The 41,505-nt window shown below is 68.9% G+C and carries 35 protein-coding genes; 25 read left to right on the forward strand and 10 right to left on the reverse strand.

All coding sequences use genetic code 11. From position 1 onward, the window contains the following. Positions 1-137: 137 nt before the first annotated feature. From VET29_RS10570 to VET29_RS10580, 3 genes are all read right to left on the reverse strand, one after another. Complete coding sequence (locus tag VET29_RS10570) at positions 138-1,943, reverse strand: long-chain fatty acid--CoA ligase (RefSeq protein ID WP_324918395.1); 1,806 nt, start codon at positions 1,941-1,943, stop codon at positions 138-140. 174 nt (positions 1,944-2,117) lie between these two features. After that, entirely contained in the window at positions 2,118-2,930 is an 813-nt protein-coding gene (locus VET29_RS10575) for an enoyl-CoA hydratase-related protein (RefSeq protein WP_324918398.1), read from the reverse strand. A 22-nt stretch (positions 2,931-2,952) separates the two neighbouring features. After that, a complete protein-coding gene (locus VET29_RS10580; protein WP_324918401.1) occupies positions 2,953-3,519 on the reverse strand; it encodes a TetR/AcrR family transcriptional regulator in 567 nt (188 codons plus the stop codon). Positions 3,520-3,568: 49 nt separating this feature from the next. Between VET29_RS10580 and VET29_RS10585 the strand changes: the two genes are divergently transcribed. Genes VET29_RS10585 through VET29_RS10595 form a run of 3 tightly spaced genes read left to right on the forward strand, consistent with a single transcriptional unit; the run spans position 3,569 to position 6,678 of the window. Further along, positions 3,569-4,735, forward strand: coding sequence for an FAD-dependent monooxygenase (locus VET29_RS10585; protein WP_324918404.1), 1,167 nt, complete (start codon positions 3,569-3,571; stop codon positions 4,733-4,735). 12 nt (positions 4,736-4,747) lie between these two features. Then, positions 4,748-5,419, forward strand: a complete 672-nt coding sequence (locus VET29_RS10590; RefSeq protein WP_324918408.1) for a M50 family metallopeptidase — start codon at positions 4,748-4,750, stop codon at positions 5,417-5,419. Between the two features lie 14 nt (positions 5,420-5,433). Then, the gene (locus VET29_RS10595) at positions 5,434-6,678 is read left to right on the forward strand and encodes an aldehyde dehydrogenase family protein (protein WP_324918410.1); all 1,245 of its coding nucleotides are present in this window, start codon (positions 5,434-5,436) and stop codon (positions 6,676-6,678) included. Positions 6,679-6,811: 133 nt separating this feature from the next. On the opposite strand, the gene VET29_RS10600 is transcribed toward VET29_RS10595, so the two are convergent. Further along, a complete protein-coding gene (locus tag VET29_RS10600; protein WP_324918413.1) occupies positions 6,812-7,831 on the reverse strand; it encodes a LacI family DNA-binding transcriptional regulator in 1,020 nt (339 codons plus the stop codon). Between the two features lie 155 nt (positions 7,832-7,986). Between VET29_RS10600 and VET29_RS10605 the strand changes: the two genes are divergently transcribed. From VET29_RS10605 to VET29_RS10640, 8 genes are all read left to right on the forward strand, one after another. Then, a complete protein-coding gene (locus VET29_RS10605) occupies positions 7,987-8,688 on the forward strand; it encodes a cupin (RefSeq protein WP_324918420.1) in 702 nt (233 codons plus the stop codon). Positions 8,689-9,139: 451 nt separating this feature from the next. Continuing rightward, positions 9,140-12,181 carry a ThuA domain-containing protein gene (locus VET29_RS10610; protein ID WP_324918423.1) on the forward strand — a complete coding sequence of 1,014 codons (3,042 nt, stop codon included), beginning with the start codon at positions 9,140-9,142 and terminating at the stop codon, positions 12,179-12,181. A gap of 32 nt (positions 12,182-12,213) precedes the next feature. Further along, on the forward strand, positions 12,214-13,077 hold the full coding sequence (locus tag VET29_RS10615) for an ABC transporter permease (protein ID WP_324918426.1): 864 nt from the start codon (positions 12,214-12,216) through the stop codon (positions 13,075-13,077). Positions 13,078-13,117: 40 nt separating this feature from the next. Then, positions 13,118-14,140: an ABC transporter substrate-binding protein gene (locus VET29_RS10620; RefSeq protein WP_324918431.1), complete on the forward strand. Its 1,023-nt coding sequence runs from the start codon at positions 13,118-13,120 to the stop codon at positions 14,138-14,140. Next, a complete protein-coding gene (locus VET29_RS10625; protein ID WP_324918434.1) occupies positions 14,137-14,937 on the forward strand; it encodes an ABC transporter ATP-binding protein in 801 nt (266 codons plus the stop codon). The genes VET29_RS10620 and VET29_RS10625 overlap by 4 nt, the downstream gene beginning before the upstream one ends. A gap of 9 nt (positions 14,938-14,946) precedes the next feature. Further along, positions 14,947-16,098 carry a Gfo/Idh/MocA family oxidoreductase gene (locus VET29_RS10630; RefSeq protein WP_324918438.1) on the forward strand — a complete coding sequence of 384 codons (1,152 nt, stop codon included), beginning with the start codon at positions 14,947-14,949 and terminating at the stop codon, positions 16,096-16,098. Beyond that, positions 16,095-17,240 carry a dihydrodipicolinate synthase family protein gene (locus VET29_RS10635; RefSeq protein WP_414636478.1) on the forward strand — a complete coding sequence of 382 codons (1,146 nt, stop codon included), beginning with the start codon at positions 16,095-16,097 and terminating at the stop codon, positions 17,238-17,240. Before VET29_RS10630 ends, VET29_RS10635 begins: the two co-directional genes overlap by 4 nt. After that, positions 17,237-18,034: a sugar phosphate isomerase/epimerase family protein gene (locus VET29_RS10640; protein WP_324918441.1), complete on the forward strand. Its 798-nt coding sequence runs from the start codon at positions 17,237-17,239 to the stop codon at positions 18,032-18,034. Before VET29_RS10635 ends, VET29_RS10640 begins: the two co-directional genes overlap by 4 nt. Here the strand turns inward: VET29_RS10640 and VET29_RS10645 are convergent. Then, complete coding sequence (locus VET29_RS10645; protein ID WP_324918445.1) at positions 18,031-18,849, reverse strand: phosphotransferase family protein; 819 nt, start codon at positions 18,847-18,849, stop codon at positions 18,031-18,033. The genes VET29_RS10640 and VET29_RS10645 overlap by 4 nt on opposite strands. A gap of 126 nt (positions 18,850-18,975) precedes the next feature. Here VET29_RS10645 and ctaD point away from each other — a divergent pair, with 126 nt between their 5' ends. The 7 genes from ctaD (at position 18,976) to fxsT (ending at position 31,012) form a co-directional block, all read left to right on the forward strand. Next, positions 18,976-20,757 (forward strand): cytochrome c oxidase subunit I, encoded by a 1,782-nt coding sequence (gene ctaD / locus VET29_RS10650; protein WP_324918449.1) that lies wholly within the window; start codon positions 18,976-18,978, stop codon positions 20,755-20,757. Positions 20,758-20,763: 6 nt separating this feature from the next. Next, on the forward strand, positions 20,764-21,996 hold the full coding sequence (gene serB / locus VET29_RS10655; RefSeq protein ID WP_324918452.1) for a phosphoserine phosphatase SerB: 1,233 nt from the start codon (positions 20,764-20,766) through the stop codon (positions 21,994-21,996). Continuing rightward, positions 21,993-22,763: a peptidyl-tRNA hydrolase gene (locus VET29_RS10660; RefSeq protein ID WP_324918455.1), complete on the forward strand. Its 771-nt coding sequence runs from the start codon at positions 21,993-21,995 to the stop codon at positions 22,761-22,763. Before serB ends, VET29_RS10660 begins: the two co-directional genes overlap by 4 nt. Positions 22,764-22,845: 82 nt before the next feature. Next, complete coding sequence (locus tag VET29_RS10665) at positions 22,846-24,093, forward strand: hypothetical protein (RefSeq protein WP_324918457.1); 1,248 nt, start codon at positions 22,846-22,848, stop codon at positions 24,091-24,093. 223 nt (positions 24,094-24,316) lie between these two features. Continuing rightward, positions 24,317-25,801 (forward strand): effector-associated domain 2-containing protein, encoded by a 1,485-nt coding sequence (locus VET29_RS10670; RefSeq protein WP_324918462.1) that lies wholly within the window; start codon positions 24,317-24,319, stop codon positions 25,799-25,801. Next, on the forward strand, positions 25,801-26,814 hold the full coding sequence (locus tag VET29_RS10675) for a MoxR family ATPase (RefSeq protein WP_324918468.1): 1,014 nt from the start codon (positions 25,801-25,803) through the stop codon (positions 26,812-26,814). Before VET29_RS10670 ends, VET29_RS10675 begins: the two co-directional genes overlap by 1 nt. 4 nt (positions 26,815-26,818) lie before the next feature. Further along, positions 26,819-31,012, forward strand: coding sequence for an FxSxx-COOH system tetratricopeptide repeat protein (fxsT, locus tag VET29_RS10680; protein WP_324918473.1), 4,194 nt, complete (start codon positions 26,819-26,821; stop codon positions 31,010-31,012). Here fxsT and VET29_RS10685 read toward each other — a convergent pair. From VET29_RS10685 to VET29_RS10695, 3 genes are all read right to left on the reverse strand, one after another. Then, on the reverse strand, positions 31,009-32,766 hold the full coding sequence (locus tag VET29_RS10685; protein WP_324918476.1) for an HEXXH motif domain-containing protein: 1,758 nt from the start codon (positions 32,764-32,766) through the stop codon (positions 31,009-31,011). The genes fxsT and VET29_RS10685 overlap by 4 nt on opposite strands. Before the next feature lie 344 nt (positions 32,767-33,110). Beyond that, the gene (locus VET29_RS10690; protein WP_324918484.1) at positions 33,111-33,425 is read right to left on the reverse strand and encodes a hypothetical protein; all 315 of its coding nucleotides are present in this window, start codon (positions 33,423-33,425) and stop codon (positions 33,111-33,113) included. After that, complete coding sequence (locus VET29_RS10695) at positions 33,422-35,461, reverse strand: ATP-dependent DNA helicase (protein ID WP_324918488.1); 2,040 nt, start codon at positions 35,459-35,461, stop codon at positions 33,422-33,424. Before VET29_RS10695 ends, VET29_RS10690 begins: the two co-directional genes overlap by 4 nt. 118 nt (positions 35,462-35,579) lie before the next feature. Here VET29_RS10695 and VET29_RS10700 point away from each other — a divergent pair, with 118 nt between their 5' ends. Next, positions 35,580-36,269, forward strand: a complete 690-nt coding sequence (locus VET29_RS10700; protein WP_324918490.1) for a hypothetical protein — start codon at positions 35,580-35,582, stop codon at positions 36,267-36,269. A 61-nt stretch (positions 36,270-36,330) separates the two neighbouring features. On the opposite strand, the gene VET29_RS10705 is transcribed toward VET29_RS10700, so the two are convergent. Both VET29_RS10705 and VET29_RS10710 read right to left on the reverse strand, forming a co-directional pair. Then, a complete protein-coding gene (locus VET29_RS10705; protein ID WP_324918493.1) occupies positions 36,331-36,894 on the reverse strand; it encodes an isochorismatase family protein in 564 nt (187 codons plus the stop codon). Continuing rightward, on the reverse strand, positions 36,891-38,171 hold the full coding sequence (locus VET29_RS10710) for a nicotinate phosphoribosyltransferase (protein ID WP_324918496.1): 1,281 nt from the start codon (positions 38,169-38,171) through the stop codon (positions 36,891-36,893). The genes VET29_RS10705 and VET29_RS10710 overlap by 4 nt, the downstream gene beginning before the upstream one ends. A 45-nt stretch (positions 38,172-38,216) precedes the next feature. Here VET29_RS10710 and clpS point away from each other — a divergent pair, with 45 nt between their 5' ends. From clpS to VET29_RS10740, 6 genes are all read left to right on the forward strand, one after another. After that, the gene (gene clpS / locus VET29_RS10715; protein WP_414636479.1) at positions 38,217-38,504 is read left to right on the forward strand and encodes an ATP-dependent Clp protease adapter ClpS; all 288 of its coding nucleotides are present in this window, start codon (positions 38,217-38,219) and stop codon (positions 38,502-38,504) included. Continuing rightward, entirely contained in the window at positions 38,501-39,064 is a 564-nt protein-coding gene (locus tag VET29_RS10720; protein ID WP_414636480.1) for a DUF2017 domain-containing protein, read from the forward strand. Before clpS ends, VET29_RS10720 begins: the two co-directional genes overlap by 4 nt. After that, positions 39,057-40,079, forward strand: a complete 1,023-nt coding sequence (locus VET29_RS10725; RefSeq protein WP_324918503.1) for a P1 family peptidase — start codon at positions 39,057-39,059, stop codon at positions 40,077-40,079. The genes VET29_RS10720 and VET29_RS10725 overlap by 8 nt, the downstream gene beginning before the upstream one ends. A gap of 9 nt (positions 40,080-40,088) precedes the next feature. Continuing rightward, positions 40,089-40,529, forward strand: a complete 441-nt coding sequence (locus tag VET29_RS10730; RefSeq protein ID WP_324918506.1) for a M67 family metallopeptidase — start codon at positions 40,089-40,091, stop codon at positions 40,527-40,529. Between the two features lie 27 nt (positions 40,530-40,556). Beyond that, a complete protein-coding gene (locus VET29_RS10735) occupies positions 40,557-40,829 on the forward strand; it encodes a MoaD/ThiS family protein (protein WP_324918509.1) in 273 nt (90 codons plus the stop codon). A 1-nt stretch (position 40,830) separates the two neighbouring features. Further along, positions 40,831-41,505: PLP-dependent cysteine synthase family protein (locus VET29_RS10740; protein ID WP_324918515.1), on the forward strand; the 675-nt coding region annotated here is incomplete at its 3' end.

A 41,505-nucleotide genomic window follows, 5' to 3' on the forward strand; every position in this document is an offset into this window, starting at 1 on the left:
ACTAATTCGGCGGCCCAGCTTCCTGCTGGCGGCGTTGCCGGTTCGCCCAAGTACGACCCAGTACGAGGGCGAACCGGCGTCTTGCCAGCAGAAACCTGGATCCACCGACTTGATCACCGCATTCCCGGCGCGGGACACTAGGGCTGCAGCACGTCCTCGCCGGGGGTGTCCGCGAAGAGCGAGTCGATCTCGTGGGCGTACTTGTCCGTGATCGGCTTGCGGCGCAGCTTCATCGTCGGGGTCAGCTCGTCACCGCCCGGCTCCCAGGTCGACGGCAGCAGCCGGATGCGCTTGACCTGCTCGACGCGCGCCAGCCGCTCGTTGCCCTCCTTGACACCCCTGAGGACCGCGGCCCGGATTTCCGGGTTGGCCACCAGCTCCGCGGGTGACGCGCCGCCGAACCCGTGCTGCTGGGCGAAAGCCGCCGCCGCGTCCGGGTCGAGCACCGCGATCGCCGCCACGTACGGGCGGTTGTCGCCGATCGCGACGACCTGGCCGACCAGCGACGTCGCCGCCTTGATCGAGTTCTCGATGTTCGACGGCGACATGTTCTTACCGGACGCGTTGATGATCAGTTCCTTCTTGCGGTCCACGATCCGCACGTAGCCGCCCGAGTCGATCTCCGCGATGTCACCGGTGTGCAGCCACCCGTCGGCGTCGATGGCCTCCGCCGTCTTGTCCGGGGCGTTGCGGTAGCCACGCATCAGCGACGGGCCGCGGGTCAGCAGCTCCCCGTCCTCGGCCAGCTTGACCTCCATGCCCTGCATCACCCGGCCGACCGTGCCGAGCTTGGTCTGTCCGGGGGCGTTCGCCGTGGTCGCGCCGCCCGTCTCGGACATGCCCCACACCTCGTAGATGCGGATACCGAGGCCCCAGAAGAACTCCAGCAGCTCCGGCGCGATCGCCGACGCGCCCGACGCCGGGGCCGTCGCCTGGTCGAGGCCGAGCAGGTGGCGCAGCTTGGACAGCACGAGCCGGTCGGCGACCCGGTGCTGGATGGCCAGCACGGACGAGGTCTCGCCCGACAGCTCGGCGCGGGCGGCGCGGATGCCCGTCTGGATGGCCCAGTCGGCGATCCGGCGCTTGGCGGGGCTCTTCTCGGCGGCGAGCCCGGCGTCGATGGCCGCCTTGAACTTCTGCCACACCCTCGGCACGGCGAAGAACGAGTTCGGCCGGGTGTCGGCGAGTGCCTCGGCGAGCTTGTTCAGGTCCGGCACGCAGGTGACCTGGATGCCGTACATGATCGCGAAGTACTGGCCGGTCACGCGGTCGGCGATGTGCGCGGCCGGCAGGTAGGACAGCACCCGGTCGCCCGGCGTGGCGTCGAAGAGGACGCGCGTCGCGTCGGTCTCGGCGATCACGTTGGCGTGCGTCAGCTCGACGCCCTTGGGCGGCCCGGTCGTGCCGGAGGTGTAGATGATCGTCGCGAGGTCCTCCGGCTCGACCGCCCGCCACGCGGCGTCGAAGTCGAAGTCGGGGTCGCCCTTGGCCGCCAGGTCGGCGAGCGTCAGCACACCGTCCACATCGGACACGTCGTCGACGCAGACGATGTGCTCCACCCCGCCCCTTAGTTCCTGGATGCGGGGGAGGAACCGCTCGTCGCAGAACACGACCTTGTTGCCGGCGTTCTCGAACAGGTAGGAGATCTGCTCGGGCGCCGAGGTGTTGTAGATCGAGAAGGGCGCGGCCCCGAGGTGCAGCGCGGCGGCGTCGGCCAGGTGGAACTCGGGCCGGTTCGCGACCATCAGCCCGACCGTGTCACCCCGCTTGACGCCGAGGGCGGCGAGCCCGGCGGCGAGCTCGCGGACGCGTCGGTCCCACTCGCGCCAGGTGATCTCGGTCGCGCCCCCGACGGTGCGGATGATCACCGCGTCCGGACTCTGCTCGACGAACGACTGGAACGCCGCACAGAGCGTCGAGTACTGGGAGGGTGTCTGACTCATGTGCCACGCTCCGATGCGCCGTGCCGGGCCCCAGGTAGGGCGTGATCGTAGGCATTCCCGATCGGCCCCGTCCATGCCGAACTGGGCATTTACGACATTCGGACGCCCACTTCGTTATTGGCGATTGGCCAACAACGTACGCGAGGCAGGCGCCGGACGCCACCTCGGTCCTGATCACCAGGGCAGGTACGGCGGCAGGTCGTCGGGCACCTCGCCGGTCCACTGTGGATCACGGCGCTGGAGGAACGACAGGATGCCCTCGGCCGCGTCGGGGCTGTCCACCGCGCCCGCGATCAGGCGTGAGTCCAGGCGCTGCACGGGGAACGGCGACTCGAGCGGGCTCATCCGGTACAGCATCTTCCGGATCACCGCGACCGACACCGGGGCCGTGTTCCTGATCAGGTCGCGGGCCAGCTCGTACGCGCGGTCCAGCACCTGGTCCGGCTCGTGCAGCGCGTGCACCATCCCCGCGGCCAGCGCCTCGGCCGCGTCGAAGACCCGGCCGCTCACCATCCAGTCCAGCGCGCGCCCCAGGCCGACCAGCCGCGGCAGGAACCACGTCGACGCGCCCTCCGGGTACAGCCCGCGGCGCGAGAACACGAAGCCGAACCGGGCGTCGGTCGAGGCCAGCCGGTAGTCCGCCGGCAGGATGATCGTCGAGCCCGCGCCCACGGCCGCGCCGCGGATCGCCGCGATGACCGGCTTGTTCATCGTGAAGACGCGCATCGAGCAGCGACCGGCCGGCTCGTCCCACTCCTCGTTCGCGCCGGGCAGGTCGAGCCCACCGGCCGACAGGTCCGCGCCGACGCAGAAGTCCTTGCCCGCGCCGGTCAGCACGACCACGCGCACCGCGCGGTCGCGGTCGGCCTCGTCGAACGCCGCCGCCAGCTCGTCGGACATCCGCACCGTGTATCCGTTGCGGGCCTCCGGCCGGTTCAGCGTCACGGTCGCGACGCGGTCGGCGACCTCGTAGGTCACATGCTCCACCGGATCAACGTAGGGCAGCGCGTCACGCCAGCGCCATCACCAGAAGGTCCCGGCAGGCGGACCGCAGGTCCACATCGTCCAGCTCACCCGTCCCGGCGCGGGTCAGCTGGTGCAGCAACAACCCGTCCAGATGGGCGACGAGCGTTCGTGCCCGGCGACCGGGTTCGCTCGCGCCCGCCGCCGCGATCATCCGTTCCGCCATCAGCCGGAACGTCGTGCCGTACGACAGCATCCGCGCCCGCAGGGCCGGCCGCCGCGTCGACTCGAGGGTCAGCTCGAACCGGGCTAGCGTCCGCTCCCGCCCGTCGGTCAGCCACCCCCGGACGACCGCCGCCACCAGGTCCGTCAGGGTGTCCAGGCCCACCGTCCCGCCCAGCTCCGGCACGTCGCCGACGTCGAGCGTGTCCAGCTCCGCCATCCGCGCGACCGCGGCGAACAACAACGCCTCACGGGTGCGGAAGTAGTACGACGTGGAGCCCTCCGCCAGCCCGGCGGTCCGGTCCACCGCGCGGTGGGTGAACCCGCGCAGGCCCTCGCGGGCGATGGTCGATATCGCCGCGTCCGCGATCACAGTCCGGCGGTCTGTCACACCGGCACTCTACGGGTGTAGAGTCACTACAGCTGTAGAGGAGGGCGAGATGGACGCGGTGATCGTGGGTGGCGGCATCGGCGGGCTGGCCGTCGCCGCCGGCCTGCACAGGCGGGGCTGGGGCGTCACCGTCCTGGAGCAGACCGCCGGGTTCGACGTCGCCGGGTCGGCGATCTCCTTGTGGCCCAACGCTTTCCGTGCGCTCAACGCGGTCGGGGTCACCGGGGAGCTCGGCGAGCGGATCGGGGTGGCCGGCGGCCTGCGGGACTACCGCGGCCGTTGGATCGTGCGCATGGACTCCGGCGAGGCCGTCACGCACACCGCCGGCGCGGTCATCGCGCACCGGCACGACCTGCGATCCGCGCTGCTCGGGCACGTGCCGGCGGCGTCCCGCATGGCCGGCGTCCGCGTCCGGAGCGTGCGTCTCGTGGGCGAGCGCGCCGTGGTGTCCCACGACGGCGGCGAGCTGACCGCCGACCTCGTCATCGGCGCCGACGGCGTGCACAGCGTGGTCCGCGCGTTTGTCTCGCCGGCGGAACCGCGGTACGCCGGGCACACCGCGTGGCGAATGGTCCTGCCGCGCCCGACGTCCGTCGACGGCACCGCGAGCTGGGCCGAGACCTGGGGACCGAACGCGGTGTTCGGCATGTTTCCCATGTCGGACAACAGGGTCTACTGCTACGGCACCGGTGCCGTCGAGCCGGGCCAGCACAGTTCCGACGGTGAGCTGGCCGAACTGCGCCGACGCTTCGCCGGCTGGTGCGAGCCGATCCCGGCGGTCCTCGCCGCCGCGACCGAGGAGCTGGTGCTGCGCCACGACATCCACACTCTGCCGCCGCTCGGGACCTACGTGCGCGGCCCCGTCGCGCTGCTCGGCGACGCCGCGCACGCGATGGTCCCGTACCTCGGGCAGGGCGGCTGCCAGGCACTTGAGGACGCGGCCACGCTGTGCGTCGCGGTCGAGACACAGCCCGACCTCGCCACCGCGCTGCGCCGGTACGACGAGCTGCGCCGGCCACGCACGCGGGCGATGGCCAGGAAGTCCTCGCAGAGCGGCTTCGTCGGCCACCTGTCGTGGGCGCCGGCGCGCGTGGCCAGGAACGCGCTGCTGCGGGCGATGCCGACGTCGATGTTCGTGAGGTCGTTGGCGCGGCCGTTCAGCTGGCGACCCGAGGACGGGCTCGTCGAGGTAACACCGATCCGACCGGCAATGTGATCAGCTGTCCGCGTGGACTTGCTCGGCAGCCAGGTCAGTACCACCGTGCTCGTGACCGGCGCGGTCGCGCTGGCCGTGGTCTCGTTCAGCGAGCTGTGGCGGCCGGCGCGCAACGTGGTCACGATCGTGCACGAGGCGGGGCACGCGCTCGTGGCGGTCCTCGTCGGGCGGCGACTGTCCGGCATCCGGCTGCACTCCGACACGTCCGGCCTGACGCTGACGCGGGGCAAGCCGTACGGCCCCGGCATGGTGTCGACCGCGATGGCCGGCTACCTCGCGCCGTCGCTGCTGGGGCTCGTGTTCGCCGCGCTCGTCGGCGCGGGTTGGACGGCCGCGGTGCTGGTGGTCTGCGGGTTGCTGCTGCTCGGCGTGCTCGTGATGGTGCGCAACGTGTACGGGTTCTTCTCCGTGCTGCTGACCGGCGGGGTGCTGTTCGGCGTCGCGTGGTGGACACCCCCGCTGGTGCAGGCCGCGTTCGCGCACGTGATCACGTGGTTCCTGCTGTTCGGGGGCGTTCGTCCGGTCGTCGAGCTGCAACGCAAGCGGCGGCGGGGCCGGGCGCGGGACTCGGACGCCGACCAGCTCGCGCGGCTGACCGGGGCACCCGGGTGGGTGTGGGTCGGGATGTTCTTCTTCGTCGGCCTGGGGGCGGTGGTCCTGGCGGCGGCGTGGCTGCTGGGTTGAGGCAGACTTGACCCATGACCGTGGTGTCCGAGTCCGTGTCCGCTGCCGTTTCCGCGTGTGCGCAGGCCGCCTACCGGGCCGCGCCGGCACTGGCGGCGGCCCCGGACCCGGCGATCGACGGCGCCCTGTCCGCGATGGCCCGCCACCTGCGGGCGTCGACCCCGGCCCTGCTGGCGGCGAACGAGGCCGACGTGTCGGCGGCGGTGGCCGACGGCATGAGCGCCGGCCTGCTGGACCGCCTGCGGCTGACGCCGGAACGCCTGTCCGCCATGGCCTCCGCGCTGGAGCTGCTGGCCTCGACCCCCCACCCGCCGCGGTCGGCGTTCGTGCGTGACCTGCCGGACGGGCTCAAGCTGTACGAGCGCAGGCGTCCGGTGGGCGTGATCGGCGCGAACTACGAGGCCCGCCCGAACGTGACGGTCGACGTGGCCTCACAGCTCGTGAAGTCCCGCAACGCCGGCGTTCTCCGGACGGGTGGTGCCGCCCTCGGCTCAGCGACGGCCCTGCTGCGGTCCGTGATCGCCCCGGCGCTGTCGGACGTGTCGCTCGACCCGGCGGCCATCCAGTTGGTGCCGACCCCGGACCGGGCCGCGGCGGCCGCCCTGGTGTCCCAGCCGGCCCACATCCCGCTGGTGATCCTGCGGGGCAGCGGCGAGACGACCCGCACGCTGGGCCAGGAGGCCGCGCGGCACGGGGTCCGGACGCTGGCGCACGCGGACGGCGGCGGTGTGCTGTACCTGGATGTCGAGGCGGACATCCCGGCGGCGCTCGACCTGGTGAAGCGGAGCGTCGACCGCCTTGGCGTGTGCAACCGCCTGAACCTGCTGCTGATCCACTCGTCCGTGTACGAGTCGGTGCTGCCGTCCGTGGAGTCCCTGCTGGCGGGCCTGGGGATCGCGGTCTCACTGCCCCCACACAGCCACCCGATCGGGTACGAGTGGGCCCTGGACTCGGCCCGCGAGGCGACGGTGACCGTACTGCCGGTGTCCTCAGCCGCGGAGGCCGCGGAGGTCGCCAACCGCGAGACGTCCGGCCTGGCCGCATGCATAGCCACGACGTCCGAGCGGACGGCCGAACAGTTCATGGACGCCTACACCGGAACCGGCGTCTTCTGGAACGCGACCACCCGCCTGCTGGACGGCTTCAAACTACTGGCCGTCCCAGAAACCGGCATCAACATAGACAAGGTCCCCGGCCCCCGAGGCCCGGTAACCTACCCCGACCTTTGCCTACGCCAGTACGCAATTCTCCCCGTCTAACCCCGCGAGTCCCGCATTCAAACACACCGAGTCCCGCGTTCGCGCACACCGAACTGCGGGTTCGTGCATATGGGCGGGTTCAAGATCGGCACGAAACGGCAACTCGGTATGTGTGAACGCGGGACTCGCGATGTCATTCGGGTCGGGGGGCGCCGAGGGACTCGCGGTGGATGACCTCCGCCGCGGCCTCCTCCACCCTCGGTGATGGCCGGGGTGCCTCCAGTGCCAGGGTGATCGCTCGCGCGCCGATCTCCACCAGTGGTAGCCGGACCGTCGTCAGCCGCGGTGTGACGTCCCTGGCGATGGGCATGTCGTCGAAGCCGACCACGGAAACATCGGATGGGACGGACAGGCCGCGTTCGCGGATGACCGACAGCGCGCCGATGGCCATCGAGTCGTTCAGTGCCACGATCGCGGTAAGTCGGGGGTCCGCGTCCAGCAGTGCCTCCGTCGCCGCGGCGCCTCCGTCGCGGTCGAACTCGGCGTACTCGATCCGGCGCGCGGGCAGGGTGCGGCGGTAGTCCCGCGCGGCCCGGCGCAGCCCGGCCAGGCGGTCGGTCGTCGTGGTCAGCTGCTTCGGCGCGGCCACCACACCGACGTGGCGGTGCCCCAGCTCGAACACCGCCGACCCGATCAGGTACCCGCCCTCCTCGTTCGCCGGCATGACCGCGTCGCCCGCCAGCTTGTGCCGGCCCACCACCGACACGCGCCCGCCGGTCGCCATGTACGCAGCGAGTTTGGCGTTCAGTGACTTCGTGAACGTCGGGTCGTGGTACCCGGAGCCCGCCAGGATGATGGCCTCGACCTGGTGCGCCCGCAGCAGCTCCACGTACTCGAGCTCACGATCGGGATCCCGGTAGGAGTTGCAGATGATCACGAGGCGGCCCTGCTCGGACGCCACCCGCTGCAGGCCGCGCGTGATCTCCGCGAAGTACGGGTCGGACACGTCGTGCACGATCACGCCGACGGTCGTGCGGTGCGAGCGGGCCAGCAGCTGCGCGTGCGCGTTGGGCACGTACTGCAACTCCTGGACCGCACGGAGCACCCGTTCGCGCAAGTCGTCCGACACGATCTTGGGGCTACCGTTCACGATGCGTGACACGGTTGCCGCGGACACGCCGGCCCGACGAGCGACATCGGCAAGCGTCGCCATGCCGAGACCTCCGATGTTTGACACCTAACCCTTTGTCCACCTAGCGTCAGGTTAACAAGAGGGAAAGCCCTTTCCTTGCGCCTGACCGGCGTGATTACCGCCAGTGTCCATTGTGCGGCCCCGCAACAGCAAGGCCGCCACGCCGAGGGGTATCGATGCGTGATCCACTCCCGGGCGCGGTAGGCGTCTCGAAACTCTCCGTATACGACACGGTGGCACCGGACGGCCTCCGAGGCGGTACCCCGCACCTTCATCTCTGCTGCACCGAGGCGTACGTCGTCACCGGCGGCCTGGGCGCGGTCCAGACCCTCACCGGCCAGGACGGCTTCGCGGAGCACGACCTCGAACCGGGCACGGTCCTCTGGTTCACCCCCGGCACCGTCCACCGCCTGGTCAACCACGGCGGCCTGGAGATCACCGTGCTCATGAGCAACTCCGGCCTCCCCGAGGCCGGCGACGCGGTCCTGACCTTCCCGCTCGACGTCGTCCGGGACCCCGACCGCTACGCCGAGGCCGCCACGCTCCCGGGCGGCGGCGCCCCCGGCGCCGACATCACCGCCGCCTACCGTCGCCGCGACCTCGCCGTCCAGGGCTTCCACGAGATCAGGAAGAACGGCATCCTCGACGAGTTCTACGCGGCCGCCACGAAGCTCAAGCGTCCGCTCCTCGCGGGCTGGCACGAGCGCTGGGAAGGCGGCGCCCACGAGGCCGCGGCGCGGACCGGCCGACAACTCGCCGCACTGATCGACAACGACCCCGCCCACCTGCGGGAATCCCGCGTCACCGCGAAGCAGGCGCCGGACGAGCAGGGCCGACTCGGCATGTGCGGCCTACTCAACACGTACCAACTCGACTGACCCCACCCGCCTGCCCAACCCCACAACTCGGTATGCCCGACCCCGCAACTCGATGTGCCCGAACGCGGGACTCGGTGTGCGTGAACGCGGGACTCGGTGTGTTCGAGCGCGGGACTCGCGCGGGGGTTGCGGGCCCCGGTGGTCGCGAGTCCCGCGTTCAGGCATGGTGAGTCCCGCGTTTGGTCATGGTGAGTCCCGCGTTCGGCCGTGGTGAGTTGCGGGTTCGTGCACGTGGCGGTCTGCACGAAACCGGAACTCGGTGTGCGTGAACCCGTAACTCGGTGTGCGTGAGCGCGGGACTCGGTGTGTTTGGGTGCGGGACTCGCGGGGGTTGGGGGTGATGGGGGCTGTTGTTGGTGGTCGTGGGAAAGGCCTTGCCGGGGACTGGTTCAGGCAAATAGAGTCCTGGGAAAGCGCTTGCCTGGCAGTGTCGCCCATGGCGGGAGGACTCGTGAGGACCCGGAGCTATGTGATCGCGTTGTGTGTGTCGTTGGTTGTCGGGGGTGTTGCGGGGCCGGTCGCGACGGCTCAGGCTCGGTTCGCGGTGCTGGTGTTCTCCAAGGTCAACGGGTACTTCCATGACTCGATTCCGGCTGGTCAGCAGGCGATCGTCGAGCTGGGTGAGGAGAATGGCTTCGACGTCACCGTCACCGATGACGCGGGGGTCTTCACGGACGGCGGCCTGGCTCCCTTCCAGGCTGTCGTCTTCAACAACACCAACGGCCGTGACGGCGCGATCCTCACCGCCGACCAGCGTGCCGCGTTCGAGCGCTACATCCGTCGCGGCGGCGGCTACGCCGGCATCCACTCCGCCAGCGGCACGGAGTACGACTGGGCCTGGTACGGCCAGCTGGTCGGCGCCTTCTTCGACAAGCACCCGGCCGTCCAGCCCGTCAGGATCCAGGTGGACGACCGTGTCCACCCGTCGACCAGGGACCTGCCGCGGGACTGGGCGCGGACCGAGGAGCCGTACGACTTCCGCACCAACCCGCGTGGCAGCGTGCACGTCCTCGCCAGCTACGACACCCGCGCCTACACCGGCCACACCATGGGCGCTGACCACCCCATCGCGTGGTGCCAGAACTTCGACGGCGGCCGGTCCTGGTACACGGGCCTCGGCCACGACGCGGCCGCCTACCGCGACGCGGAGTTCCGCAGCCACATCCTTGGCGGCATCGAGTGGGCGGCCGGCGCGGCGAAGGGCGACTGCGGCCCCACCGAGGACGACCGCTGGCAGAAGACCCTCCTCGAACCCGACACCGACGACCCGTTGCAGCTCGAGGTCGACAACAAGGGCCGCGTCTTCTACATCCAGCGCGCCGGCCAGCTGAACGTCTACGACCCGAGGGCCGGCCACACCTTCGAGGCCGGCAGGTTCGACGCGTTCGTCCTGCAGACCCACGGCATGCACGGCTTCGCACTCGACCCGAACTTCGCGAAGAACGGCTACGTCTACGTCTACTACTCGCCGCGGACCAAGAACGTGAACCGCCTGTCGCGGGTCACCTTCGACGAGTTCACCAACACCGTCCGGAACGAGAAGGTCCTGCTGGAGTTCTTCTCCCAGCGCGAGATCAACGCCCACGAGGGCGGCGGGATGGACTTCGACAGCCGGGGCAACCTGTACCTCGCCACCGGCGACAACACGGACCCGTGTTGCGAGGGCTACGCCCCGATCGACGAGCGCCCGGGCCGCGAGAACCAGGACGCGCAGCGCACCTCGGCCAACTCCAACGACCTGCGCGGCAAGATCCTCCGCATCCACCCGGAGAACGACGGCACGTACACGGTTCCGCCGGGGAACCTGTTCCCGCCCGGCACCGAGAAGACCCGCCCCGAGATCTGGGTGATGGGCCTGCGCAACCCGTACCGCCTGCACATCGACCGCACGAACGACTGGGTGTACTGGGGCGAGGTCGGCCCGGACGCGCAGGACGACAACCCGGCCCGCGGCCCGATGGGCTACGACGAGTTCAACATCGCGAAGGCGCCCGGCAACTTCGGCTGGCCGCTGTGCATCGGCAGGAACCGCCCGTACGTCGAGTACGACTTCGCGACCGGCACGCCCGGCCAGCCCTACGACTGCGACGGCGGCCCCACCAACAACTCCCCCAACAACACGGGCATCACCAGGCTTCCGCCCGTGCAGCCGGCATGGCTGCCCTACCCGTACCGGGTGAGCGACGAGTGGCCCGAGCTGGGCACGGGCGGCCGGCTCGCCGTCGGCGGTCCGACCTACCACTACGACCCGGACCTCGACTCGGAGTCGAAACTCCCGGCGTACTACGACAACACGACGTTCATCGCCGACTGGACCCGCAACGCGATCTTCGAGGTCAAGAAGGACGACGCCGGCAACGCCTTCTCGGTCAACAGGTTCCTGCCGCACGGCACGTTCCTGCGGCCGATCGACATGGAGATCGGCCCGGACGGCGCGCTGTACCTCATCGAGTGGGGCACCAACTACGGCGGCTCCGGCCGCGGCGACCCCAACTGGGACTCGGGCATCTACCGCCTCGACTACCTGCGGCCGGGGGAGCGGGCGCCGATCGCCAGAGCCACCGCGACCCCGTCGTCCGGCCACGCGCCGCTGAACGTCCGCTTCGCCAGCCAGTCAACGGATCCGGACAACCAGGCCCTCACCTACGCGTGGGACTTCGACGGCGACGGGACTACCGACTCGACGGCCGCCAACCCGACCCACACGTTCGGCTCGAACGGCACGCACCTGGCGCGGCTGGTCGTCACCGACCCGACCGGCGCCACCTCGGCGACCAACGTCCAGGTGATGGTCGGCAACACCGCGCCGAGGCTCGAGATCACCGGCCCGGTGGAGGGCCAGGTCTTCGACTGGGGCGTGCCGGTGCCCTACGCCCTCGACGTGACCGACCCGGACGCCGAGGTCGACTGCGACCTGCCGCTGACCAGGGGTGGGGTCGGGCACATGCGGCAGGTCCATCCGGTCACCCAGAACCGTGGCTGTGCGGGGGAACTGACACCGGCGATCGTCGCCGGCCACGCGCCGAAGGACAACCTGACCTACGTGCTCGACGCGAGCTACACCGACACCGGTGACCCGGCACTGACCGCGACCGACCGCGTCACCCTGCAGCCGCGGCACAAGGAGGCCGAGCACTACAGCCGCCAGAGCGGCACCAGGGTGGTCAACAACAGCGAGGGCAACGGCGCGGGCCTGGTCGGCGGGATCTCCGACGGGGACTGGCTGAGCTTCGCGCCGGTGAACCTGAAAGGCGTGTCCAGCCTGAGCTTCCGCGTCGCCAGCGGCACGACCGGCGGCACGGTCGAAATACGGCAAGGAAACCCGGCCGGCCCGCTGCTCGGCAGTGTGCCGGTCCCGGTGACGGGCGGCGGCCAGAACTGGACCGTCGTCACGGCCCCGGTCGCCGATCCCGGTGTCACACAGGAGCTTTTCCTCGTGGCCAGGGGCGGGACCGGAGACCTGTTCAACTTCGACTGGTTCGAGTTCGGTTGAGAACTAGAAGGTGGCGGCATCAGGTGTCAAGCATGGTGACCTCAGACGAAGCACGAGCGAAGCCGGCGAGGCAGGCGCCGGAGCCGGTACCGGACGTCACGGTCGGCGCGCGCCTCGTGAAGTTCCTCGACTCGCTGTGGCGGCCCGCGTTGCTGCTGGCGCTCATCTTCGTGGCGTGGTGGGTCGTCACCGCGGCCGGGTGGGTGAAGCCCTATCTCGTGCCGACGCCGAAGGCGGTGTGGGACCGGACGATCCAGGACTGGTCGTCGCTGATGTACCACTCCTACGTCACGTTCTACGAGACGGTGGTCGGCTTCCTGCTCGCGGGCGTGCTCGGCCTCGCCACGGCCGTCGCCATCGCGTACTCGAGGACGATGGAGCGGACGCTCTACCCGATAGTCCTGTTCGCACAGGTGATCCCCAAGATCGCGATCGCGCCGCTGGTCGTGGTGTGGTTCAGCAACGGTCTCGCCTCGAAGATCATCCTGGCGGTGCTGATCGCGTTCTTCCCGGTCGTCGTCTCGGGGGTCGCCGGCCTCCGCTCGACCGACCCCGAGCTGCTGGAACTGTCGTCGACGATGGGCGCCAGCCGGTGGCAGACGTTCCGCAAGATCCGGTTCCCCAACGCGCTGCCCCATCTGATGGCCGGACTGAAGGTGGCGGTGACGCTCGCCGTGGTCGGCGCGGTGGTCGGCGAGTTCGTCAGTGCCAACGAGGGACTCGGCTACGAGCTGATGATCGCCAACGGGAACCTCGACGCACCGCTGCTGTTCGCCGCGCTGATCCTCATGTCGCTCATCGGCATCCTGCTGTTCGTGGTCATCGAGGTGCTCGAGGCCATCCTCATCCCCTGGCACGCCAGTCGCCGGTCCGCCACCCCACTCACGACCTCCTGAGCCGATGGACACTCCGCAGGCTTTTCCGAAGGGACAACTCATGAAGCGCTTACTCACAGCCATGTTCGCGGCCGCGCTGCTGGCCGGCTGCGCCCCGAGCGGACAGCAGGGGAACAGCGGCTCGACGAACTCCGGCGGCACCGGTCCTAAGGAGACGGTCACCTTCACCCTGAACTGGGTGCCCTACGGCGAGCACGCGCCGTTCTACTACGGCATCGAGAAGGGCTACTACGCCGACGAGGGCATCGACCTGCGGGTCCAGCCGGGCAGCGGCTCCGGCACCACGATCAAGGCCGTCGCGCAGGGCCAGACCATGTTCGGCTGGGCGGACACCCCGCCGCTGCTGAACGCCATCGGCACCGGCATGCCGGTCAAGAGCCTCGGTGTGTTCCTGCAGAAGGGGCCGGCGTCCATCGAGTTCCTCGCCGAGAAGAACTTCAGGTCCATCAAGGACCTCAGGGGCAAGAAGATCGGTGGCACGCCGGGTGACGCGATGTACGCGTCGTTCCCCGCGCTGCTGGCCGCGAACGGCATGCAACCGTCCGACGTCACCGTCGTGAACATGGACGCCGCCAACAAGATCGCCCAGCTCGCGGCCGGGCAGGTCGACGCGATCATGGGCTTCTTCCACGACCAGGGCCCGACCATCGAGAACAAGACCGGCAAGAAGGTCGACCACCTGCTCTTCGCCGACTCCGGCCTGAACATGCTCGGCCTCGGCATCGTGGCGAGCGACGAGACACTGTCGGCCAAGAAGGACCTGGTGGCCAAGTTCGTGCGTGCCACGCAGAAGTCGTGGGCGGAGGCGTCGAAGCACCCGGAGGACGCCGCGAAGGCGATGGTCGAGCTGGCGGAGAACGAGCCACCCGAGGAGGTGCTCGTCAAGCAGCTCAAGCTCGCCGTTCCCCTGCTGCAGGTCGAGACCGCCGGCGCGCCGGGGGTCAACACCGACAAGCAGTGGCGCGACACCATCGACATCATGGCCACGAACGCCGGCCTGAAGGACGCCGGTGCCCCGTCGAAGTACTGGAACGGCAGCTTCGCGAAGGCCGACGGGTCATGACGGGCGTGCGCGGCACGGTACTTTCCGGGACCGCCGTCGACATCGACGGCGTGTCGGTGCGGTTCCGTTCCAAGCGGGCGACCACCACGGCACTCACCGGCGTCAGCATGCGGATCGAGGCCGGCGAGTTCATCTCGATCGTCGGCCCGTCCGGTTGCGGCAAGTCCACCCTGCTCAAGTCCGTCGCCGGGCTGGTGAAGCCGACCGAGGGCACCATCTCGCTGTTCGGGGCGGCGGTCACCAAGCCGCAGCAGAACATCGGGTTCGCGTTCCAGCGCGCGGCGCTGCTGGAGTGGCGGGGCGTGCGCAAGAACATCCTGCTGCAGGCCGAGATGCGTGGCATGGACAAGGCGAAGGCCGCGCGCCGGGCCGACGAGCTGATCGAGCTGACCGGCCTGACCGGGTTCGAGAGGGCGTTGCCGCACGAGCTCTCCGGCGGGATGCAGCAGCGGGTCGCGCTGTGCCGCGCGCTGTTGCACGAGCCGCCGGTGCTGCTCATGGACGAGCCGTTCGGCGCGCTCGACGCGCTGACGCGGGAGCAGCTCAACGCCGAGCTGAACAAGATCTGGCGGGCGACCGGGACGACGGTCCTGCTGGTCACGCACTCCATCGCCGAGGCGGTGTTCCTCGGCACCCGGGTGGAGGTGATGAGCCCGCGACCGGGCCGGCTGGTACGCACGCTCCCCGTCGACCTGCCGCCGGAACGGGAGTACGCGCAGGTGATGACCGACCCCAGGTTCGGCGCGCTCACCCGCGAGATCCGCGAACTGCTCGGCGCACACGAGTCTCACCACTAGGAGAACCACATGTCCCGTAGGTCGATCGGCATCGTGCTCAACGGCGTGACCGGACGCATGGGCTACCGGCAGCATCTGGTCCGCTCGATCCTGGCCATCCGCGCCGACGGCGGCCTTCCGCTGCCCGACGGCACGGTGCTGTGGCCGGAGCCGGTGCTGGTCGGCCGCAACGAGCGACGGCTCGCCGAGATCGCCGCGCGGCACGGCCTTTCGGACTGGACGACGGACCTGCACGCCGCGCTGGCCCGCGACGACGTGGAGATCTACTTCGACGCCCTCACCACCCAGCGGCGCGAGAAGGCGATCAAGACGGCGATCGACGCCGGCAAGCACATCTACACCGAGAAGCCGCTGGCCATGGACGTCGTGGGCGCCATGGACCTGTCGCGTGCGGCGGTCGCGGCCGGGGTGCGCAACGGCGTGGTGGCGGACAAGATCTTCCTGCCGGGCCTGCGAAAGCTGAAGCGCCTTGTCGACGACGGCTTCTTCGGCCGGGTCCTGTCCGTCCGCGCGGAGTTCGGCTACTGGGTGTTCGAGGGCGACCGGCAGCGCGCGCAGCGGCCGTCCTGGAACTACCGTGCCGAGGACGGCGGCGGCGTGGCGCTGGACATGTTCCCGCACTGGCACTACGTGCTGGAGAACCTGTTCGGTCCCGTGCGCGCGGTGCAGGCCACGATCCGTACACACATCCCGAAACGCTGGGACGAGAAGGGCGAGGAGTACACCGCGACGGCCGACGACGCCGCGTACGCGATCTTCGAGCTGGACGGCGGGGTGATCGCGCAGTTCAACTCGTCCTGGTGTGTCAGGGTGTTCCGTGACGAGCTGGTCGAGTTCCAGGTGGACGGAACCCACGGCACGGCGGTCGCGGGGCTGCGCCGCTGCCGTGCCCAGTCCAGGATCGCCACGCCGATGGCCGTCTGGGACCCGGACGCGCCGGCGGGCGTGGACGGCCGGGGGGACTGGGCGGAGGTGCCGGACAACGAGCCGTTCGACAACGGTTTCCGCGTGCAGTGGGAGCGTTTCCTGCGGCACGTGTACGTGGGCGAGCCGTTCCCGTGGGACTTCGCCGCCGCCGCACGGGGTGTGCAGCTGGCCGAGCTGGGCCTTCGCGCCGCGCGTGAGGGCCGGCGGATCGAGATACCGGAGCTGTCGTCGTGAGTTCCATCGTGCTCCCCGGCGGGGAGCGCTATGAGCTGAGAGGCGGCGCCGTGCCGCGTGCCGGCAGCGCCTCCGCGACGAGCAGGGTCGCGTACGCCGCGGCGCACGTGGTGGCGGACCCGTTGGCGGAGAACGTCCCCGGTGCCCCGGCGGTGCTGGACTGGGACGCGACGCTGTCGTTCCGGCATCATCTGTGGCGGCACGGGCTGGGCGTGGCGGAGGCCATGGACACCGCACAGCGGGGGATGGGCCTGGACTACCCGGCGGTGCGGGAGCTGGTGCGGCGCAGTGCGTCCGAGGCCCGGTCGGTAGGCGGCCGGATCGTCGCGGGCGTGGCGACCGACCAGCTCGACGGCCCGGCGACGGTGGCGCAGATCCTCGACGCGTACCGGGAACAGCTGGCGGACGTGGTCTCGTCGGGCGCGGTTCCCGTGCTCATGTGCAGTCGCCACCTGGCCGCGGCGGCGGCCGGCGCGGACGACTACGTGTCGGTGTACTCGACGTTGCTGTCCGAAGTGGACAGACCGGTCCTGCTGCACTGGCTGGGTCCGATGTTCGACCCCGCGCTGGCCGGCTACTGGGGTGCCACGGACCCGGACACGGCGGCGGACACCGTCCTGGCACTGCTGAAGGACCACTCGGCCAAGGTGGACGGCATCAAGCTGTCCCTGCTGGACGCGGACTTCGAGGTGGCGTTCCGGCGCAGGCTGCCGGCCGGCGTCCGCATGTACACGGGTGACGACTTCAACTACCCGGACCTGATCGCGGGCGACGACCAGGGCTACTCGGACGCGCTGCTGGGGGTGTTCGCGGCCATCGCGCCCGCGGTCACCCCGGCGCTGGCGGAGCTGGACAGGGGGTCGGTGGACGGCTTCCACGCGTTGCTGGACCCGACGGTTCCGCTCGCCCGCCACCTGTTCGGCGCGCCGACGCGGTACTACAAGACGGGCATCGTGTTCCTGTCCTGGCTTTCCGGTCACCAGTCGCACTTCACGATGGTCGGCGGGGCGCAGTCCGGCCGGTCGGTGACGCACCTGGCGAGGCTGCTGGTGCTGGCCGACGAGGCGGGCCTGCTGCCGCACGCGGACCTGGCGGCGGCGCGGGCGAGGTCGTTCTTCGCGGTGGCGGGGGTGCCCCAGTGACCGAGCTCTCCTTCAACCAGGCCACGGCGAAGTACTGGCCGCTGGTGGACGTGGTGAAGGGCTGCGCGGCGGCAGGCGTGCGGCACGTGGGCCTGTGGCGCGAACCGGTGGCGGAGTACGGCCTGGCCCGCTCGGCGGCACTGGTGCGGGACGCGGGCCTGTCGGTGACCTCGTTGTGCCGGGGTGGCTTCTTCGGCGCCGACCGCTGGCTGGACGACAACCGCCGGGCGCTGGACGAGGCGGCCGCGCTCGGCGCCCCGGCGCTGGTGCTGGTGTGCGGGGGCCTGTTCGACCGGTCGCTGGTGCGAGCACGTGCCCGGGTGGCCGCCGGCCTGGAGGCGCTGGCCCCACACGCGCTGGCGGTGGGGGTGACGCTGGCGGTGGAGCCGATGCACCCGATGTTCTGCGCGGACCGCAGCGTGGTGTCGTCGCTGGCCGGCGCGCTGGCCCTGTGCGACCCGTTCCCGCCGGAGGCGGTGGGGATCACGCTGGACACCTACCACGTGTGGTGGGACGAACGGGTCCTCGAGCTGATAGCCGAGGCGGGCGACCGCATCGCGTCGTTCCAGCTGGCCGACTGGGTGGTGCCGCTACCGGCGGACGTGCTGGTCGGACGGGGTCTCCCCGGCAGCGGCCACGTCGACTTCGCCGCCCTGGTCGAGGCCGTGCTGGCGACGGGCTACTCCCGCCCGATAGAGGTGGAGGTCTTCAACGCCGAGCTGTGGGAGCGCCCGGGGGAGGAGATCCTGCGCGACACGATCGCCGCGTTCCGGTCGGTGCTGGCCCGGCGCTAACGCCGCGCCAGCCAGCGCTCCAGGTCCGCCTCCGCCCGCGCGTGTTCCGCCGGGAAGCGGTCCGCGAGCACGAACCGCCACACCACGCCGAGCAGCTCACGCAGCTCGACACACGCCGCCAGCTCCTCGGCGGGCACCGGCTCCGGATAAGCCGCCACGGCCGCCGCCCCGTCGATCCGTCCCGACGTCGCCAGGCAGGCCAGGTCCCAGCCCAGCGGTCCGCGCCAGGTGTCCTCGAAGTCGTTCCACATCAGCCCGGCCGGTGTAGCCAGCAGGTTCCCCGGGTGGGCGTCCCCGTGCAGCGGCCGGGCGGGAAACGCCGCGAGCGCCGAGCGCAGCCGCTCGACCTCCGCCGTCAGCGCGGCCAGCACCGACGGCGGCGCCGTCACCAGCGGCAACGCCCGCAGCACGTCCTCGCACGGACCCGATCGGGGCAACGGCCCGGCGTAGTCCGCCAGCGCGACGTGCAGCTCGAACAGCCGCGCGGCCGCGTCGTCCGGCGACACCGAACAGGACGAATCGTGCGGCTCGTGGTGCCACAGCCCGACCGCGAACCCGTCCACCGTCACCACCGGCGCGAACGGCCGGGTCGTCAGCACCCCTCGGGCCGCGGCGTGCGAGGCCAGCAGCGCGTCCCGGCGGAACCACGACGCCACCCCCGGCCGGATACGCGCCGTCAGCGTCGCCACCCGGGCGATCACCGCGGCCGGCCGCAGGTGAATCACCACGTTGGCGCGGTCGTGCAGCACCACCGGGTCGGTACAGATCACCCCCAGTGACGTGGCGGCCGTCACCGCGGCATCGACGGCGGACATGACCCGGATAGTGGCACCCGCCCGACCGGCCGCGCGCCTCATTTCCCCGGGCCAGCCCAGGCGAGCCGCCCCATTCCGCGCGGGCTACGATCGCTCCGAATCTTGTAGACCCGCAGGAGGCATGGAGTGACGGCAGTAGCCCCGAAGCCGATCGCCACGCGGCCCTACCCGGCGCGTCCGGCTGCCAAGGGTTCATACCTGCTGCAGCTGTTCCGGGAGACCGACCCGAAGAAGATCGGCGTGATGTACCTGGTCACGGCGTTCGCCTTCTTCATGATCGGTGGCGCGATGGCGATGCTCATCCGCTCCGAGCTGGCGTTCCCCGGACAGCAGTTCCTGTCGCAGGAGCAGTACAACCAGCTGTTCACCATGCACGGCACGATCATGCTGCTGCTGTACGCGACGCCGATCCTGTTCGGCTTCGCGAACTTCGTGCTGCCGCTGCAGATCGGCGCCCCGGACGTGGCGTTCCCCCGGCTGAACGCCTTCAGCTACTGGCTGTTCCTGTTCGGCGGCATCATCGTGCTCTCCGGCTTCCTGACCCCGGGTGGCGCCGCCGACTTCGGCTGGTTCGCCTACACCCCGCTGTCGGACAAGATCCACTCGCCCGGTGTCGGCGGCGACCTGTGGATCGTCGGCCTGATCCTCTCGGGTCTCGGCACCATCCTCGGTGGCGTGAACATGCTGACCACCGTGGTCTGCCTGCGCGCGCCCGGCATGACGATGTTCCGGATGCCGATCTTCACCTGGAACATCTTCATCACCTCGATCCTGATCCTGATCGCGTTCCCGATCCTGACCGCGGCCCTCTTCGGCCTGCTGGCGGACCGGCAGCTCGGCGCCCACGTCTTCGACCCCGCGAACGGCGGGGTCATCCTCTGGCAGCACCTGTTCTGGTTCTTCGGCCATCCGGAGGTCTACATCGTCGCGTTGCCGTTCTTCGGCATCGTGTCCGAGATCTTCCCGGTCTTCAGCCGCAAGCCGCTGTTCGGCTACCGCGGCCTGGTCTACGCGACGCTGGGTATCGCGGCCCTGTCCGTGGCCGTTTGGGCGCACCACATGTACGCCACCGGCGCCGTGCTGCTGCCGTTCTTCTCCTTCATGACGTTCCTCATCGCGGTCCCGACCGGGGTGAAGTTCTTCAACTGGATCGGCACCATGTGGAAGGGGTCGCTGACCTTCGAGACGCCGATGCTGTTCTCGGTCGGCTTCCTGGTCACGTTCCTCTTCGGCGGCCTGACCGGCATCCTGCTGGCCGCGCCGGTCATCGACTTCCACGTGTCGGACACCTACTTCGTGGTCGCGCACTTCCACTACGTGCTCTACGGCACGATCGCGTTCGCGACCTTCGCCGGCATCTACTTCTGGTTCCCGAAGATCACCGGCCGGTTCCTCGACGAGGGCCTCGGCAAGCTGCACTTCTGGACCACGTTCATCGGCTTCCACATGACGTTCCTCGTCCAGCACTGGCTGGGCAACGAGGGCATGCCGCGCCGCTACGCCGACTACCTGGCGTCAGACGGGTTCACCACCCTGAACACGATCTCCACGATCGGTGCGTACATCCTCGGCGCCTCGACGCTGCCGTTCATCTGGAACGTGTTCAAGTCGTACCGCTACGGCGAGACGACCACGGCGGACGACCCGTGGGGTTACGGCAACTCGCTCGAATGGGCGACGACGACCCCGCCGCCGCGGCACAACTTCCTGGAGCTGCCGCGCATCCGGTCCGAGCGTCCGGCGTTCGACCTGCACTACCCGCACGCGGTCGACGAGGCTCACCGCGACAAGTACATCGGGCCGTTCGCCGGGAAACACAAGGCGGACTCGCCGGCGGCGCCGTCGGAGAAGCTGTCCGAGGCGCTCGGCGCGGACGACGTCAACGACGACGCCAACAAGGCTGACTGACTGAGCATGTCACCCCAACCGACCCCCACACCGGTCCTCATAACCGTCACGGGGCCGGACAAGCCGGGCGTCTCGTCGGTGCTGTTCGCGGTGCTGACGAGACACGGCGTCGAGATCCTGGACGTCGAGCAGGTGACCATCCGCGGCCAGCTGGTTCTCGGGGTCCTGGTCAGCACCGACCACGACCCGGAGGGCCTGCAGGAGGCGGTCGAGCAGGCGATGGCGACCGTGGTCATGCACATCACGGTCGAGATCGGCGCCGACCCGCTGACCCCCGCCAGGCTCGGTTCGAGCCACGTGCTGGTGGTCCTCGGCCGCCCGATGCCGGCGCGGGCGTTCGCCGAGGTGGCTCGCCGGCTCGCGGCACTGGACGTCAACATCGACGCCATCCGCCGGGTCGCCGACTATCCCGTCACCGGCCTCGAGCTGCGGGTCTCCGTCGCGCAGGACACGCCGGAGGCCGACGCGGCACTGCGGTCCGCGCTGGCCGAGGTGTCCGCCCGGGTCGGTCTGGACGTGGCGGTCGAGCGTGAGGGCCTCACCCGCCGGGCCAAGCGCCTGGTCGTGTTCGACGTCGACTCGACGCTCATCCAGGGCGAGGTCATCGAGATGCTGGCGGCCCACGCCGGCTGCGAGGCCGAGGTCCGCGAGATCACCGAGGCCGCCATGCGCGGCGAGATCGACTTCACGGCGTCGCTGGAGCGGCGGGTCGCGTGCCTGGCCGGGCTGGACGAGTCCGTCATGTACGAGGTCGCGGACGAGCTGACGCTGACCCCCGGCGCCCGCACGACCATCCGCACGCTGAAGCGCATCGGCTTCCGGTGCGGCGTGGTGTCCGGCGGCTTCACCCAGACCATTGAGCGGCTGGCCGACGACCTCGGCCTGGACTTCCACGTGGCCAACGAGCTGGAGGTCGTGGACGGCAAGCTCACCGGCCGGGTGATCGGCGACGTCATCGACCGCGCCGGCAAGGCGGCGGCGCTGCGGCGGTTCGCCGAGCAGTTCGACGTGCCGCTGTCCCAGTGCGTGGCCATCGGCGACGGCGCCAACGACATCGACATGCTGGGCACGGCCGGCCTCGGCGTGGCGTTCAACGCGAAGCCGGCGCTGCGCGAGGTCGCCGACACGGCGCTTTCCCACCCGTACCTGGACGTCGTGCTGTTCGTGCTGGGCGTGACCAGGGCCGAGGTGGAGGCCGCGGACGCCGCGGACGGCCTCCCGCCGCTGCCACGCCCATGACCGGCGCGGTTCTGGACCCGCTGGCGGCGCGGTACGTCCGGTGGCTGGGCCTGCCGGCGTCGGCGACCCACGACACCGAGGACGAGGACCCCGGCGAGGTTCGGGCGATGCCGGTGATCCTGCACATCGAGCGCGTGGACCCGCCGGCCCGCACCCCACTGCTGGAGGCCGCGGCCGCCGCGGCGGTGGCGGTGTGCCTGGACCCCCGCGCGGAACCGGAGGGCGAGTGGCACGAGCCGGTCTCCGCGTGGATCGACGGCCGCATCCGCAAGGTGTCCCGCCGGGCGAGGGGCGCGCACTGGGACGCGGTGGAATCCCTGCCGGGCGTGACCGTCACGGTCGGCGGGGCGTCGGCACGAGCGCTGGTGCCGGGGCGGGTCGTCGACGCGCCGAAGGAGGTGACCCGCCTCCAGATCTCGGGCAGCGAGCTGCCGGTGGACGAGCCCGGCCCGGTGCCGGACGGCGTGCCGGTCCTGTGGCTGAACCCGAAGGTGACGATGACGGCCGGGAAGGCGGCGGCGCAGGTCGGGCACGCGTCGATGCTGCTGGCCGCGGCCCTGCGCGCGGACGGCCGAACGGAGTTCTTCGCGGACTGGAAGGACTTCCGCTGCGCGGTCCGCACCCCGCCGCAGCGGCAGTGGGCGTCGCTGCATCCGGGCGACGACCCGCTGAACGCCTGGCGCCGCCGCCAAGTGGTGGCGGTCCGGGACGCGGGCTTCACGGAGGTCGCCCCCGGCACGGTGACCGTGCTGGCACAGCTGCCGTAACGGCGGTTCGCGGTGCGCCTGTCATGGCTGTCCGTCGATCGGGCCGTGACAAGTAGTGGTCGACTGAATACTCTCGCATCCCATGACGAGCACTGAGCCGTGGCCGTTGGCCGATCTCCCACTCGTCGGGGGCCCGGACTTCCCGATCGGCATCTTCTGGCCACCGCACCCGTTCGAGATCAACCTGGCGCGGTACCAGGAGATCGCCAACTCCGGGATGACCTTCCTGGTCACCGGCAACTACATGTTCGACCAGTTCATCAACCGGCGGGCGCTGGACCTGGCCGGGCAGGTGGGGTTGAAGGTGCTGGTGGCATCACCGGAGCCGAGGCTGTCGGCCATCACCTCGGTGCTGTCGGTGACCGATGACGTGAACGCCCAGCTGCGGATCAGCACGGCCGACGCGCGGCGGCTGATCCAGCAGATGCTCGACGACTACCGGTCGTTCCCGGCCTTCGCCGGCTTCGACGTGTTCGACGAGCCGCCGCCCCCGAAGTTCCCGACCGTTGGCGCGGTGACCGCACTGGTGCGCGAGCTGGCGCCGACGTACCTGCCGTACTCAAACCTGGTGCCGGGCAACGGTTCCGGCTACGCGTCGTTCGTGCAGAACTTCATCGACACCGTCCGGCCGCCGGTCCTGTCGTTCGACCGCTACCCGATCCTGCAGAGCGGCCTGGACCTGAACTACTTCGACAACTGGGCGATCATCCGCCGCGCCGGCCTGGCCGCGGGAATCCCGACGTGGACCTACATCCAGTCGGTAAAGTTCGCCGGCCGCGTGGTGCCGAACGAGTCACAGCTGAGGTGGCAGGTCAACACAAGCCTGGCGTACGGCTGCAAGGGCATCCAGTACTTCACGTGGTGGACGCCGGAAGTGGCCAGAGGCGAGGGTTTCGAGTCGGCCATCATCACCGTGGACGGCGACCGCACCCCGCTGTACGACATGGCGACCAGGCTCAACAAGGAGTGGCTGACCCCGGTAGGGCGGGAACTGAAGCCGCTGGTGTCGGTGTCGACCACACACGCGAACGACACCCCGCTGCCACCGGGCGTGGACGCGTTCCGCCCGGACAACTACATCCGACGGGTGGAGGGCGGCGCCGTGGTCATCGGCCAGTTCCGCGCGGCGACGGACAACGGGTCGCGCTGGGTACTGGTGGCCAACCGCTCGGACCGCTCCGACACGACCGTGCACCTGACCTTCGGCTCGACGGCCGCCCGCAGGGAACAGTTCCGCACCAACACCTCCGACTACGCGACGACGGCCGGCACGGTCTCCCTGCAACTGGCGGCCGGCGGCGCTGCCCTGTTCCGCCTGAGCCCCGCATAGCCAGTACGATGCTAGACAGTCCAGAATTCTCCGCTGATCAGTAATGTTTCTGTCATTGTCGGGTGGATCCGAGTAAGAGCCAGGCATCCGTCGTCGCTGACCACTGCGATCCGTGAGGGAGGGGAAGTTCCAGTAGGCCGTCTGGTGGAGATAACAGCCGACTGGTTGTCATTTAGTGCTTCCTGGGGTATTCCGGTTGTCCTGAGGCGAGGGGAGTGCCGAGGTGACGACGTGGAACGGGGCGGACTACTCCAGTTCACTGACGGTTCTCATCGGCTGCCTGGAGCAGATTCCGTGTCTGCGTGATCCGAACAGTCGCCGCCTCTGCCTCGACCTCCTCGCCAGCCGTCTCGGCGTCGAGCTCGTCATCGACGAATTACCGACCATGAGAACCCATCTGATCGGGATCGTGCAGGCGTGTCGGCGTCAGCATCCACGCGCGTTGTACATATTCATCGACGTCATCGAGCAGATGGAACCCGGTTCGCTACCTGTGCGACGAGCCCGCACTGTCGTCGAGAACATGGCGGTACTCGAGTTGGTTCCCGAACATGACCGCCGGGAGTTGCTCGCGCTCCTTGAGGGATGTCCGGGAGAGCGAATTCATGAATCCATGCGACTGGCGGCCGGTCCCACGTTCGATCTGATGCCAGATGAACAGCGTCCGGCTGACGTACTGGCCGTTTTGGAGCGCATGAACGCACGTCCTGACGGCGTTCCTCCGCTGCTTCTTTTCGTCGAGTACCTCGCCGCCTATTTCAACGATCAGCGTGCTGAGTTGTTGCGGCAGTGGAACGACCGCCAAGCCGAGTGGATGGGCCTGACCGACAAGGTGCGTGCGGAGCGACTCAGGGAAGAAGTGACGAGGCCGACGGCGCCGAAGGATGTCGATGCCTGCCTAGTGATTCGGATAGAGCCGGACCTGCTCGATCCTGACATCTTCACCGCCACCCACTGGCGACAGAGTGACCCGTATGAGTGGCGTCCTCGGCGCGGCGAGTCGACTTCGGGCGATCTCGCCGCGATTCGCCTACACGTGGCGGAACTGGTTACCCAGGCCGAGGTGTCCTGGGGCAAGGACGCCAGAACCATTCAGATCGAGTTCCTGCTCCCGTTTTCGTTGTTGAGCGTGCCCGTCGACCAGTGGGACCTGGAGAAGGAAGGCACGTTGCCGCGTCCGTTGGGGCTGCACTACCAGGTCGTCGTTCGCAGCCTCGAGCGCGCGCGATCCCCGCAGTGGCACCGAGAGTGGCGACGACGATGGTCCCTGCTCAAGCAGTTGTCGGCTGGCAAACCGACTCCGGAGGAGTACTGGATGTGGAGCAGCGGCGGTACGAAGACGCGTCATCTGACGGTGCTCGACGCGAAGTTGGCGATCAGCAAGGAAGTGGTGTCGCTCGTGTTGCGCTCGGCGCCGAAGGAAAACGACCCCGGTGAGATCACGGTCGGTCTACGCACGGGCGTACCAGTCATGCTCTGGTTACGCGCTGACTCGAATCGTTCGGCGTTCGAGCAAGAAGTTAAGGCGATGAGCGAAGCTTTACCCGAACTGGTGGAGAACCTACGGAAACTGCGCAGTCGAGCGCGTCAGGCCGCGCGGCCTGACGGACACGTCGGTAGCCGGATCTCTTTGCTGTGGGACGACCCCGACCGGCCAGTCGAACCAGCGGGGCCGCCTGCGGCGCCGGCAGAGGAGGTGCCTGCCTGATGACGGTCGAAACTCCTGCATGGTGGATATATCGCGGTCATGGTCTCCCACCTTCCGCGGAAGAAGGCCCTGCCGAACTTCCGGAACCGCCGAGTTGGCGCACGTTCAACGGGGGCCCCCGGCTGCCGGTGCCCCCAGCGATCGATGTCGAGTTCACTCGTCGCCTTGGCGTTCCGTCCACGGTTTCGGCGTCGGAAGCCTCGGATGACGAGATCCTCACTGTGAACGCGGCCTTGTACCTGCGGCGACCCCTGCTGATCACGGGTACGCCAGGCGTCGGCAAGTCCAGTCTGGCGTACAAGATTGCGCGAGAACTCGCGCTCGGTCCGGTCCTGCGTTGGCCGATCAGCAGCCGCACGATGTTCCGCGACGGTCTGTGGGAGTATGACGCGATCGGACGCGTTCAGGCTGCGGCAACGGAAGGGGGCGCGGATATCGGTGGATTTGTCCGACTAGGCCCGCTGGGGACTGCGCTTTTGCCGTTCGAAAGACCGAGGGTGCTCCTCATCGATGAGCTGGACAAGTCTGACATCCACTTGCCAAACGACCTGCTGGCGGTATTCGAGGACGGCGATTTCGAGATCCAGCCGCTGGCCCGCATCGCGGCGAACCAACCCGAGGTCACGGTATTCACACATGACCGAGGTGGCCGGGTGACCGTGCGCGAAGGCCATGTGCAGTGCAACGACTTTCCAATCGTGGTGATCACCAGCAACGGGGAGCGAGATTTTCCGCCGGCATTCCTTCGGCGCTGCCTACGGCTTGAGATGCCACAACCAGGCATGGAGCAACTGGTGAGCATGGTGGCGGCACATTTTCGCGACGTGCCGATGCGTGGCCAGGAGTTGATCAGAGAGTTCGTGGTCAACAGCCAACGACTGGGTGGGCTGGCGAATGATCAACTTTTGAACGCCATGCATCTGGCCACCTCGGGCGCCTACCGCCCTGATCAGAACTGGCAGCGGTTGCGGGACACGCTGTGGCAGCGACTAACCGTTGGGGGAACGGACTGACTGGATGACAGAAGTGGCAGGACGTCTCGGCACAGAAGCGCTGAACGCCGAAGAGATAGCTGACGCGGTGTGGCTCGCCGCACGGATCGCGGCGGCCGAGCAACGTCTTCGTCCTGCCAGGCCTAGCGCCGGATCGACCCAGCCGCAGTTGCCGCAGTTGCCGCAGCCACCACCTCCCGAGTCCCCGGCAGCATCGTCCGACGTGGGGGATGTGGAGAATCGGTCCAAGGAGTACCTGTTCGCGGTGCCGGTGCGACCAGCACCGGACGGAACACACACCCCCGCCATGCCGGATAGCCGGAAGCCTTCACTGCGGCCGGATCTGCCGCCGGAACTCGCGAAGGCGCTGTTGCCGCTGAACCGGCTCGTTCCCTCGGCCTGGCGGGATGAGCTGGACGAAGAGCGGACCGCGATCGTGGCGGCCGAGTCGCGGATGTGGCTTCCGATGAATCGGCCATCGCAGGAGCATCCGTTCGAGCTCGTGCTCGTCATCGACCGCAGTTCGTCGATGCGGATCTGGGCACGAACCGCTGCGGCCTTCCGATCTCTACTTGAGCGTCAGGGCGCCTTCGGTGACGTCAGAACCGTTTGGGTGAATACCGACGCGAAGATCGTCGATTCGGTGGGAACCGCTCCGGGTACCTCGTGTCCACCCGCGATGCTGGCAGACCCCACCGGTAGGCGCGTCGTTCTCGTGCTCACCGATGGTGGCGGTACCGCCTGGCGAAGTGGTTCGATGTTCTGGCTGATGTCGATGTGGGCACGAACATGCCAGGTCTCGCTCGTCCATCTACTACCCACCGAGCGATGGAGTTGGACCGGTGTTCACGTCGAACCGCGGACAGTTCGCACCGCAGCGCCTGGCGCCGGGAAGACCATTCCTGTCCTGGCGTTGGAACCACGCTATCTGCGGCGGTGGGCGGAGTTGATATCAGGCGCGAGTGGCGTCCGCCTGCCGGTGCTCACACCACCCGCAGCGGGCGAAGTAGACGTGCTCCCCGAAGAACCTCTGTCCGTGGAAGAGCGACTTCAGCGGTTCCGAAGCACGGCGAGCCCGGCGGCGGTGCAGCTGGCGGGACTCCTTGCCGGGGCGGCGCCCTTGACGCTGCCTGTGATACATGCCGTGCGAACCACGCTTCTGCCTGAATCTGGACAATCGCATCTCGCGGAAGTATTGCTGAGTGGATTGCTGTACCGGCCGCACTTGCAGGGCGTTGACCAATCGCCTGGTTTCTGGGAGTTCATGCCAGGTCTACGCCCGCAACTACTGGCAGCGATCGGACGTGACGACACCGCCCATGTGCTTCGGGTCGTCGCGGACGTATGCGAAGAGGAATACCCCTCTGGGGACTTGCGTCAGATACTCCTTGCTCCGGACGATGAGATGCTGCCGTCTGTCACATCCTCGCAGACTGCGCATCTGCTGGCAGCGCAGAAGGAGGTCCTGGCGGCCCTTGGGGGGCCATACATCCGAAGGGCGAACCGATTGGGTGATGCCGTGGAGGCCTACAACACTCGGAGTAACGCTCAAAACTCGACACATGATCATGCGGCGGCCGAAGGTCCTACCTCAGGTCAACCGGATGGGATAACTTCCAGGACGTCAGAAGTCTCAACCGTGACTGGAACGATTCAGTCACCCTTAGGAAGAAACCCATCAGTGACCCTCATGAGCTCGGAGCGTCGCAGCGAGATTCGCGGCTCCGGAAAACAGGCCATCTGGGGCGGCGTCCCGCTACGGAATGTGAATTTCATCGGTCGTAAGGAGATGTTGGAAGCGCTGCATGACCAACTCTCCGCGTCGACGACGACGGCAGTGGTGCCGGGGGCGCTGCACGGAATGGGTGGTATCGGGAAGTCTCAGATCGCCATCGAGTATGTCTACCGGCATTCCACCGATTACGACCTCATCTGGTGGATCCCGTCGGAGGAACGGCAAGGGATCCAGAACTCGCTTGTCGAGTTGGCCCAGCGGCTCGAGCTGCCGGTCGAACGTTCGGTCGATACAGCTGTGCCCGCCGTGCTGGAGGCCCTCAGCATCGGCGAACCTTACCGGCGCTGGCTCCTGGTGTTCGACAATGCTGATGAACCAGAAGCCGTGCGAAAGTTCTGGCCAAGGCGTGGCGAGGGACACATTCTAGTCACGTCCCGGAACTCACAATGGGCGGAGGTCGCCCAAGCGGTTGAGGTGAACGTCTTCCGGCGAGCGGAAAGCCGCGAGTTGCTACAGCGACGCAACGTCGGTCTCGAGGATGACGACGCCGACCGGCTCGCCTCGGCGCTGGGCGATCTGCCGCTGGCCATCGAGCAGGCGGCAGCCTGGCGTGCCGAGACAGGGATGGCGACCAACGAGTACCTGCAGTTACTTGAGAACAAACGGACAGAGCTGCTCGACTCACGCGCGCCGGTGGGATACGACCTGACGGTGGTGGCCGTATTGGATGTCTCGCTCGACCGTGTGGAGAAGGAGAAGCCAGGCGCCAGGAAGTTACTCGACGTATGTAGTTTCCTTTCGCCCGAGCCTATCCCACGGGCGATTTTCACGGGGGTGCGCAGCGTTCCCGTCTCAGACGAACTCGAGGACATCCTGGGTGATCCCATCGAGTTGGGTCGGGCGGTTCGTGAGATCACCCGGTTCAGCCTCGCCAAGATCGACCATCGAAGCGACACTCTCCACCTACACCGGTTGGTGCAGTTGGTGCTGCGCAACAAGCTGACTCCGGACCAGCAGGAACAGACGCGGCACACCGCGCACCTGCTGCTTGCCAACGTGGACCCCAGAACGCCCGATGCCGTCGGCTCCTGGAAACGTTATGCAGAGTTGTTGCCGCACATCCGAGCTGTTGACGCCAGGAACTGTACGGATCGCTGGGTGCGTCGTATGGCGATCAACGCGGTCAACTATCTCTTCGCGTTCGGTGACCCGTCCGGAGCATTGGAGATGGCGCGCAGCTTCGCCGATTTCTGGAGCGAGAAGCTAGGCGAAACGGATCCCGACACTCTTGTTGTTTCTCGTTGGTGGGGACGCATGTTGCGTGCGCTGGGACGGTTCGAGGAGGGTCGGATAGTCGCCGAGCGGACGCTGAAGCTCATGCGTGAGACCATGGGGGACACGCACGAGGAGACACTGCTGACCATGCACACGGTCGCCTCGGACCTCCGTGCGAAGGGCGACTTCCAGGCGGCGCGGGAAATGAACGAGTTCGCCTACCAAAGTGCGGTGCAGCGCTTTGGCGACGATGACCCCGACACGTTGGCGGCGGCAAACAACTACGCGCTGAGTCTCCGGCTGGTTGGGGAGTTCTCCGCGGCTCGGGACCTCGACGAGCGGACTGTGGAGCGCAAGAAGACCGTACTTGGTGAGGATCACCGGCACACCCTGCTGACGTTGGATAACTGGTCGGTGGACCTGCGTGAGACCGGCGACTATCTCGGGGCACGTCAGGCACAGGAGGACACGGTCCGCCAGATGCGGGCAGAGCTTGGGGGCCGGCACCCGATGACACTGTCCGCCATCAAGAATCTCGCGATCGCGTACCGGAAGGCTGGCCAACACCAACAGCAGGCCGCTCTGCGGCTCGCTCTTGAGGCCACTCAGGGGTTGGTCACGAAGTACGGTGAGTCACACCCGGATGCGATGTCCGCGACGATGGACCTGTCGATCGAGTACCGCCACGAAGACGACCTTGCCGAGGCCCGTCGGCTTGGCACTCGTGTCAAGGAGCTCTATGAGGCGAGTTGGGGAAAGAAGCACCCCTTCAGCGTGGCCGCGGCCACCAACCTCGCCGTAACGCTCAGACTTCAGGGTGCGGTCGGGCAGGCGCGTGAGCTGAACGAGCAGGCTTTCGCCGACATGCGAGAGGTGCTCGGTCCCGACCATCCGTTCACGTTGGTATGTGCCACCAACTACGCGAGCGACATGGCCGCCTCGGGGGACTACGAGGCGGCATACGCGCTGGACCAGGACACCTTGCTCCGCTCGGTCCGTGTCCTTGGCGAGAAGCATCCATCGTCACTTGCGCTACTGGTCAACCAGGCACTGGATCTACGCGGTCTTGGACGTATCGCAGAAGCCGACGCGATGCAGGACGCCGCGGTCCAACGGCTGAGAGGCGCGCTGGGCGCCGAGCATCCAGCGACGACCGGGGCTCGGCTTAACCACCGAGCCAACTGCGATATCGACCCGATGCAGATCTAACGCAACCACTGCGCCAGCCGGACCGGGTTGGTCACGGCACCGGAAAGCGACCGAATTTCCCGGTGGACCGCCAAGACCAACTCGGGCTGGCTGAGCAGCAGGTCGTTCTCGATCGACAAGGCAAGGCCCGCCCAGGCGGTCGGGGAGTCGGGAGCTTCGAGGATCTGTTGCTGGTAAAGCTCGGCCGCCTCGTCGGTTCGATTGTCAATCAGCGCGAGGTCCGCCGCCGTCATCCCGTTGATCTCGGTGATCGCCAGGTCCGGTTCGGCGCGGTACTCGTCGTAGCGGTCGGGCTCTGTCAGCCATGTCCTGACCAGCGCGAGACGCGCGTGCGTGAGGGAACCTGTCGACGGCCTCAGCACTGGATTGGGTGGGTTGGTGAAGCGATTCGGGCGGTGCCGCAGCCACGCGGTGGCCAGATCCTCAACCATCTCCCGAGGCGGATGGAGATGACGCAACCGCCAAGTTAGGTGATGGTCGAGGTTGGCCCGGTGTGCTGCGGCACGCACATCCTCCGGCAACGGGTCACTGTCCCATGACTGGAGCCGGTTCCGGGCTTTGGTGAGGAACCGACGGCCGAGTGCGGACAGCACCGCATCGACCAGCAGGGTGTCTGTGGCTCGCAGAGTTTGTTCGCGACTGTAGGCGTACTCGAACTGTGCGGTTCTGGCCTGCCGGCCGGTCGTGACGGTGTGCTGTTGACGGTAGAAGGCAGTCACCCCAAGGAAGGAGAACACACCGTGCAGCGCCGCGGTCGGCGGCCGCGGGTCATCACGCCATGGGGCGTAAAGCCGGGCAGTGTCGTTGTCCGCACTCGGGTCCAGGAGATCGATGAGCGTGAGCAGGACCCCGAACTTGCTGTGTTGGAGTTCGTGAACGAGCGTCGCCGCGAAGGTCACCGGATCAGTCGGCCGTGACAGCATCGCGGAGCCGAATACTTCATGGTGGGATGCGCTGAACGGCTCGAGCCGCTCCGTCATGGCATGGGGAACCAGACTCGTCATCGCCGTCGCGAGCTCATCAGCGATCGATGGATGATGTGTGGTCAGGAGTCTCCAGGTCGCGTGGAACCCATCGGCCCAGAGGTCCGCCTCCCGCTTGAGAAGTCTGCGCGGCGGAACAGGGCCGTCGAATTCTCGATACGGGTCGATGTCGTCCAACCACAGCTCGTAGCCATCGGCGCGCAAGGTGCGCAACGCTATCCACCCGTCGCCATCCTGCGCCGGGTTCTCAGGAACCTGGACGCTCCCGGCAGTCCCTCTGATGAGCACACTGCCGCGCTCGCCATGTACCTGCGCGAAATCCCATTCGCGACGACTGCGTATATCGGCGAGGCCAATTGTGGGCACCATGAGCGTGCCGCGCCACACCGGCACCCTCAAACGGAAGTCATGCCTGGCGCGGATTGCGGCCGCCGTGGCCAACAGGTGCAGGCGTCCGAGTTCGAACCACAGCGGCGGACCATCACCTACCTCCGGCTCGTGGCTCAGCCGACGCAAAACCCTGGCGGCCCACAGACCGTTCTGAGGATGTGCGAGGACTTGATCGACAGCCGCCTTGTTCGACTGCTCGACCTCCGCGAGCAACGTCCAGGCTTCGTCGAGCGTCGGCAATGGCGTCAGAGTGACAGCACGTTGCTGGGCACGATCAAGTACCGCACGTAGCAGTATCAGTTGCCTGCTTTGGTTGACCAGCCTCAACTGCTCAACGACGGCAGAATTACTCTTACCCTCGGCCATCGCGTCGAGGTTCATCAGGGACACCGTGTGGGTGCCCAGCATCGGTTCTTGAATTCCCTACCGGTTGGTCAGGGCTCGTCTGGAGCCTGATTCTGGAGTACGCCAGTGCGGTTACACTCCGTACGACCGGCAAAGAGCCGAAGCGAACGGAGCAGCACCGGATCGTCACTGCTGCGCAGTTCAGGCAACGACAGGCCCGTCAGATCGGCCAGGTCGGTCGTCACTTCGCCTCTAACATGCCGCATGACAGACCCTCCTCGAATACACCCCGCAACCGCGTGCCTACTCATCATGCAACGAAAGGCGCTGTTTGTGAGCATCCACTTGGGTGATTGACGCCGATCCGTCGGTAAGTCGCGTTATGTTTTGCGCTGCCAGACCACGAACAAACCGTCCTCGATCGTCGTCATCGCCTCCACGAAGGCGTCGTTGTCGAAGTTGGGGAGGGTTTGCAGGCGGGTCATCAGGTCGTCCGCCGAGGGGTCGCCGGCGGGGACGGCACATCCGCCGCCGCCGTCGGCCACCAGCAGGAAGAACGTGTCCTCCTTCCAGGGGCCCTCCGGGGTGGTTCTGATGGCCACCTCCTTCAGCTTCTCCCAGGTCACCGATTCCTCGGTGCCGTCGGCCAGCTGCCGGCGGACGCCGTCGTCGTCGATGGTGATGCTGGTGGTCACGCACTCTCCTTTGATGAAGCCTCGTCCAGGCGGGTCAGTGCCGCTCGCACGACAGCCGGGTCGGTCGTTGTCCAGTAACTCGGTAGGGAGGAGCGCAGGAAGCCGCCGTAGCGGGCCGTCGCGAGGCGGGGGTCGAGGATCGCGATCACGCCCCGGTCGGAGGTGGACCTGAGCAGGCGGCCCGTGCCCTGCGCGAGCAGCAGCGCCGCGTGGGTCGCCGCGACGGACAGGAAACCGTTGCCGCCGCGGGCTTCCACCGCTCGTTGGCGGGCCGACGCCAGCGGGTCGTCCGGCCTGGGGAACGGGATCCGGTCGACGATGACCAGCTGCAGCGACGGGCCGGGCACGTCAACGCCCTGCCACAGCGACAGCGTGCCGAACAGGCAGCTCGTCTCGTCCTCGGCGAACTTCCGCACCAGCAGTGCCGTCGAGTCGTCGCCCTGGCACAGAATCGGGATGTCCGTCCGCTTCCGCAGCTCCTCCGTCGCCTGCTTCGCCGCACGCATCGACGAGAACAGCCCCAGCGTGCGACCGCCAGCGGCCTCCATCAGCTCCTTGATCTCGTCCAGGTAGGACTCCGGCAGGCCGTCCCGGCCCGGCGGCGGCAGATGCTTTGCCAGGTAGAGGATCCCGTGGCGGGCGTGGTCGAACGGGGAGCCCACGTCCAGCGCCGTCCAGCGCGGCCCCTCGACCGACTTCTCGGTCGCGGCGCCCTCGGTCGGCTTGCTCGCGCCCTCCTGCTCCGGCGGCAGGCCCCACGACCGGGCCATCGAGTCGAAGTTGCCGCCCAGGGTCAGCGTCGCGGACGTCAAAACCGTGGTGTTCTGGGCGAACAGGCGCTCCCGCAGCAGCCCCGCCACGCCCAGCGGCGCCGCGTACAGCGCGGGCGGACGGTTCCCGTTCGGCTCGGTGCGCCACACGACGTCGCGGCGGTTGGCGGTGTCGGCGTCCCAGGCGCCGAGCAGCCGCACCGCGGTGTCGTGCACCTCCTCCAGCTGCGACAGCGCCAGCTTCCGCGCCGTCTGCACGTCCACGTCGCCGGACTTCTCGGAGCCGAGGCCGGTGATGCACGCGTGCGCGGCGTCCCGCAGCGTCGCCAGTGAGCCCGACAGCGCCCTCGGCATCTCGTCCAGGCGCCCCTTCGGCAGGTCCTCCATGATCATCGACAGGCCGTCGCCCGCCTCGAGCAGGCGGTCCGCGACCTCCTGGTCGACCACCCGGCCGGCGCGCCGCGCGGCCATCGTGACCATGCCGGCCGTCAGCTCGGCCGTCGCCACCGACGTGACCCGGTCGACCAGGTCGTGTGCCTCGTCGACGATCACCAGGTCGTGTTCCGGCAGCACCTGGTAGCCCTGCAGCGCGTCGATGGCCAGCAGCGCGTGGTTGGTGACGATCAGGTCCGCGCGGCCGGCCTCCTCGCGTGCCTTCTCGGCGAAGCAGTCCGTCCCCACGGGGCAGCGGGCCTTGCCGAGGCACTCACGTGCCGACACCGACACCTGGCGCCACGCCTGCTCGCTGACGCCCGGCACCAGCTCGTCGCGGTCGCCGGTCTTGGTGTCGTCGCTCCACTCGTGGATGCGCTTCACCGAGCGGCCCAGGGCGGACACGGCGAACGGGTCGAACAGGGCCGCGTCCTCCGGCTCGTCCTCGAAACCGCTGTCGATCTTGTGGAGGCACAGGTAGTTGCGCCGGCCCTTCAGGATCGCGAACGTCGGCTTGCGGCCGAGCGCCTTCGCGAGGGCCTTCTCCAGTCGGGGCAGGTCACGGTCGATGAGCTGCCGCTGCAGTGCGATGGTCGCCGTCGACACCACGACCGTCGACTCGGTCTCCACCGCGTGCCGCAGCGCCGGGACGAGGTAGGCGAGTGACTTGCCGGTGCCCGTGCCGGCCTGCACCGCGAGGTGGTCGCCCGTGCGGACGGCCCGCGCCACGGCTTCGGCCATGGCCACCTGACCAGGGCGTTCGGTACCGCCGACCGCTCCGACGGCGGTCGCCAGCAGTTCGGTAACGCGCGGGAGGTCGGTGGTTGACGGCACAGGCAGACGGTACCTCCGGCCACCGACGAAGCCCGACGTACCCCGACCGGGTTGTCTTGATTGCACGACAGGGTGGCACTGGTGGCAGGCACCGGTGATCACGGGTCTCCTCAAAGCCATGAAACTGCGAAGAACACTTGGTGCGGCGTGCCTGAGTGCGCTCGGCATGGCCCTGATGACCGTTCCGGCACACGCGGCGCCCGGCGACGCGACAGCCGCCGACTACCTGTCCGTGCCGGCACAGGCGGCACCCGGCGACGCGATAGCCGCCGGCCACGCCGGTACGACCAAGGTCGGGCAGGTCACGGTGCCGTCGATCGCCCCGTGCTCGACCGAAGGCCGGATGCAGGCGACCAAGAGCGAGACCACCGTGGCCGACGTGGTCACCTACTCGAACAACAAGAGCGTGTGCACGATCGACGGGGTCGGCGAGATCGCGACGGTGACGGTCACCGGCGGCCGCTACCGCTTCGACGCGCTCATCCCGTACGGCGGCCCACGCATCCGCCTGGCGAGCTTCACCGCGCGGTGCGAGACGACGCTGACCGGCAGCAGGTCCACACTCCAGTTCACCGGCCTGTCCGGGATCCAGGTGCCGTCGCGGATCCCGAAGAACTACGTGGTGACCATCCCGGGCGGCCCTGGCGGCAAGCCGAAGGCGACGGTCACGTTCAACGAGGTGATCACCCCGAGCCCACCGAACGGCAGCATGACCGTGCATCTGATGCACATCCGCATGTTCCCGGCGGGCGGCCCGACCACGGGTGACTCCTACGTCGGCACGGTGTTCTGCTCACCGGTGAGCTGACCCACGCCCTGTCGGACCCCTTCGGGACAGACTCGAAGGGGTCCGACAGGGGCGGAGATGGCTAGCCGACGTGGGGTGTGCCAGTGAGGGTCACGCCGGCGTCGGCCAGTTCCGTCAGCGCCCTGTCCACGGTGGCCGCCGCGACGCCCGCGGTGTGGTCGAGCAGAACCCTTGTCGTGAAACCGTTCGCGGCCGCGTCCAGGGCGGTCGCGCGTACACAGTGGTCCGTCGCGATGCCGACCACGTCCACTTCGGACACGTCGTGGGCACGCAGCCAGTCCGCCAGCGACGTCCCGTCCGGCGCGGACCCCTCGAAGCCCGAGTACGCCGCCGCGTGCGCGCCCTTCGAGAAGACGACCCGAATACCGCCGACGTCCAGCGACGGGTGGAACGACGCGCCCGGCGTCCCGGCACGGCAGTGCGCGGGCCACGTGTGCACGAAGTCCGGCGACGACGAGAAATGCGCGCCGGGATCGATGTGGTAGTCGCGCGTCGCCACCACCTGCTCGTACGAGCCGTACAGACCGGAGATCGCCTCGGCGACCGCCGCCCCACCGGTCACCGGCAGCGACCCGCCCTCGCAGAAGTCGTTCTGTACGTCCACCACGATCAGCGCTGTCATCACTTCTCCACGTTGATGGTCGGGATCGCCGGTTCTCCTTGGGACAGTTTCAGCCCTTCCCACGGCAGGCTCACCAGCCCCTCCCGCAGTCGCTGCCGGCTGTCGTCCAGCGTCGGCAGGTCGACCGGCTCGCCACCCCGCATCAGCGGCGCGTGCAGCTGCCGGTCGTGCGGGCCCTCCTCGACGGGTGCGCCCACCACGTACACGACCTCCTCCAACGCCGTCCCGGTCGGCTTGTGCCGGCGCAGCGCCGCCTTCCGTCCGGCCCGGGACTCCTTGTGCGAGCTGCGTTTCGCCACCGGCCGCCCGTCGACCTCCACCAGCTTGTACACCATCCCGGCGGTCGGCGACCCCGAACCGGTGACGAGCGACGTGCCGACCCCGTACGCGTCCACCGGCTCGGCCCGCAGCGCCGCGATCGCGTACTCGTCCAGATCGCCCGACACCACGATCCGGGTGTTCCTGGCGCCCATCGAGTCCAGCTGCGCGCGGGCCTGGCGCGCCAGCACCCCCACGTCACCCGAGTCGATCCGGATCGCGCCCAGCGAGGTCCCGGCCACCTCGATCGCCGTCTCGATGCCGGCGGTGATGTCGTAGGTGTCCACCAGCAGCGTGGTGTCGGTCCCGACCGCGTCTACCTGCGCCCTGAACGCCGCGTGCTCGCTGTCGTGCAGCAGCGTGAACGCGTGCGCGGACGTGCCGGCCGTCGGGATCCCGTACCGCCGCCCGGCCTCCAGGTTCGACGTCGTCGCGAAACCGGCCAGGTACGCGGCCCGCGCGGACGCCACCGCGGCCTCCTCGTGCGTGCGCCGCCCGCCCATCTCGATCATCGGCCGGCCGTTCGCGGCGCTCACCATCCGCGCGCCGGCCGACACGATGGCGCTGTCGTGGTTGAGGATCGACAGTACGAGCGTCTCCAGCACGACCGCCTCGGCGAACGTGCCACGCACCGTGAACAGCGGGGAGCCCGGGAAGTACAGCTCACCCTCGGCGTAGCCGTCGATGTCGCCGGTGAACCGATATCCCGCCAACCATTCGATGGTGGCCGGATCGAGCACGTCCGAGAGCCGTGCCAGCTCGTCGTCACCGAACGTGAACCTGCCGATGGCCTCGATCACCCGGGCCGTGCCGCCGACGACGCCGTAGCGCCGTCCGTTCGGCAGCCGCCTGGCGAACGTCTCGAACACGCACCGCCGCTCGGCCGTGCCGTCCCGAAGCGCCGCCGCGACCATGGTCAGCTCGTAGTGGTCGGTGAGGAGCGCGGTGCTGGTACCGGTCATGAGCGGTCAGCCTAGACATGCCACCATGGGTTTATGTCGGTTTCCATGGCGACACCCGTCGAGCGGGCCGAACCGGTCACCACGGAGTTCACGGCGGAGGACAAGCCGTGGCAGACCATAGTGTGGAACGACCCAGTGAACCTGATGTCGTATGTGACCTACGTGTTCCAGAAGCTCTTCGGCTACTCCCGTGAGCAGGCCACGAAGCTCATGCTCGACGTGCACCACAAGGGGAGAGCGATAGTGTCGTCCGGCTCCAAGGAGAAAGTGGAGGGTGACGTCGCGAAACTGCACGCGGCCGGCCTCTGGGCGACCATGCAGCACGAGTCGTGATCCCCTGGGAGCGCGTGGGCGCATCGGTCTCCACGAAGATCGACCGGCAGGAGGCGGCCGTCCTGCGTGGCCTGGTCGGACAGATCGACGACATCCTGCAGGCCCGGCTGGGCGAGGCGCCGCAGGACGAGCTGACCGAGCTGACCGGCATCCGCACCGGCCCGCCGACCGCCCCGGAGGACCCGATCCTGTCGCGGCTGCTGCCCGACTTCCACCGGCTCGACAACGAGGACGCGTCGAAGGACGACCGGGACTCCGCGGCCGTGCTGCGGTCACTGCACGAGCCCGAGCTGCTCGATCACAAGACCGGCGTGGCCGGCGTGCTGCTCGACACGTGCCCTCCCGGCGGCGGGCTCGTGAAGCTGTCGGCCGAGCAGGCCGATGCCTGGCTGTCCGCGCTCAACGACGTGCGGCTCGCGCTCGGCACGACGCTCGGCGTGACCGAGGAGATGCCGGACGACCTGCCCGACGACGACCCGCGCGCGCCGCACCTCGGCGTCTACCACTGGCTGACCTGGATGCAGGAAAGCCTGGTCACGGCGCTGTCCGGGGATGAGTAACTCGATCACCGACGTGGCCGGGGTGCTCGTCGGGCACCACCAGCGGACCGGTGACGGCTGGGCGACCGGCACCACGGTCGTGCTGCTGCCACCGGGGACGACCGGCGCGGTCGACGGCCGGGGCGGTGCGCCGGGCACGCGGGAGACCGACCTGCTCGTGCCGGAGAACCTGGTCCAGCAGGTCGACGCGGTGTGCCTGTCCGGCGGGTCCGCGTACGGGCTGGCGGCCGCCGACGGCGTGATGCGCTGGCTGGCCGAGCACAACCGGGGCATGCGGGTCGGCGCCGCGGAGCATGAGGTCGTGCCGATCGTGCCGGGCGCGGTGATCTTCGACCTGCCCAGGGGCGACTGGGGCAACCGGCCGGACCACGCCTTCGGGTACCAGGCCTGTGTGTCCGCCGGCACCGAGTTCGCCGTCGGCTCGGTCGGCGCCGGGACCGGCGCCGCGGCCGGCCGGCTCAAGGGCGGGGTCGGCACGGCGTCGACACAGGTCGACGGGTTCACCCTGGGTGCGCTGGCCGTGGTGAACGCCGCCGGCGACGCGGTCGACGCCGCCACGGGGATGCCGTACGCGGCGGACCACGAGGTGGCCGGCGAGTTCGGGGTGACCTGGCCCAACACGCCGGGGGAGTTCCCGGACGCGGCGCCGACGCGGCTGAACACCACGATCGGCGCGGTCGCGGTGGACGCGGACCTGACCAAGACCGAGTGCCGCCGGCTCGCCGTCGCCGCACAGGACGGGCTCGCCAGGGCGGTCCGTCCCGCGCACACGATGTTCGACGGGGACACGGTGTTCGCCGTCGCCACCAGGGCACGCTCGCTCGACGTCGAGGAGGGGCCGTTCGGCCCGATGATGCGGGCCGGCGTGCTGGACCGGCTGTGCGCCGCCGCCGCGGAGACGTTCGCGCGGGCCGTGGTGCACGGGGTCCTCGGCGCCACGTCCCTGGCCGGGCTCCCGGCCTACTCGGACGTGTGGACCGTCTCAAGAAGTGAGCACAACCCGTCCGGCCAGTAGGATCGGGACGTGCTTCGGATACGCCGTGACCTGGTCGACGCGATGGTCGCGCACGCCCGCCGGGACCACCCGGACGAGGCGTGCGGCGTCATCGCGGGCCCGGAGGGCTCGGACCGGGCGGAGCGGTTCATCCCGATGCTGAACGCGGCCCGGTCGCCGACGTTCTACGAGTTCGACTCCATCGACCTGCTCAAGCTGTACCGCGAGATGGACGCGAACGACGAGGTGCCCGTCGTGATCTACCACTCGCACACCGCGACCGAGGCGTACCCGTCCCGCACGGACGTGTCCTATGCCTCCGAGCCAGAAGCCCACTACGTGCTGGTCTCGACGCGCGACCCGGAGGCCGACGAGCTGCGGTCGTTCCGCATCGTGGACGGCGAGATCACCGAGGAGCCGGTCGACGTCGTGCCGGAATACGACTCGGCGGCACAGTCGTTGCCCGAGTAGCAGTCCCATTCTCTAGCGGAGGTTTCCATGGCGGTCACCGTCTCCATCCCGACCATCCTGCGCACCCACACGGGTGGCGAGAAGACGGTCGAGGCGAGCGGCACCACGCTGGCCGAGGTGATCGACAACCTCGACGCGAACCACGGCGGCATCAAGGGCCGCCTGGTCAAGGAGGGCACGCTGCACCGCTTCGTGAACATCTACGTCAACGACGAGGACGTCCGGTTCTCCGGCGGCCTCGACGCCGCGGTGTCCGACGGTGACAACGTGACCATCCTGCCGGCGGTTGCTGGGGGTTGAGTTGGCCCGCTACGACTCACTGCTCGACGCACTGGGCGACACGCCGCTCGTGGGCCTGCCGCGGCTGTCGCCCGGCGACGGCGTGCGGCTGTGGGCCAAGCTCGAGGACCGCAACCCGACCGGTTCGGTGAAGGACCGCGTCGCGCTGCGGATGATCGTGAAGGCCGAGGAGGACGGGACGCTGCGGCCCGGCGCCACGATCCTGGAGCCGACGTCCGGCAACACGGGCATCTCGCTGGCGATGGCCGCGACCCTCAAGGGCTACCGCATCGTGTGCGTGATGCCGGAGAACACCTCCGAGGAGCGGCGCCAGCTGCTGCGCATGTGGGGCGCCGAGATCGTCTCCTCGCCCGCCGCCGGCGGCTCCAACGAGGCGGTGCGGGTGGCCAAGAAGATCTCCGAGGAGCACCCCGACTGGGTGATGCTCTACCAGTACGGCAACCCCGCGAACTCGCTCGCCCACGAGGAGGGCACCGCGCCCGAGATCCTTGCCGACCTGCCGTCGGTGACGCACTTCGTCGCCGGGCTGGGCACCACCGGCACGCTGATGGGTGTCGGCCGGTTCTTCCGCGAGCACAAGCCCGAGGTCCGCGTCGTCGCCGCCGAGCCGCGGTACGGCGAGCTCGTCTACGGCCTGCGGAACCTCGACGAAGGCTTCGTGCCGGAGCTGTACGAC

The organism is Actinophytocola sp. (assembly GCF_035634895.1).
Lineage (GTDB): Bacteria > Actinomycetota > Actinomycetes > Mycobacteriales > Pseudonocardiaceae > Actinophytocola.

What these genes read in the sequence shown, in the direction of transcription:
- VET29_RS10570 (WP_324918395.1), bottom strand. Translation starts at nt 1,943, where the DNA reads ATGAGTCAGACACCCTCCCAGTACTCGACGCTCTGTGCGGCGTTCCAG.
- VET29_RS10585 (WP_324918404.1), top strand. Translation starts at nt 3,569, where the DNA reads ATGGACGCGGTGATCGTGGGTGGCGGCATCGGCGGGCTGGCCGTCGCC.
- VET29_RS10595 (WP_324918410.1), top strand. Translation starts at nt 5,434, where the DNA reads ATGACCGTGGTGTCCGAGTCCGTGTCCGCTGCCGTTTCCGCGTGTGCG.
- VET29_RS10600 (WP_324918413.1), bottom strand. Translation starts at nt 7,831, where the DNA reads ATGGCGACGCTTGCCGATGTCGCTCGTCGGGCCGGCGTGTCCGCGGCA.
- VET29_RS10605 (WP_324918420.1), top strand. Translation starts at nt 7,987, where the DNA reads ATGCGTGATCCACTCCCGGGCGCGGTAGGCGTCTCGAAACTCTCCGTA.
- VET29_RS10615 (WP_324918426.1), top strand. Translation starts at nt 12,214, where the DNA reads ATGGTGACCTCAGACGAAGCACGAGCGAAGCCGGCGAGGCAGGCGCCG.
- VET29_RS10620 (WP_324918431.1), top strand. Translation starts at nt 13,118, where the DNA reads ATGAAGCGCTTACTCACAGCCATGTTCGCGGCCGCGCTGCTGGCCGGC.
- VET29_RS10625 (WP_324918434.1), top strand. Translation starts at nt 14,137, where the DNA reads ATGACGGGCGTGCGCGGCACGGTACTTTCCGGGACCGCCGTCGACATC.
- VET29_RS10630 (WP_324918438.1), top strand. Translation starts at nt 14,947, where the DNA reads ATGTCCCGTAGGTCGATCGGCATCGTGCTCAACGGCGTGACCGGACGC.
- VET29_RS10645 (WP_324918445.1), bottom strand. Translation starts at nt 18,849, where the DNA reads ATGTCCGCCGTCGATGCCGCGGTGACGGCCGCCACGTCACTGGGGGTG.
- serB (WP_324918452.1), top strand. Translation starts at nt 20,764, where the DNA reads ATGTCACCCCAACCGACCCCCACACCGGTCCTCATAACCGTCACGGGG.
- VET29_RS10660 (WP_324918455.1), top strand. Translation starts at nt 21,993, where the DNA reads ATGACCGGCGCGGTTCTGGACCCGCTGGCGGCGCGGTACGTCCGGTGG.
- VET29_RS10665 (WP_324918457.1), top strand. Translation starts at nt 22,846, where the DNA reads ATGACGAGCACTGAGCCGTGGCCGTTGGCCGATCTCCCACTCGTCGGG.
- VET29_RS10675 (WP_324918468.1), top strand. Translation starts at nt 25,801, where the DNA reads ATGACGGTCGAAACTCCTGCATGGTGGATATATCGCGGTCATGGTCTC.
- fxsT (WP_324918473.1), top strand. Translation starts at nt 26,819, where the DNA reads ATGACAGAAGTGGCAGGACGTCTCGGCACAGAAGCGCTGAACGCCGAA.
- VET29_RS10685 (WP_324918476.1), bottom strand. Translation starts at nt 32,766, where the DNA reads ATGAACCTCGACGCGATGGCCGAGGGTAAGAGTAATTCTGCCGTCGTT.
- VET29_RS10700 (WP_324918490.1), top strand. Translation starts at nt 35,580, where the DNA reads ATGAAACTGCGAAGAACACTTGGTGCGGCGTGCCTGAGTGCGCTCGGC.
- VET29_RS10710 (WP_324918496.1), bottom strand. Translation starts at nt 38,171, where the DNA reads ATGACCGGTACCAGCACCGCGCTCCTCACCGACCACTACGAGCTGACC.
- clpS (WP_414636479.1), top strand. Translation starts at nt 38,217, where the DNA reads ATGGCGACACCCGTCGAGCGGGCCGAACCGGTCACCACGGAGTTCACG.
- VET29_RS10725 (WP_324918503.1), top strand. Translation starts at nt 39,057, where the DNA reads ATGAGTAACTCGATCACCGACGTGGCCGGGGTGCTCGTCGGGCACCAC.
- VET29_RS10735 (WP_324918509.1), top strand. Translation starts at nt 40,557, where the DNA reads ATGGCGGTCACCGTCTCCATCCCGACCATCCTGCGCACCCACACGGGT.